Genomic DNA, 41,165 nt, shown 5'->3' with positions numbered 1-41,165 from the left:
CGGTGAAGGCTATTCCTGTGCGCATGCGCCACACTCGCATACGCACGCGCCAAAGGGAATCCCATACGGACTCTTATGTTAGGCGGAAACCACTAGCGCCTGACGGCAAGATACCGAGCGCCGCGCGTTGGAAATGATCGATCGCGAAGACAATAACGCAGTGCATCACGTATTAGTACGTGATGCACTGCGCCGCCAACGTCGTCTCCAAGGAGAAACTACTTGTTCCTCGTTCGTGGAAAGTCGATCACAGGTCAAGGCAGATGACACAACGTGGGGGCTTAAGCGCGAGAAAGAACCCGATCGCCTGGTCGACAATCAGGACTCGACAAGGTCGATTTGGATGGGATCGAGGAGCTCGCGAGCCGCGAGCCGAAGTCTTGGGAATTGAACGTCCAGGGAGAAAATCACCTCCGCGACGCCCATCATTTCGGTAGTAGATGCCCTCAAGCGCATCGCTCGGCGGGCGAACAACAACCCTGGCGGCACGTCGTCCTGAGCTGAAAGATGCCGCCGTGAGCAACGTCAGGTCCAATATCAACCGCGCTCGTCGGATGGTGACGGACGGATCTACGACAATTTCGCACTCGAACTGCAGGCACTCGAAAATAGCATCGAGAAGGGAGTCCGATTCCGCGACATGCCGTTCAGACTCCAGTCCGATCTGCGCCAAGCGCTTGCTGACTATCGCGCATTTATCGAGGAGACCTGGTCGCCGTCGGTGTAGGCACCGAAGCCGGCGAAAATGCCGAGCTTCCGGGTGCCGCCGAAGCGTCGCCGCCGGAAGCCGAAGGGTGTGTGCGCAAAGCGTGGTACCATGAAGGCGAAGAACGAGCGCAAGAAGGCGCGGCTTGAAGCGCAGCAGAAGCGGGATGAGGCACAGGAGCGGGAACGCAAAAGATGGCAGCAGGAAAGGGAGCGCGAGAAGCAGGCCGCGTGTGACGCCGCTGATTTTCTTCGCAAGCACCTTGGCGCTAATTTCGAAGCCTTCCGGTCCCTCATGGCAGAGGCAGACGCCTACGAATTTAAGAAGGCCGTCCGGCAAGCGAAGCCGCATAAGCGCCGTCTATCGTCGGCGCACGACTGGCGGGGCGGCAACCTCGCCAGTCAACTACAGGCCCACCGGGGAAGATTCAACAGGCTACTTTACGACTGTAGGGCCATCGCCTGTCGATTTCTCTACATCATCGCCGGAACGATAGTAGTTGAGGAAATTCCGCATTGCCGCCGCGCATCGCCTTCGCCACTTTGCGGTTTGAGTGAAGGCGGACTTATCCGCCAACCCAACACCATGTGCTCGCGCTGCATCCGTGAAAGCAGCGACAACTCGCTCGTTCGCTTCCGCATCGCGTTCCCATCGGTTTGCGACCTCACCGAGAAAATCGGAGAAATGATCCCTCGGGCTCATCGGCACGATTCCGGGGAGCGGGTCAAACAACACCTTAGCCCCGTCATCAAGCAACGCGCCCTTGCCCTCTCGACCATTTATCATTGCTGCAAATTTAATGAACTGCGCAGCGGCCAAGAGTGCCTCGTCGCCCGACATGTCCCAGAAGATCAGGGACATGTCGTTGTTGTAGTATTCACCTGACCGCTTCGTTGTCACGCCGTCAATGGTGATACTCGGCTGCGACTTCCCGCCCGACGTTACGCCACCCAACGACGCGCGGATTGTGCCTTTCAGAATGTCGGACTTCCCGCGAAGCGTTTTATACTGCTTTGCTTCATCCAGACCAGAGCGGGAGCCGTAGCCATAACCCGACCACATAAATCGCATGGTCGCCCCTAGATGTTCTTCAGGTTTTCGAGTTCGGGGAATGGATGATACTTCATCCCCGGCAGCCCGGCGGGTCCTGTCGAACACCTTATCATTGACGACCCGGACGGAAAGCGCCGACCGCCCGGCATAACCGCCCATGCGGTTCTTCGAGTTGAACTTGACGCACACCGCCTGAACCCTTTTATCCGGCGATGCGTCTACAACGCTCGAAATCTCGGCGTCCCGGACCGAATAGGGATCAACTAGATAGTCACGCGCAGCGCCAACGATAGCAGCCTTGAGAGCGGCGGAGGGCGGGCGCAGGGAAGCTTCGACCCGCGCGATCTCCTGACTAGTTAAGTTACACAGCCGGACAGGGCCAGTCCAGCGAGGGCGAGCATTAGCAGTTTGTTTTTCATGAGGTTCTTCATGTGTGCGAGGTTAGTGACGCGCAAACCCTAGTTGCGCCAATCACCCGTTGCAAGCGGATAGCGGTCGACCTTATGACGATTTGAACCGATCCCATAGGCGCACCAGATAGCGCCGTGGGCCGTTAACGTAGAAATCGAGGTCATTCCCGCATTCATGGCAGAGCAGCATATTTGTCTCCCATGGTTTGCCGTGGTCATAGTGGACCTCATAGGTGATTTCGCACCGCTTGCATTCAACAGTCTCGGGCACCCTGTTCTCCTTGCCGATTTTGGACAGGGCACAGATGGGGATAGCGTGCGAGTCGGGGAAGGCGCGGCATGATGTAGAACGATGCAAATTGGTGCAACGGCAAATAGCCCATGTGGAACGTCCACAAGACTGTAACACTTAGCCTTCGAAGGTTTCCTACGTAGCTGAATTTATTGCCGAAAAAGGTAGTGGGAGACATCGGGCGCGGATTCAGACAGCGCGAAAGCGCCCTAATACGCTTCGCCGACATCATCCTCGCCGAAAGCACCCTCCTTGTCTGCCAGTTCGAGCAGCGTCCTCTCGGCACTGGCGACGCGGTACGGCGTCTCGTCGGCACCGAGACGGCATTCGACGCCCCAAGGAAGATCGTGCCCGGGAAACCAGTTCAAGGCAAAGCCGCCCCAGCTCGTCGGCTGCCGCATGCGTTCGGACTGCGTGAGCTGACGGCAGTCGCGAGAGTGGACGGAACTCCACCCCCTGCCGATCGCCGACGACAGGCAGGTCAGGTGCGCGTTCGGGAACGCGGCGCAGAGAGCGGACCACTCGACTTGGGCGGCATACGAATCCAGAAGCTCGGCGTCGCGGCCGGTCGTCGTCCGGGATCGTCCGAGGAATTCTTGAGCACGTGCTGTCATGGCGTCTTTGACTCCGACCTCTCCGGCGCGGACGCGTTTCACCGTTCTCTCGGAGACGTCGAGCACGGCAGCAGCCTGCGGAGACGACAATCCTGCTCCGCCGGTGCGAGGCGACATGTGTTGTCCTGTTCAAAACCGAACACTTTCGTGCACCATGTTCCCCGCCTTGCCAAATCGTGCCTCATCCGTGGAGTGTCCGGCCCTGGTGACAATTGAACCGCTTTCGGCTACCAATTGGCTCGGGTGCTGGGGCGTTGTTATGCTTGTGGCGATTGGTTGGATTCGGGTTCGTGTGCGGAACAGCGGACCGGCGGTGCGATAAGTGTTCAAACGCATCCGTTCTGCTGCACGTCTGGCAGTCGCGGCGACAGCTCTCGCTGGTTCGCTGGCGGCTTTCTACTCGTCCCCATTCGCCGGCGCGCTGCCTCTGGCATTCGACCACGAGCCTGAAGCCATCACGCGATACAGGCTGCAGCGCCTCTCGACAGACGCACTCGTCAATGAGATCCGGGCGGCCGTGGACGCAGACGAATTTTCGGACGCCCAGGATCTCGTGAGGATCGGACTGGAGCTCGATCACCACATCCCGCCCGAAGTCGTTACCTCCACTGCCGAACCTATGGCTGACGTGGCATGGCGGAATTCGACTGGTTTTGCCAGAGGCTTTATCCACGGCCAGGTCGACTCCGTACCTAGCCTCATCGGTGCTGTCGCCGCCGACTATTTCGTAATCGGCGACGTTCGTGACACCTATAGGGAGGGCGGCAAGCTTCTCGCTGGCGACGACTATGACCGTTTCACTCTCGGTGCTTCCCTGTTTGGAATGGTGGTGACGCTCGCACCAGGCACCGGGCCAATCGATGTCGGAGCGTCCATCCTGAAGAACGCCAACAAGGCGGGCAAGATGAGCAGCAAGCTTGCAGCACGCCTTTTCCGTTCGGTGAACGACGCCGTCGACGTGTCAGTACTGAAGAAGGGCTTGGCCGCAATGCCAGCTCCGAAAGTCTCCTTCTCAGGCCTGCCGGGGCTGGCGGGCGCAATCTCGGAACTTTCTATCGAGGACGTCAGGAAGCTGGACTTCTCGAAGCTCGACGCTGCCGTTAAGGAAGCCTGGCCGGTCGACGTCTCCGCCGTCCGCAGGCAGTTCGACGGCGTGCTCAGGCCAGGAACTGTCGATGAACTTCGTGTCGCGGCATCGAGCATAGGCAGCATCCGAAGCGATGCCGGCATCCGCTCTGTGTTCAAGGTTCTCGAGCGCGCCGACAGTCCTGCCGAACTCGACCGTTTCAAGTCTCTCGCGAAAAGGATGGGAGATCGGACTGCCGGCACCATACGGCTGTTCGGGAAAGGAGCGATCTGGCTCGGAGACCTGATCTTCGAAATGGCCGCCGCAATCGTCTTCGCCATCGGGTGGTGTCTCGGTGCCGCATGGACCGCATCCACCTTCCTTTTGAACCTTCACCGACTTCTTCGATCCCATGTGCTGTGACAAATGTTCAAGTTAAAGTCGAAACGTTCTGGTCTGTCTGTTACCGCGGCCACTGTCGGCAGGACTGCCGCCGCTGGCTATGGCCTGTCGATGGGCCACGATCTGTGGAAGGCCACCAAGAAAGGCAAGGACGGACTATCGATTATCCTGGTTGTGCTCGGATCGCTCGTGCTGCCTGTTCTGGGAGGGCGGGAACTTGTCCGGGGACATGATCGAGGCTTTGCAGGAACACTGTTCAAGACGTTCCTCGGCAGCCTTTTTCTGGCGGCGGCTGGCTTCGCGTTGGCCTGGTTCGTCTTCTTTATCCTCATAGGCCTCCTGGCATCGCAGCCCAACGGACTCCCTGCACCATGGCAAGCGGTCCTTTGGCTTGCAGCCAGTGTGACGGCCGTCATGTGGTGCGTGGGTCTGTTGTGGGGCGCAATCGAGCGCCCGGCGAGGCTGAAGTCGATCGGCATTCAGCGGGCCAACGAGCAATTCCTCGAGAACCGGGGCTTCCGGACAACGGACGGAGACGACATCACCCATTTCGACCCTGACGGCCAGCCGCTCCGCTTCATCGAAGCTCACAGTGACCGGATCGTCTTCATGGCCGTGGGGAAGAGAGGGAAGCGGGGCTTTATCAATCTCGATGCCGAAGGCCGGATGACCTCGTACAGCGGCGTCATGTGAGAGGAGAACACGCGTGCAGTTGACGCCGTCCGCCCCGGACAACGGCTTCGCCAGCAGCGAACTTACTTCGTGAGGGCTTCGATCACCGCCTTCCGCATGTAGCTTCCGAGCAGAACTTCGGCTTCGTCGCCTTCTTCGCTGTCCAGGACAGATGTCGCGAGCGGAGCGTTATAGTTGACAATGCCCCATTCGGGAGCGCTCGGCTTCTTGGCGATCTGGAACTGGAACGTGTCTTGAGCCTGGTCGAGATAAGGATGCGAACCGTCGAGCCAATCGCAGCCGGCGTCGCCGTCTGCATTTTTTCACCAGCCATCCGTCTGTACCGTACAGTACGGCCTCTTATCAGCAGCTAAGTCTAGCCTCCCTGTTGGTGCGATGCCCTGCCCTTTTGAGTGAATTGACCGCGGGAAATTCCCTGCGAAGCTGTGGTCATTTGCGGGCGGAGGTTCTTATGGGCGAATGGTCGGAGGCGATGGGGGAAGGAATCATCTGCCCGAGGTGCTTCTGCCTCACAGCGGACGAGGAAGGCAACCGAATCAGTTGCACCTGTCCAGCCCCCGCCCTTGAGACCATCGCCCTCGAAGCCAGAAGTTCGGCGGCAGTCAGAGCACCCGATGCCTGCCAGCGATCCGCAGGTGAACGGGCCACGTGGAACGGGGCACCAGTTAGAGCGTAAGGGGCGAACCAATCCAAACCTATGCGCTATAGACCATGGCGTAGTGACCGGCGACGAAGGAGCAAGTTATGACAATCACAATCGAAAAACTGCAGAAAATGACTCCTGAGCAGCGCGCGAACCTCCACGAGAACGCCAGGAAGCGGCTCGACAATGGCGGGCGAGAAATAATCGAGCTGATTGAATCTTCCGGCCTGCCGCTCAGTTCCGGAGGCATGAGATTGTCCGACCCCGTGTACCAGAGAATGGAAGAGATCATCTGGTCCTCGGAAGGGAAGAAGGCTGCTGTTGCAACGACCGAGGCCGGGCTGCCAGCACTGGCCGGAGTTGAGCCGTTCATCGTCGCGAACCTTGGCGACCGCTATCATCCGCACAACGATGGAACCAAAAGTGCAGGTGGGATCGTGGGAGAACTCATGCGTTTTCTGGGTTACGAACTTGCCGGTCACGCGGACATGCCTGCAGGATCGGTAGCGAAAACTGCGGCCCTGTGGAAACCAAGGAAAGGGTAAACACTGCGGCATCAATCGCGCCTGCAAATGGCTGCCCGAATAACGACTTTTGGGGATCAGGGTTCGATCGATGCCCAGTCTCCGATCAGGGTCCAATTTCCGGGAGGTGGCGAAATATGGGCGGTTCCAGAATGGCGGGTGCCTTGTTCCGTGGTGGCGATCACGGTGTACGAAATGAAGAAATCCCCGGCGAGCTTGAGATTGTAGGCGTCCAGAAAGGTGCCCGTACCATCCTCGACAATTCCCAATGCGCGCACATGCGGCAGGGTGTCTTCGTGTGCTTCGTCGAAATCGATGAAACCGGCGTCGGAAGCAAAAACGCCGCTCAACCGTCTCCCCGTCGCATTCACCAGATAAACGGGAATTGTCTGGTTTATCCGCTGCTCTCCGAAGAAGAGGGCAACGCCGGCGGCCGGTGCGTTTAGGATGATGGTTTCCGGCCATCTGTATTTTTCGATCTGGTGGCTCCGCCAGTTCGATTGCAGAACGGGCAAGTCTAGCTGCGATGAAGGCTTCGATATGCCTTCCACTTCGCGGGGATGCACAATGGCTTTCATGGGGCCTCTGTCGTGAACTCAGGGGCGCGGCCCCTTCGATGGAAGATGGTCGCCCCCCTTATTCATTTCAGGCCTTCGAAAATTGCGCCCCGCCGCGAAGAAACTGCCGCTGTTACCGAAGTGCCACAGACTGGCGCGTCGGATTGCCGATGGCGCGTACGCGCCCCCCGAGCTGGCTTTCCAGCTTTTCCAGATGTTTGCGCCACACCGGATCGTCACGCTGGGCCTTGTCGAAGCCGAAGACGAGGATTGCCCGTACTCGGAGATGCGGCAAGCTTCTCCAAGGCATCCAGAAAGTCGGCACCGAGGGTTCGATGTGCGGTAACGGCGTCCATCATGCGCCAATCTCCCACCAGTTGCCGTCTTCCTTCCGGGTGACACGAGCCCCGAAATAATCCGGGAAACGGTCCGGTTCGAATGTGTGGATGGGAACCAGCATCTTCGGGGCGATGGCAGCCGCCAGTCGCTTCAAGTCGCCGATGCTGGCGTGTCCTGATGTGTGGGCATTTTCGAGCGGGATACCGCGTGCGGCGAACGCCTCGGAGATTTTGATGCCCTTGTCTTGACGCAGATAGCCTTCCCATTGCGACCAGACGGCAACCGCCCCCGTCAGGCAATCGGCCCGGTCGAGGTCGCCGAGCATCGCAGGCCGGAAGAGGAGCGCAGCCCTCCCAGCGAGTGCCTTGAGATCAGCGGGGAAGATGCGGTTCGACTTGTGCGGTTCCAGCAGATCGAAGCGTTCATCTTGCTTGATACGAACGCGCTGGTAATGCGGCAAATAGACGGCGACATTCGGCCAGTCCGATTGCGGAATGTTGGCATTGCCCGTCGCCCGCAGGATTTCCGCGGCATAGAGGTCGATAATCAGAGTCCGCCCGCTGCGTTTGCAGGCCCGATAGAGGCTGACCATCCGATCGATGTTCTGCGCCGATGCCGCGACCAGCGCCATGCCGTCGGTGCGCTGGAAAATATCGAACAGCTTGTCTTCGATCTCGGCTTCGGTGGGAAACCGTTGGTCGGCATCGAGTCGTCCGAGCGTCGAGCCCTCCATTAACAATACGTCGATATCGCGCGGCGGCTTGGCGATCAGCCGCTCGAACAGCGCACCTTTACGGCCGTGCGCCCGGAAGTCTCCTGAATAGAAGAGCCGTTTCCCTCCGGCTTCCACCTCCAGCGCATAAGCATCATATGCGGAGTGATCGACCAAATGCGGGATCACGGTGAAAGGGCCGAAAGTCAGGGGATTTCCGCTAAAAAACTCGATTGCCTGATGGGGAACATAGGGTTTCGGGAGGAATGGCTGCGCGGCCTTCATGATTCGGTGCGTCGCCGCTCCGAGGGCAACCGGAAGAGCGGGACTGGCCAGATGCGCCAATCCCCAATGATCCAAATGACCGTGGGACAGAACCAAGGCCAGCAGGTCGCTTCCGCCCTGCAAACCTTCGACCTGCGGATGGAGCTTTACATCGTCGGGATCGCCATTAAGCGGCAAGCCCAGGTCGAGCAGAATCCGCGCACCCTGCGCTTCCAATTCGATGCAGCTTCCGCCGATCTCCTTGGTTCCCCGATGTATTCTGACCCGCATTGCCCCTCCAAGATGCCGAAGCATCAACCATAGCGGGCACCATAGACACTCTCACGTGGCTATTGCCAGTGGTTTCTTAGGGGACTTACCTGCTGACCTCAATCGATGAAAACCGTCAGGCGCTCGTTGCATGAAATATACCCCTGTCGCGGGTGAAACGGGGCATTTCGCAAGAGAAGCTGACCGCTGATGCTGGCGTTGATCGCCCCTAACTTAGCGCGCTACAGCGGCAGACGGAAAATCGGAGAGTGGGCGCTCGTGGCGGAATTGCTTATGGTGCCAGATGAAGGCGCACCACCGCCGCAGCGGCTGAGAAGCGGAAGAAAAGCAAGCGCCGGCGAAGGGCGTGAACTAATCGATCTCATCACCCGAAACTTTTTTATCTTCGTATGCTTCGATTGGCCCGCTCAAGGGATTCTTGCGCTTCCATGTTTTACGGAGGAAATAATGGCTCACTTTTGGCGCGGCGATTTTTACGGGCAAAGCGACAACGTCTTGGGCGGTGCGCGGCTTATGGTGCTCGGCGAAGCCCATTACCATCACAGCGCTCCAATCGGCTCGGACATCCCGGAGATGACAAAGGATGTCGTAAATGCTTACGTTGAGGGACGGCTTGGCGCGAATGCCCAGTTTTTTAGGCGGGTGGAAAGGCTCGTCACGAAACGCCTAATTAGCGGGCTGACTCGTGATCAATCAGCCGCATTTTGGCATTCGGTGATTTTCAGCAATTACATTCCGGTTATTGCGGGAAACAAACCCGGCGACCGTCCGCCGGAGGGCCTGTGGAATGGGGCTGCTCCCCACGATTTCATCGAGAATGTTAAAAGGACCGAGGCCGAAATTGTCCTGGTATGCGGAACCGAGTTGTGGCGTCGCAAGCCGGTCCATAAGGCGATTTCTACGGCGTATAAGGCTGGCGGTCGTCATTACGAAGCGCATGAAATCAACTGGAGCCCGGAGTGGGGTGCCGTCGCCGCCCATATACCGCATCCGTCAGGTTCGCGGGGATGGTCCTATAAAAGATGTGTGCCGGTCGTTGATTATCTCTTCAACGTTCTGAACGAACGGCGGCTTGCCAAGGGTTTGCAGGCTCTGGTCGTTCATCCGGTGTTCGCATTTGCCAACGGTCAGTCGTCGCAGGAGTCTGCCGATGCAGTCTGACGTTTCCACCGCTGACTTGCACATGAACTTCGCGGAACTCTCGCGGCTTTACGAACTGCTGGATGAATATAGCCGAACCCTCACTGATCCGACCAATCGGCCGCTTAATGTCGTGATATTCGAGGCATTCCACCAGTGGGAAGTGCAGCAGATGAAAAAAATGGGCCAGTTTCGCTTTCCAGGCTTAAACCTGCCAACCGAAGAGATTGAATGGGTCTGGCTGAAATCAGGAATGTGGGTTGATTACCTGGATGAGGACGGCCGCCCTTGCGAGGAGTTCGGTCTTTACGGCTATGATGACAGCGAAGGTAACTTCGTCTTCGAGCCCGAGGTTCGGCCAATCCCCGATTATATCCAAAGCCTAGATGAAGCGTTGGACCTTAAAGGTAAGCTTTCGTTTGCGAAATTGCGCATTGTTGAGCTCGACGGAGATTTCCTCACGTTGTGGAGGGCGATACTCCTTGCCAAGGACGGCAACACTCTCGAGGACGAAGCCGCCACCCCATCAGTAGCTGTGCTGAAGGCGCTGCTGAAAGCACTGATCCAAAGCCCTGAAGAACTGAATAGGCCGAAGTTTGGTCCCTCCTATCGAGGCGGATGACGCGTTTGTCGTTATGGCCGGCGTAGAAGCTCCCCTGCCCGCAGAAGGCAGGGGCTGCCACATGTTGTTCTCGTATCGGATTTCCGGCTGACGACACCGGATGCGACGATGAAGCATGACCCCCACCGAATTGTCAGCGAGACAGCGAGACACCGAGGGGCTAGGCACCTTGACCTGATCGCGCTGGAAGAAGAAGTGCCCGTCAAATCCCTGCATGCTCACGACCCCTATCAATCTGTCGGTGTCGATCTTTCTGAAATGATCAGTAACAGGCTTACTGTCATAGACCATTGCCGCGTGACCTCGCTGCGGAAACGCAACATTCGCAACGAAGCGACTGGACCGCTCCGCACCCCCATCTTTCTGGCACAGAAATTTCGGTGTGTATGGTCATCTACAACCATTCCGATCGAGTTGACATCGGCCACTCGCGAAGGAAGCTAGCGGAACAAATTGATTGGGGTAATCGGTGCTTCGCAGTTCAACGATTGATCAATACTACGACACAGTCTGGTGCATCGCCGCGTCTCGATACGTGGGTGAGTATATGATTGGCTATACGCGGAGGCCGCTCAAAGACCGGCTCGCTGAATACAGCAAGATGCACGGGTACCAGTATATGGTCATCCTCCCGAATGGCCTTACGCTTGATAGCGCCATGCAGCTTGAGAAAATGCTGCAAGAGAGAATTAAGCAGGACCGCAAGCATACGCTCTTCAAAAAATACTGCCCATACCGCAGGGAGCAACGCTACTTTCCAAGTCAGGGTCCAGTCAGCGCCGCGCCGCACGACCCCGTTCACTCCGTGTACATGGCATGGTGGGACGCCAACTCGGAATGACTAGTCAAAATGCGGCCGACTCGCAAGTAAGAGCCCAGCCGCGTGATCTAAGATGAGTTGTTTCCTGCTTCCGTCCATCTGGCTCGACGTGAAAGCACTGGGACGTGGCCGATCTATTTGGTCGTCAAATAGTCTAGTTCTTCTTTCTCTTCGATTTGTTCGTGGCGATACTTCCGACCGTGGCGGCCTTAACTTTAACCATCTTCACGCCACCCTTTGTTTTGACCTTCCTCGTATGTGCCTTTTTAACGACTTTAGCGTTTAAGAATCCCATCCTATGCCCCCATGTTTGCAACCTAAGAGTGGCATTCGCGTTATAGATGTCAAGAGGCACAGAAAGCACGCCTACGACCATTCGCCCGCAGATGCTCGATCAGATGGGAGAACAGATTCCTAAGCGGCTTCGGTACACTCAACCCGCGTCCGCAATTGGCACCCCGTCGCCCGATCCGACACCCCTGAGAATGGATCTTGACAGGCAGGACGATTCGAAAGCACTTGTGGAAATCCTATTCTTTAAGACCTTGGGACATGTCGGCCCGGTGACAAAGGGTTTCAAACTGACAAGTATCTCGGTTGTCACTACAACCAACGATATTGCAGACAAGATCGCGGCCGATCACAGCCTGACCAAGACGCAGGGCAAGCGATCGTCGAGGCCGTCTTTGCCGCCATCACTGCGGCCGCGACTTCCGGTGCCGAGACATCGATTCCGGGCTTCGGTAAGTTCAAGGTCAAGGACACGCCGGAGCGAGAGGCACGCAATCCGGCGATGGGCGCCACAATCAAGGTCGCCGCCGCGAAGAAGCTGACCTTCGCGCCGGCAAAGACACTCAAGGACGCACTGAATAAGTAATTCGGTCGGAGAAGCCTTGCCTTTTCAAGGCTTCTCCGAGAACGACGACGATCCCTCCGAGGGGCATCCGGTCAGGTATCGCCCCCACCATGAGGCTGGATTCGATCTGATTGTTTTTGCTGACGAGTTCGAGATCCCACAGCAGCGGCCGCTGGATCCGTCGCAGCCAGATTTCCTGGACTCAGCTCCTGCGCGGAACCATAAGTCCAAACTCCAGCTAGAGACTTGCCCGTCGGCCCATGTGGAAGGGGTGCCTGGATTGGCGAGGTAGGTGCGTCAGGCCCAAAAGCGAACCGTCGACGACACATGGCAACACCTCGGCAGCCTCGTCTTCACAATCCACCGCGGCGAATGCAGCAACTACTTCGCCAACGCCGCATAGGCGTCCGTCAAAACCTGAAACGCTCTAAACACCGGTTGCGCTATTCGCTGCTAGCTATCTTCTAAGCGATCAAGGGAAGCGATCGAGGTCAAAGGCCACGTGAAATCGAACCGCCCCTCATAGAAGGTAAGCCTCATCCACTCGAGATCTTCCTCCCATTGGGAGATGGCAACCGCCAGAGCTGCGGGATCTCGACCCTTCGCGCTCTTAGCGAGGTTCGCAATCGTATTGGCCATCAGCCTCAGTCGACGCCCGCTGCCATTGAAGCCCCAAGTCGAAGACGGAAGTTGCTCTTCTGTGGGACCATCGATTAAGGAGCCGTCGAAGATTCCTGCAAGCATCCGCCGTCTCGATAGTGTTGATCCTCCTCGTGTGCGGCCGACATGGTAACCGATGCTTGCCAGAACGCCCTCAGTCGATCGCTGCTCGCGGGATCCCCCTGCGCTGGCGGTGCTGGCGGTAGTCGGCCACCTGAAGCTCTCGTCCGGCGATACGGTCGAAGCTACCGCTCCTCGCCTTTTCCTCTCGGCCCCGATTTCATCTAGCACGCGGATCGAGGCCGCCTTCATGTGCGGGTCCGACTCCTCGGAGGCGATACGGTGTGCATTGACCCACACTGTATAGAGCCGCGAGAGCGGCATGTCTGGAAGGGACTGAATCGTCTTATCCGCCGCACGCTTAGCCTTCTGCCTAAGCATCTCATCCTTGCTCAAAGCGGGCGCTGGCGGCGAAGGTGGGGCCTGAGGTTCAGACGCCTCGATCAGCGGCACATCTGCTGGAGAAAAACCCTTCGGTGGTGGGTCAATGTCCAGATTATCGACATCGAACTCGGCACGGCCTTCGAAGTATTCACGACCTTGATCGGTCAGCGTGATAGGCGTCTTTCTGACTCTCCAAACCAAGCCGTTGTTTATAAGATAAGACATCGCAGCGGTGTATCGGCTCATAAAGCGCTGGTTCGTCCCTGCAACGAGTGCAATTTCGATCTCGTCGGCTTCATATCCGAATGGAGCTGCCGTGATTATCTGGAGATCACGGTCCATCGGTTCGTATTTCCCGATAAAGTCGATTAGCACTGGCAGCAATTCGGCAGTTCGAGGAAGGGGTGGCAAATCCTTTCTACGTCGCGGCATGGAATGTGACCTCCCGAGGTGGTCCGGCACACGAATAGCCCTTACAGGAGAGCTCCGGCAAGCTGGCACAAGATTGCTTCACAACACAAGTGTCGGGTGCGCACGAACGAGGATGATGCCGAACGGGCGCTGCCGTCGGGCTAGGCCGCAGCGAGTCTGATTAGCCCCTCGGCGAATTGTGTTTGAAGCCGGATTGGCATTCTACCGGTCTGGTCGTGGTCGGAGGCGGCGAAGAAACCTCGTGACGCCTCGTAGGCATGGCCGAGCCAGACACTACGCTAGCGGCACAGCGGCCCGTTTGAAGGTTGTTCGAACCGATGACAGGATCTCCTCAGGTCAGGGCTTCGCCAATCGGTCCGCTGCCAAGCCGCGTCCATACCGGTGTCGCGATCTTGGTTCCCGGATTCAAGCATGTCGTCGAGGCACCAATCATGAACCTGACGGGATCAGAACTGGGATAAGTGTATAAGCGCGGCAAGCGCCCGCTAATTTGCTGCCGACGGCGAGGCGTCCCGCCTTCTGATGCGGATCTCGATGCGTCGCCGCGTTTCCACGTCTCCGGCCTGACCCCTCGTGAGCGTGTCGCCCGGCAGCACTAGCTGTGCGGCCGACAGCGGTAAGATCGTAACGCCCCCCAAGGCCTTATTGGCCCGAAGCACATTCGCAACCGAAATAGCTCTGGCAAGCCCGAGGCCGGAGTTGTCGGCAGGGATGAGTGCCGAGATCGGCTTCTTTCCCGCAACGACGTCTGTCGACATCTCGTCCATGTTCGAAACAGGACGTGAAATCGGCTGCTCGTCTGTGTGGCCTATGACCTCGATGATGTCGGCATCGTAGTTCTTGAGATTGTCGGCGATCTGGATTGGGATTGGCCCCTTAAGCTTGGATGCGAACCTCTCCGTCAGTTCAGCGCTTCCCGATCTGAAGTAGTTGTTGTTGGCCTCACTCAGGGTAATAATCGGCGGCCATTCGTGGGGCTTCCTCCCCTTCGGCACCTTCGCGAGCTCCCCCTCCGCCTTTGCGGCCCGATCCAGGGCCATGGCTAATGCTGCCTTCAGCCGCTTCTGCTCCTCGAGGGCAGCAGGCAGCGCCTTGTCAGCCGCGGCCATCGCCGCGACACGGTCCCTGAGCTTCTCGGGATCCCTGACGTCCAGCAGACGCTCCTGCAGCACCTCGACGCTCTTGAGAAGTTCATCGATGCTGTCTTTGCCGATGCCCCGCTTCTCGAGTTTTCTGACCGTGTCGCGGGCCAGGACAAGCTCGCGCCATTCATCGTCTATCATGCGCTTGTCCACGAGTGAGAGGTGGCTGCCCAATGCGGTCACCTTGGCCTCGAGATCATCGATCTCGCGGGCCTTCTCCGCGAGATCGCCCCGGAGCTGCTCGGCTTGCTCGATCGCCTGCCCTGCCTTCATCCGCTCGCTGACTATCATGGCGCCTGTGACGAGGAGCAGACAGAAAACAAGCAGGAGCATGGATTCCGCCATCGTGAACCCAAGGATGAGGCCGCGGCTATAGCCTTTATGCTCCAGATTGGCCGCGGTATCCGTGCTCATCGGCTCCACCAGGCCTTTTTCGGCTTATCCTCGCCGTCGCCATTCACGACCGGATGGGCGACGTTGGCCAAAGTGCTGGCTTCCGGAGTGCCCGGCGTGTTCTCCGATTGCTGATGACCATTGATACGTATCTCTGGCGGCTGGTTGGACAGCCTGCCCGCAACGAGATCCATCACCTGAGCCGTCTTATCAGCGGCTGTAGCGGACTTCTCCAGTGAAGCCGTGAGGTCGTCAATGCGTTTGGAGTAGCCATCGGAGACGGCCGACAGCTTGTCGGCCACGAGCTTGCTGCCGTCAGTGCTCGCCTTCACGGCATCCATCAGTTGACCAATCCTGTCGGAATTTTTCGAATGAACGTCGGTGGCCTCTTTGGTGGCTGCAAGCGTTTCATCGATCCTCTTCGTGAGCGCCGCCGTTGACTCCGTTGAGTCGACAGTCGCAGCCGCGACTTGCTCGAGCCGCTTGAGCATCTCGCCCAGAGCCTCAGCCGACTTGTTAGCGGTCGAATTGGCTTCATCCAACCTGCTTGCCAGGGCTGCGATGCTGGCATTCGTCTGCTTGAAGGGAGATATGGCGGCTAGAACGCGCTTCGCGGTTTCCCTCGTGCCAGCCGCGTTCTCGTTGATGGCCTTGCCCTGATCCTCGATGAGCGTCTGGAGTGCGGCAACGACCGGGTTGACGTCTATCTTGAGGACTTCATCGGGCGAGCGCGCCGAGGCATACTTCTCGATCACTCCATCCATCGCCAAGGCGAGCCTGTCAGCACGATCGCCGACCTGCCCGACCGAAGCGTTGAGCTTCTCGCTCATTTCCGCCACCGTCTGCGCATTGCGACGCGAAATTTCTTCTATGTGCTGGTGAGAGGCTTCTAGGATAGAGGCCAGTCTCTCGGAGGCCGCCTGGATGGTCAGCGTCGCCTGCAGCGACATGGCTTCGATGGCCGCACGGACAGCTTCGCCGTTCCGCTCCGCCTGGCGTGCGATCTCCTCGAACCCTTCCGAGAGCATCTGGTTGCTCGTCCGACGGTAGTCCGAGAACTCCATGGCCGAGGAGTCGAGTTCGGTCCTCACCCGCCGGGTCATCTCCGCCAGCTCGTGCCGGACCGCGCGCTCGATGTCCGCTGGATCGCGGCGCATCTGGTTGAAGAGTATCCGGAGTCCTATCCCGCCCATCGTTGAGATGATGGCGATGCCGAAGTTCCGCACGATTTCGTCGGTCGAGCCGCCGTTGAACTGGTAAAGTGAGACGCCGAGGCTCGTGAGCGTGAAGAGGAAACCCATGTAGTACAGGTTGTCGCCTGCCTGCTCGTTATGCAGCCTCAGTCCTGCTGCCGCGAAAGAGATTATGAAGTACAGGCACATCATGCCCAGCGGGATCATGGTGACCGTGGCGAGGTCCAAGCCATGTAGCTTGCCGAACCAGATCGTCAGGCACCCGCAGACGGTCATCACTATAAATACGATTGTCGGACCATGGACGCGCACGAACTGGCGAATGTCGAAACGTGCTTTCATCATTCGACTCCCGCCATACGCTCGTAGCCGATGAACTCACCGCCGTTTCCATCGACCCACCGCGTCCAAAATTCTGGCAGATCAGAAAGTGGCTTCGCCGTCTCTCTTTGGAAGACGAGAAGCTTCACGCCGATACCGTCAAGTGGCGTTCTGAACCTTGCCCGCGCTACGCTATTCTCGAACGCCTCGTAGTCCGCCCCAGACTTGTAGATGGAGAAACTGTCAGTGTGCTCGATCATGTCCGAAGCCACGTACAGGGTCTTGTTCTTGCCGTTTGCTTTCGGATCCGAGAAGCTCTCGATGACGATCCGCTGGACGCCAGCCATGATCGGCGAACTGTTGGCTTCGCCCGCTTCCCCGATGTGTTCTGCGATCTGTTTCAGCGGCTCCTCGAAAGCCTTCTTCCATCGTTCCTGGATCTTCTTCGGGTTCGTGGTCCAGGGATCTGCCGTTTCGCCGTCGCCCGGGTTGCAGCCTCTGAAGGTGCGCGCCAGCTTCCCCTCCTCTCCCGAAAGGGCGTAGACCTCGATCAGACCACCCGTTTCGACACCCGCTACGGCTTTCTGGAACTGCCGCTTGAGGTCGATCTTTGTGATTTCCTTGATCGGGTCGGTGACATCGAGGAGGACGGCGGTCACGGACGATGGTCCTTCCACCGGACAGTGGTCGCTGTCCAGCTTTGCGACCTTGTCCGCCTTCCACCAGAGCATGGCATAAGCGCCGACGGCCGAGACAATGAAAAGGGAGAGAACAACGATCCCAAACACTGCCAACCCGGAAGAGGAACCATGTGTCTTACGCCTGGGCCTTGCCATTGATCGTCTCCGGGAAAAGGGTGTCGAGCTGATGGTACGCATCGACGGCCATGGCGAATTCCTGGCCAATCTGTCGCATCTGTTCCTGGATATCCGCCTGGGCCGACTTGATGCCCTCGGCCAGATCCTGATCGCTCCAGTCCTCTCCAGTATTCGGCACGGCTTTGCGCCGTTCCATCATATACTGGGACGAGAAGTGTATCGGCTCCGGTTCCGTCCTCGTCTCCCGATTCGCCTCCCGGTACATCGTCAACAGCTTCCGAGCGGCGCTCTCCAGGTGGTTCTGATGTTCCGTGAAGAGATTGGCGATGCGGGTGCGGCTATCGATGATGGCAGCAGCTTCCCTACGCCGTTTCACGAGATCCCTGATGACCGTTTCCAATTTTAGATTGTGATCGTCGCGGATGCCCTGAAGCGTCTCGATCAGGTGGTTCTTGTGGTCGACGTAGCTCTTCCTTGCTGTGGCGTAGCGGAAATACACTCCAGCGTATCCGGGATACGGATCGCGGATGAGAAGCGCCTCGACCAGCGCCACTGTGGAGAAGACAAGTCCGGTGGCGAACAGTATCCAGGAGTCCATATCATCCATGGTGAACGGTGCATTCCGGAGCCGCCCCATCACGAGGGCGCCGACCTGCGTGAAGGTGTCCCCCGATGCCTCCCGGTAGTGGGCCATGACGAAGTTCAGACCAACCGCGACGAACAGCCATCCGCACACGCCCAGATACCCGACGAGGTTCCAGCCTCGTCGTCGATGGACCACGTTCGGAATGACGTACAACGCGAGCACGACAGTCGCCGCGACGTTCACGAATGCAAAGCCGAAGGCGACGCCGATGCCCCCAATCAGGCCCTGCTCGTTGCCTTCCGAGAGATAGATGCCGTTGACCACCGTTTCGATGATCAGGACTGCGGCGATCACCAGCCACTTGACGGCAGTGGAAATCGGACTCTTGATCCTGGCTACCCGTTTCAGTTCGTTGGCCTCCCTGAAGTCGGCCAGCTCTTCATCGGCCTCCTTCAGGCTCTTCCGAAGGCCGAACAGTTCGTCACGCCCGCTGGCCACTTCCGCTTTGAAATCCGTAAGACTCGATATGTTGGCTTGCCGGATCAGCCCAAAATGCGCGTTGAAGTCGAGGTTGCGCAGACGCGTCGCAAACCTGTGGAAATTATCCTCCAGTATCTGGTAGGACTCGTGGCGTTCGTTCTCGATATGCTCGATAACCGCCTGCTCCACATCGTCCGGAGCCTGCGACGCCTGGACGGGCCTGTTGTCCTTGCCATTTTCGGCCCCCTTGCGCGGGAGTTCCATGGTCTTTGCAAGCTTGTCGGGATCGAGCGGCGGGAAAGGATCCGTCGTAACACGGAAGTCGTGGTTGGATTCGCGAACGCTCTCGAAGAGACGGTTCAAAGCTTCAAAACGAGGTGCCATGTGGTCCGGTGCCGTTCATGTGGGGTTTCCAAACCTGGATTGCATTCGGGTCACCTGCCCCATGCGGGGGCGCGCCAGCCCGCGGCTACCGCATCCGCCTCGGAACAGAACCATCTCTCGCCCCGGCTGGGGTCGATCCTGGTCTTCGGATAGTCCTTCGACCAAGGAACGTGATAGATCTTGACGTTCTTACGGCTGATGTTTCCCTTGATGGGACAGCTTCCGTCCGGAACGCTCTGGACTGCTGCCTGCCAGTGGGCCTCGCGGTAGTCCCATGCCGTCTGGGTCGGGGCCTGCCAGATGCCGATCCCTCGCGAACGTGCGGCATCCTCCAACGGCACGTAGTCGGCCGTATACTTCCGGAATGCCCACGCCAGTCCGACCTCAACCATAGTAGCGTTGATCTCACGGCCGTCAGCCACGCAGACGGAGATCAGGCGGCCATAGCCATCGCTGCCGCGCGAGTCGCACGTGACGTGCTTGCCTGAGACTAGCTCTTCGATCTTTTCGATGGCTGCCCGGCCACATGACCAATCCAGCCCATCGCTGCCGCTGCAGGCTTGCCCGGCTTCCGGCGCATCGATGCCGTGGAGACGGTGGCGGAATCCGTCGACGTCGAGCGTATCCCCGTCGATGACGTGAACCGCGAAACCTGCCCGGGAACTGGCAGAAGAAAGAACGAGCACGATCGCCAGAAACGCAATAACTAGCTTCAAAAATAGGCCCCCGAATTCAGGGTTAAATTAATGCAACTTAAATTAGAGAACAATGACCCGTTAACTAAAATTTAACATAATGGTAAACAAGCAAGTGCGCTTCGCCACGTCTTTTGATTGATCCCCCATAACGCTTCGCCAGCGGCGCTCTCCGGCTCTATTGACATGCTGTATCGCTCGACGGATCGCCGCTGTCACCGTGGCGCTGCCAAGCAGAATTTGTCCCCCTAGCGGATCTCTCCAAGCTTGCGAGAAGATCTGAGATCAAACAGTAGGCTGCCCGATGAGCCTTTCGCCCTTTATCAGCGGCAATCAGCGGCAATCAGCGGCATGAGGTGGCGCGAAAGGTCGGGTTTGCCAGCCCTTTTTCGTTATAACCGCCTCGCTCTCCTCAACGAAGCTGCCACGAAACGCATCGCGGGTTCGATTTCCTCCACATCGTGCAGCCGTATTTCCTTATCATGCTGCCAGCCATTCGTCTTGGCATACTCAATGTGCCTAAGCATATGGAACGGGTCAGGAATCCCGCAATCAAACACTCGAACGAGCACACATTTTTTCTGGACTTTCACCTCTGCGAAGATCCGGCCGTAATGATAGCCGATGCGTTGCGCGGGTGTAGCACGTTCCTTCACTCTTCTATCTAGGTTCAGTATTCGCCCCCTGATGCTTAACAATACGGGGCGAATATGGGGTTCGGCATAGGCTATGTGGTCTTCTATTAGTCCCATGGCACTCAAACTCCAATTGTTGGCGTTACCGCTACCACCTGTTAGTGTCGCATTGGCGATCCTCGACCGCTCGGCGCACGGCGTCCTCGCGACCACGTTCGTACTTCTCCATGTAGAAGCGGATCAGAGGTTGTCGGCGACCTTCGTCCATGACAGCGAAAATGTTTCTGAATTGCCGCTCGACGGCTGATTTGCCTGTCGACGGTCCGCTGCGGCCACTGAGCCTCGATTCGACTAGATACACCAGCAATCCAACGAGGATCCAACAAGGAGGCTAAAACCGTTCCCGGGTCGGGGACGTCACTCAGCAAAGCCATGGACTACCTCAATCGCGAACAAAGCGCACTTTGTCTTGGCCAGCCAAGAGGACGCTTCGATAGCCCGCCTTGTGCGCAGCCTTATTCCCGTGCCGGGAATGTTCAGGTTTGTTGGAATTCGCCCAGAACGGCGGGCGCCTGTCACTCTTCGGCAACGCAGCGCCGATGAGAACTTCGGCCTCCTTGAACGTCAAGGCGATCATGGAGAGACCCGATTTAGCCAGCCGGTAAGTGAGCCCCTCATATTTCGACATCTGTCCCTCCGTGGTTTGTTCTCAGAATGTCCGAGAACGCAAATAAAGCAAATACCCCGTTGGGGTGGCGTCCCTAATCCTTGACCGTTTGCTGTGAGACGATTAATCCCCCGCGCGTAGGGGACGGCATGGCGATGACCCTCGATGACGACATTGAAGCGGCTCTCGCTGTAGCCTGCGAAGAATTGGAGATGACGCGCGAAGAGATGATTCGGGGGCTTGGATTCCGGAGGGCTTGAACTACGCGCAACCGACGCCGCGTGATGCAATCGACACGGATCGACGGTTAAGACATGGTCCTATCGCCGTTGGCAATGGATGTAGTGGCAATGGCTGCAGGAAGGCCGGGTTTGCCCCGGCCTTTTTGGTGCCCAATAAGCCCCCGCAGCGCTTCGCAGCGAACAGGCAGCGCGGAGGTAAAGAACTGGGGCATATCCGAACGAGGCGTTGCCGGGATTATGTGGCGACTGAAGTTAGGCGAGCAACCATATCTCAACAGCGCTTTGTCCGGCGTGGGTCAAGCGATAACTGAAACTTCCGCCGGAGCGAATCCTTTCTGCCAGAACCTCGATCGCCTTTTGCTTTCCTGACAAGTCCGAGAGGTCAACCTTCTGCTTGACCTGCCACGACAGGTCGCGGATCGCCGCGGGAGTTCTTCGGGCTGCCTCTTCCTGGCTGATCTTCACTCTTTGCGCGACCCCTTCGACCATGGCGGGATAAGCAACCCACTCTTGTTCGGGCGCTTCGAACAATACCTTGAGGACCGCCGTCTTGACTCCATCATTATCGGGATAGGACAGCGCCTCCACCAGTCTCTTCACCAGCCCGGTTGCGACACTCTGCCCCTGAATATCGCCGTTCAGCGAAAAGGGCAGGCCTGCTCTATACGCTTCGACTGCCTTCCGCGCGACGTCGGCTTCATCGATACTGTTGAGGAACACCGCAACAGGAATGTTCATTTGCCATCTCCTTAGCGATGCAGACGCGTGCTCGTGTGTTGCTTACTGGATAAGCGGTCACCAAGGAACTGTCAAGCGTGCTTAAGCGATGCTAGGGTCTCCACACATGCGGAACTCCTCGGCAATCCAACTGGGAGGCACCGCTAACCCAGCCAAGTCGCCGGGTCATCAATACGCAATACGGAAGGCGGCGGAAGAAACCGCGCTGTGCGTGTGTTTTCCAGGCGCCGGGAGATGCTCCCTGCTGCGTCGATGGAGCCTCGCCACGGTTTTTGCTCGCAGCCCCGGCAGCGAATCGGCTAGCCCGCATCCAAAACTGCTCACGGCATCGCAGCGAAATCGGAGCGGCGGTGGCCTTCAACCATTTTCCGGAGGGCCTCGGGTGCGAGTATCTCGACCTTGTCGCCCCATTGGTAGAGGTGCCAGGTCATTTCCACCCAGCCTGCCGCGTGAAAGCGTACAATCAAACTGCCGTCGTCTTGCAGCTCAAGTGTCTGGTGGGGGTGGAACCGGAACCCCGCCGCCCGTTCTGCTGCCTCGGGGACAAAACGCCAGATCACCTCACCATACTGCGCGGGGTCCTGCCAGACGCCAAAGGATTGGGCAGCATAATCCGCGATCGTAAACCCATCTTGCAGCGCGAAGCTCTCGTTGAGAGTCTCTGCCTCGTGGATCAAGTCGATGCGGAAGTTGCGCACTTCATCGGCCTTGGCGGCGTCACGGGCGGCGAGGTAGGTTCGATGGCCCAGCAGTACGCCATGCGGCTCAAGAATGCGTAGTGCCTGGTCCCTGTTGTAGCGCACGCGCAGGCGGAATGGCCCGCGGAGCGCCTCGATGATCGCATCGAGGACCATTGGAACCAGACTAACCCGGGGTCCCGGGCGGGTGACCTGCCCCATGGCGGTCAGGACAGCTTCGGCGTCCGCTTCGACCCGTGCCCGTGTGGGCACTCGCGCAAGCAGCCCATCACGCAGATCGGCCAACGCACGGGCGTGGCGCAACCTTCCTTCGGCTTCGGCTCCACGCACGGCGATTTCCAGTGCTTCTACCCCTGTCTCATGCCTCAGTTGCAGTCTGTCAAGTCCCGGATCGACCAGACGCCAGCGGCGCTTGCGGTCCTCGTCGTCGTTGGCCGAAACATTGCCGAAGGTCTCCTGTAGCGCATCGGTCATGCGCTGTGCCGTCCGATGGGACACACCGAATTCGGCGCAGATCTCTTCCAGGCTGATCCCGCCGCGTCGTGCCGCCGCCAGTTGGGCAAGGCGGATCAGATCCTGTGCCTTGGAAAAGGACATATGCCTCGCAACCTGTCAGAGTTTGTCACCCACGGAAGCTACACCACCATTGTGTGCTGTCGAGCCGATTCCTTGTGTCGTTATTAGCTGAATGACGCGTTGAAAGTACTGATAGGCACACCCGAACAATGAGAGGAAATCTATGAACGGACATGTGATCAGGATCGAACGGGTTTCCCCGCGCAAAGGCGCGGTGGAGGAACCAGAACTCACCACGAGGGGATACAGGCTGGGCGATCCTGCGCATGGCAGACGGAAGCATCACGCCGAGCACGCAGTCTATGTCAAGTCGCTGGACGATGCTGCTGTGCTGATCGGCAAGGGCTTTTCGCTGTGGATGGTAGCGGAGGGCAAGCGCGCATCGCTGATTGCGCCGTCGAGCCTGCGAATCGTACGGAGCGACAAGAGCGAGGCTCACTGAATGGTTTCCCGTGATCTTTCGGACTGAGCGATACCGCCAACCATCCGGCGCAATGCCGTATCCGACAGATATTGACACCCACGCGGATTATTGAAGAAGCTGCGACCCAATGAGACGATTCTGCCTTGGGTTGCGCTCATCTGGGATTGCAGGAGCCCATGCGGAAGTTTCGGGACAAAATCCTCTTTTCGGCGACCGACCTGATGCGTTTCATGGGATGTGACCATGCGACAACGCTGGAACTGATGCGGCTGAGGGGCGAAGGCCCCGAGCCGGGCGAGGACAGCGAGGATACTGTTCTCTTGCAGAAGCAGGGCGATGCTCATGAAGCGGCGCATCTTCAGCGGCTGAAGGCGAGCGGCAAGGGCGTCGTCGAGATCTCACGCAGTGATCTGGCCCGCGACGCCACACTGACCCACAAAGCCCTCGCCGACGGGGTCGACGTGGTGTTCCAGGGGGCGTTCCTTTCGGGCAACTGGGGCGGCTGGTCGGATTTCCTGGAGCGGGTCGAGCGTCCGTCAGCCATTGGCCCTTTCAGTTACGAGGTGGTCGACACCAAGCTGAAGCGCCGCCCGCATCCCAAGCACGTTCTGCAACTGGTTCTTTACTCCGACCTACTGACCGAAATTCAGGGCGTGGCGCCCGAATTCGCACATGTCGAACTCGGCACAGGCGAGCGCGCGACACTGAGGCTCACTGACTACGCTCACTACGCGCGGGCGGCGCGGGTCCGGCTCGAGGCCTTCGTGGCCGAGCCGCCTCCAACGCGCCCCATCCCTCGCGCCGATTGTGGCCTGTGCCGCTGGGCATCGCATTGCGAAAGCGTCTGGCAGGCCGAGGACAGCCTGTTTAACGTCGCCAACATCAGCCGCGGTCAGGTGAAGAAGCTCGAGGCGGCCGGGATCAGCACGATGGCGGTGCTGGCCGACCTCAACCGCCCTGTCCGCGGCATGGCGGAAAACACCCGCCTGCGCCTCGTCACCCAAGCGCGACTGCAACACGCCCGCAAGACGGGGGAGCCTGCCTTTGAGCTGCGCGCGCCCGAGCCCGGCAAGGGCTTCGGCCTGCTACCCGAGCCGCGCCCCGGCGATATCTTCTATGACATCGAGGGCGACCCACACTACGAGGGCGGCCTCGAATACCTCCACGGTGTCTGGTGCGACGGAGAATTCCGTGCGTTTTGGGCCCATGATCACAACGCCGAGGCGCGAGCGCTGTCCGATCTCCTCGCCTTCTTCCGGGCGCGGCTCGAGACTTATCCCGACGCGCGGATCTATCATTATGCCGCCTACGAGATCACCGCGCTTCGGCGGCTAACCACGAAATACGGGATCGGTGAGGCTTTCCTCGACCGCTTGCTGCGCGAGCGGCGCTTCGTCGACCTCTTCGCCGTCGTGCGCGGCGGGCTGATCGGATCCGAGGCCAACTATTCGATCAAGTCGATGGAGGCCTTCTACGGCCGCAAGCGCGAGGGTGAGGTCAAGACCGCGGGCGGTTCGGTCGTGGCCTATGAACGCTGGCGTGAGACGGGCGACCAGCACATCCTCGATGAGATCGAAGATTACAACCGCATTGATTGCATCTCGACAGAGGAACTGCGGGACTGGCTCGTTGGCATCCGGCCGGTAGGACCGTGGCCCGTGCTGGGCCAGGATGCAGGCTTCAAGGAGGCCGAGGAAGATGCGGAAACGCAGGCCCTGCGCGCGACCCTTACCACCTCCGGACTGGCCATGGATCGGCAGGAGATGCTGTTCAACCTCGGTCTTTTCCACAGGCGTGAGGTTAAGCCCGCGCAATGGGCAGTGTTCGACAGCGTCGGCAAGGATGAGGAGGACCTGATCGACGACCTGGACGCGCTGGCCGGACTCGAGGCCATTGGCCCCGCGAAACCTGTCAAGCGATCTTTCGCGCGCAGCTACCGTTTTCCGCCACAGGAAACCAAGCTGCGGCTTGGCAAGAAGGCGACCGTGCCGGTATTCGACGGACCGCCCGCGAGCGTCAGTATCGAGGTGCTAGACCGGAAGGCGCGGGAGATCACGGTGAAGGCCGGGCCGGGCAAGGATCATCTGCTGACCGACCGGCTGACGTTGCACCCGGATTGGCCGCTGGATACCGCCGTGATAGCGAGCGCCTTGCGCGACGTCATCGCCGACCAGTGCGGCCCGCGCGTCTACCGGGCTGTCGGCGACCTCCTATCACGCGCGGCCCCGCGACTAACCACCGGCCCCAGCGCTGACTTGCTCGGTGGCGCCGATCCGGTCGTCGGCACGGTGGCGGCCGTGGGTGCGATGGACGGAACCGTGCTGCCGATCCAGGGGCCACCCGGAACCGGTAAGACCTATGTAACCGCGCGAGCAATCCTGTCGCTGGTACGGCGCGGCGCGCGGGTCGGGGTGGCTTCTAACAGTCACGAGGCCATCCGCAATGTGTTGATGGGCTGCCTGAGCGCGCTCGAAGACGAGGATCTCCCGGTCATTCTTGATCTGGTCCACAAAGTCTCGGGCAGCGATGACGGCTACCAAGACGATTGCCCCATCCGCCGCACCACCGACAACGGCGAGGCGGCAGGTGGCGGACACGTGGTGGGCGGCACCGCTTTCTTTTTCGCCCGGGACGAGAATGTGCAGGCCTTCGACTGGCTCTTCCTGGATGAGGCCGGACAGGTCGGCCTTGCCAACATGGCCGCTATGGGACGGGCCGCGCGCAACATCGTGCTGGTGGGCGATCCCCGCCAGTTGCCGCAGGTCATTCAGGGCGCACATCCCGAGCCCGCTGACCTGTCCTGCCTCGAGTGGATGCTGGGCGACCACGCAACCGTGCCACCCGACCGGGGCATCTTTCTTCCCGTATCGCGCCGGATGCACCCGGATGTGTGCCGCTTCATCTCGGATCAGGTATATGAAGGGCGGCTGACCAACCATGCCGACACTGCACGGCAAGCCTTGACCGAGACGTCGTTCCCGGAGGCGGGGGCGTTCTGGGTGCCCGTGCCGCATGAGGGTAATGTGCAAATCTCTCCCGAAGAGGTCGCCGCCATCCAGACTGCAACCGACGATCTGCTCAAGGGTTCTTGGACGGACAAGGACGGCACCTGCCGCCCGATGCGCCAATCCGACATTGTCGTCGTTGCGCCCTACAACGCGCAAGTGAACGCCCTGCGCGATGCGCTGCGCGATGGCATTCGGGTCGGCACAGTGGACAAGTTCCAGGGACAAGAAGCGCCGGTCTGTCTCGTGTCGATGACCGCGTCTTCGATCGAGGAAACATCGCGCGGGATGGAATTTCTGTTCTCGCTGAACCGCATCAACGTGGCGGTCTCGCGCGCCAAGGGACTGGCGCTAGTCTTCGGCGCCCCGCGGTTGCGCGAGGCGAAATGCGACACGGTTGAGCAGATGCGGCTGGTGAATACGCTACATGCGTTGAGGAACATACAATGAGTAAGCTTACAGATACGCGTCGCCTTGTCTTTTATGACGCCGAAGGCGCGCCCTATCGCCCGGTCAGAGACGGTGGCAGTGGTCGATCGGTTTTCAAGATCAAGCCCAAGGGCGCGAGCAACCGCGCGGCAGATGCCATTCACACTGAGGAATGGCTTGAAGTTGCACGAGCCATGTTGATTGACGACCTTGCCGCTCGCTGCCAGGCGTTCGCTGGAGGGCAAGTGAACTACTTAAAGTTCGGTGCCGAGAAGCTTGTCCGCTACGAACTTGATCCAGAGCTCGCGGAGGCTTTGGGCATTCCAACGCACGGAACAGCGGGTGATGTCGCCGGTATCATCTCGCGTCATGCAGTCGAACGGGCGATGGATGCTTTTGACCAGTATCGCCTGAAGGGCGAAGGCGGAGGCATCTTCAGCCAATTTGGAAACCCGCGGGACTACTGGGTTCGATCCACGCGCGAACGCGAAGACCGCATATATCCGACCAAACCGCTCGTCGGCTACATCCTAAAGAAAACCGAACTGAATGGTGGTTGGGGCCAGAAAGCTGATGCGGCCGCGCAACTTCACAATGCGGGTCTCATCATCGTGGATAGTAGTGACAAACCTGTTTCGCCGCCCGAACACTACGATCACCTCATGCGCGGCGCCGACCGCATCAGGTTGTGCGCTCTGAACTACTACATCGAACCAGCCCGGGAACGAGGCGCGCCCAATGTTTCCATACGCGCCGGCGATCTCGCCGCAGCCATGGGGCTGCAGGATGCCTTTCCAAACATCTGCCAGGCGCTCGGTGGCGAGAAGTTTCAGCAGTTGGCCGGGGTGTCAGCTCCAACCTATACGGAGCCGAACCCCAGCAGCTCGACGATTTTCACCTACATACTTGGATCGCAAGCGGAGGCTGGCACCGTGGAAGAAGCAACAACGACATCAATGCCTTCGGTAACCAATCTGATCCTCTATGGACCACCAGGAACGGGTAAAACCTACGAGACAGCATGGGAGGCGGTTCGGCTTTGTCTGGGCGAGCAGGCCGCGGCCGCGCTCCAGGGTAATGAGAAGCGTGAGGCTTTGATGGCCGAGTACAGGCGCCTGGTGAGCGAGGAACGAATAGAATTCGTGACCTTCCACCAATCCATGTCCTACGAGGAATTCGTCGAAGGCCTGCGGCCGAGCACGGGCGACGATACCGGTGAAGGGCCGGAGGAAATCGACGTCGGCACAGGCTTCCGCCTGAAACCCCACGATGGTGTTTTCAAACGCGTAAGCGAGCGCGCCAGACTTGATCGAAGGCCTAGCGACACGTCGGGGCGACTGGACCGATCCGGCCGCGTGTTCAAGGTCGCACTCGGAAATCGGCAGGTCGAGGATGAACGTAAGAGGATCCGCTTTGGTCTGGACCACAATCTAATCCATGTCGGTTGGGGTGGAGACATCGACTGGTCAGACGAGCGCTTCGACGACTTCAAGGAGATCTTCTCAGAATGGCGGTCGAAGAAGGATCCTGAGGCAACCGGGCACGATGGGAACGTCGTGATCACGTTCTCGTTCAGATCAGACATGCAGGTGGGCGACTATGTGGTCGTTTCCGATGGTCGAGACCGGGTTCAGGCATTTGGCAGAGTGAGCGGCGAATATTACTACGATGCAGGCGCCTCGTTTCATCCGCACCGCCGTCTCGTGGAGTGGCTTTGGCGCGACGATGCCGGGACTGATCGCAGCCGGTTCTACCCGACCCCCTTCAGACGTCATGCCGTCTACAAGCTTAACCAGTCACTGATCGACTGGGACACCTTGGAAGCAATCGTTTTCGGTGATGGGGCACCTCGAGAAAGCGAGTCTGCGCGAGACCACGTCCTCATTATCGACGAGATCAATCGGGCAAATATATCGAAGGTCTTTGGCGAGCTGATCACGCTTCTGGAGCCTGATAAGCGGCTCGGGAAGCAGAATGAAATACGCGTGGTGTTGCCCTATTCGAAGAAACCGTTCGGCGTGCCGGCAAACCTCCACATCATCGGCACGATGAACACCGCAGACCGGTCGATTGCGCTGCTCGATACAGCGCTGCGCCGCCGTTTCGCATTCCGCGAGTTAATGCCCGACCCGTCAGTCCTCTCGACGAATGTGGGCGGGATCAACCTGCAGAAGCTCCTCACCACGATCAACGATCGCATCGAGTATATCTTCGACCGCGAGCATCAGATCGGGCACGCCTATTTCACCGGCTGCAAAACCCGCGACGATGTCGAAGAGATAATGCGTCACAAGATCATCCCGCTGCTGGCCGAGTATTTTTACGAGGACTGGTCCAAGGTTGCGGCCGTTCTCGGTGACACGGGACAAGGCCAGCCGCGCTTTCTCGAGGCACGGCGACTTGCCGCGCCTGCGGGCATCGCCGAGGATGATTTCGCCGGCGAAAAGCTGCGTTGGCGCGTGAACGGTCAGTTCGATTTCTCGGAGTTTGCGTCCTGATGCCATCCTACACCCTTCGCGAGTGGGAGGCGCTGCCCCATGGCGATGGGGAAGGCTCCATTGCGCCGGAACTTGCTGCTCGGCTGGTTGCGCTGGCCAAGACTTCGACTTTCGCTGGCCGCGGCGGTACCGGAGTACTAGAGGATAGACGGCACGAACTGCGGGCCCGCGGCGTGGTCGGTGTACTTACGGCGCAGGGCTGCAGTCTCGAGATCCTTCCAAAAATCGACGTCACACCGGACGCGGATCCCGAGCGCGAGAAAGCGGTCATTCGCAAGCGCCTTGTCCATATGCTCGCGGTGGCACTCAATCTGAAGATCGAGACAGGACGCATCACGGAACTTGACTGGCAGCGCGAAACGCTTCTCGAAATCCTGATCCGAATCTTTTGCGATAAGCTGACTGAGGCGGTCCGTCGCGGCATGCCACGTCGTTACGTCGGCCAAGAGGATGACCTGACAGCCCTGCGCGGCACGCTGGATCTTCCGCGTCAGTTCACGTGCCACGCGGCGAACCCCGGGCGTCTTGCCTGTCGCTTCGATGAGCTGTCGGAAGACATCGCGCTTAACCGCATCATGAAAGCGGCCGTCGGGCACCTGTCCAAAATGTCGCGCAGCGCAGCCAACCTGCAGCGTCTTCGTGAACTGGCGTTCGTTTATGCCGATATTGCGGAGGTACCGACACCGGCCCTGAACTGGGGGCAGGTTGTCATCGACCGGACAAACCGCGCGTGGCAGGAACTGTTCGGGATGGCACAACTGTTTCTTCGGAACCGGCACCAAACAACCAGTAGCGGTTCGGGGAAAGGTACCGCGTTGCTGTTCGAGATGAACGCGCTTTTCGAAGAGTATGTCGGCCGACTGGTTACGCGCGCCCTGGCCGGGACCGACTTCCAGGTGACGCTGCAAGGGGGGCGTCTTTTTTGCTTAACCTCCCTCGAGGACCAAAGCGCTGTGTTCCAGACTAAGCCCGATATCCTGATCTGTCGCGACCGACAGGTGGCTCATGTCATCGACACAAAATGGAAGCGGATATCCGCTCGGATCGATGATCCGAAGCAAGGCGTTTCCCAGTCAGATGTTTACCAGATGATGGCTTACGCCCACCTTTACAAAGCACCTCGGCTGACGCTGCTTTACCCTCATCACGAGGCACTCGGCGACGCCGAGGGGGTCCATGCGCGGTTTCATATATCAGGCCAGGAGACGCTACTTGAAACCGCAAGCGTTGATGTGAGCAATGGAAAGGATCTTGTCGTTCGTCTTAGAAAAGCGCTCTTTCCCGACACCCTGGAGAGCTTATCGCTCGTCAGTGAGTAGAGCTGCTTTGTTGATCCGCGGGCAAGTCCGTTTGGAAACGAAGATCGACACTTTCCTCGGCGCGCAGACTGCGATGAAGACGGAAATCGACGGCATGAAAGCAGACACCGCCGAGATCAAGTCGTGGCGGCGCGCGGCGAACGCCTACATTTCCAGGGCGGCAACCCGTCGCCGGATCCACATGGTTGTCGCAGCATGATGTCGCCCAGTACCTCGTGAAGCTGCCGCAGCCGGTGAGGATTGCAGGACGAAGCTCGCTGCAGTCCGGCGTCTGGTACAGCCTAAGTGATCAGTATTTCTCGAAACTTGGGTCTCCCAGGATCGAGGCAGCGCTCCTCAGCGCCTTCATCCTCATGTCAGCAGATGAAACGTCATCTGTAGAGATGTGCCCATTCTGAAGTTCCGAAATCATACGAACAAGGACGGCCATTGAGTCGCGGACAAGCTTCAAAACGGGCTCATCAGCCCAAAAGTCGGTGTGCTCTCGCGACCTCAACTCTCCATGCCATCTCGGATTTCGGTTGAACGCAACGGCCCCTTCCGCGTTCACCGGAACTCCATGAGCGATGTCGTGGCGGATCTTGAAAGCAGACTCGGCGGCCTTGCACCACGTCTCCAACATCATCCTGCCGTCGGCTTCGGGCAATGTAGCAGCATAAGCTGAGAGCGTCCGGATCCAATCAGATACTGGTTTTCCGTCTGTCTTAGGACGTTGTCCCTTCGGATCGATGTTGTTGATACGCCAGATGTACCGTTCGAGGTGATATTCGATCGCGGCGGCGAATACGATTATCCCGGCGATGTAATACGAGCTCTCGTGGGCAGGCCGAACCGCGCTTGCATCGCATCCGGATTGCCATAGACGAGGTGCGGTGGGGGTTTCTGAGACTTCATTCTCTCAATGCCGACACAACGGCGATGACGAATCCCAGGATTACGAAGACGACCAGAGCTGAGTAGAACTTCAGCTTTGACTTGTCGATCCGGACGACGATGATCTCGCGCTCGTGTGGCTTGCCGAGCGGCTGCGGCTCGAGAACAGTTTCTCGATAGCTTTCGACGAACGGCACCTGGCCTCGCTCAAGCCGATCCAGCCGCTCATCCAACTCTAGTCGCGGATCCATAGTCGCTCCCCAAGCCTGTCCCTTTAGCACGTTTAACACGACGACAGATGCAACCACAACGACTAAGGCCGGGATCACCTCCCAGCCTCTGTGGGTTTCAATATGTCTCCTCGTTCACTAAAATAGGCTACGCTGCCCGGCATTCTCGCGCTGTTCGATCTCGTCCAGGCTGCCTTCGCGGTGCCAGCCTTTCGCACCGGGGAACGCTGCCGGCCAGTAGTGCGTCTTCAAGCTGTCGGTTTTCTCATCCCACGTGTGCTTGACCCAGCGCGCTTTCGAGGCCTTTGGCTTCTCCGTCTGCGCTGCCATCGCCTCATCGTATGCGGCACGCTTCGCCGCTGCTTTTGCCGTTCTCGTCATTCGCCGCGCTTATTTGTGATCCAGTCAGCATCGATGATCTGCAGTCGCTCTACGAGGGCATGACGGTCTTCGTCTGTCAGCGAGCGAGTGGCTCCTGCCGCCCACGCATTGACGACCGACTCCCAATGGTGGTGATGACTGAACTCGTCGAATGATGTCCATGACGCGCCGCATGACCTGAAAATCTTGTTCGCCGTCGCTTCGACGGTTGCGTCTCTCATTACGCGCGCCATCGTCAAAAATCCTCCAGGTCGGCCATGGCCCTGCGCACGTCGGATTCGTATGGTCGGATTTCATCGCCGCCCTCCAGATCACGGCACGCCGCCTCCAGCTTGAGCACCTGCGACAGAGAAACCTGCAGCTTCCACGGCCCATATTCGGTCCTGTATTGCCAGAGGCTGTAGCGGCAGCAGTCTGCGATGCCGCATAGGAGCGCAGCCGCGTCTTCGACATCAGCGCCGAAAGCCTGGTAGATCCGCCTTGCCGACTTGCGCCAACGGCTCCGGATAGCTGCGCGGTCATCGATCGGCGGCAGCTTTTCCGTGAGCGGATCCGCCGACCATCCAACCCGCACCCAGCCGCCGCATTTGTCGGCAACTTCGAGCGCGCGGAGAGGATGAGGGTGACGGGCCTTGAGGAGTCCCCAGTTGTCCACCGCATGCCAGATCGGTACGCAATATAGGGGCTTGTCGTCGCCGGCAACCTCAGCACGATACGGGGCCGCAGCCGCGCGCCAGTACCCGTCGACGGCAATATCTCGGAGTCGGTCTAGTGTGGCCGCGGGAATCGTGCGGTGCGCAGCCGTGCCGTATCCGCGGCCATAGGCTGTCAGCGTCGTCGGCGACAGGCCAAGAGCGGCCGCCGCTTGCTCCTGCGAGATGCCGTGCGCGTCCAGGACGGACATGACATCGCGATAGTGCGCGGTGATCTCGCCGATCGTGAGGTGGTAGGTCGGCTGCACTTCCTGCGGCAGCTCGACGTCGATTTGTAGTTCCATTTCGGATTCTCTCTGTTGGTTTTGGTGCGTTCCCGCGGCCGTCGTTGTCATCTGGTGATTTTGGCTACCGCAACCTCCCGGAGGAAGGTTTCGGCTCCGGCCAATGGAGCCATCGTCAGGCGGCTTGTAGGGCGTGCCAGTCGAAACCGACCAATACGATCGGCTGACCGCCTTTATTGATGCTGAGGTGAACATATTCGCCTTCCCCGTCGAAGAGCGCCGGGGATCCAAAAATGGTCTTGCCCAGAGTTACGCGAGCGGGCAGTACGAAGTCCTGACTGTAGTCGCCGCGGAACTCGTTTGCGTCACCTCCGTCGAGCGACCAATCGTCAGCGACATTCGCGAAACCGGAATGCGTCTTGTAAAGTGTCACGGTAGTCATTTCAGATCTCCTTGTCTTAGCGCCTCAGTGCTGCTGATATGACAATGCTGTATCCGTCGGCCGATACAGGCAAGAGTGAAAATCCGAAAAATTTATTGTCAACAATTACTTAGGTTAACGACCTTCGGTTTTTCCGAGAAGTGTCAACGGATTTTTCCATGAGGTTTTCGGCCGTTTGTCGCTTTTGGCCGCCGGCGAAATCCTGCTCTCACGAACAAGGAGGTGTCGTCATGGAAAAGAAAAAGAAATCGGCTTGGAACTGGCTGAATCCGATGACTTGGATTGAGGCCGCATTCGCGCTGCTGGCAGCCATCTTCGCGCCGCTACTGCGGTGGCTCGGCATGCTCACGCCACCAAGCACCCAAGGATTCCAAAACATCCGGAAAGAAGACGTCGAAGACGCGAAGCAGCTCGCACAGGAACAGGAAGCCGCCGTCGATGCTATCACGCGCGAGATGTCTCCTGCGGAGATCGTCCGCGCATACGCCAAGGCCGACGTTGCCGGCCGCGCGACGATGGATCTGTCGGCGCTCGATTTCGGCCAGCAAGATTGGCTCCTGCGGCTATCCGACGAAGCTCTCAGCAAGCTAGCGATGTCAACGAAGGGCGGCTGCGCGCGTAGCCTCGAGCGGCGGGAGGTGCTGCCGAGCTACCCTAAGGCGGCTGCGGAAACAGAAGCGCCCGAGATCTATGCGATCCCGAGCGCAGAGGATGAAGAAGAGTGGAAGCGGCAGCAGATCGCGGCGTTGTTCCGGCAAGTCCAAAGGGAGCTATATCATGCCCCCGGAATTCCGAACCTGCAGCCGAAGCATACCCCCGCCACGCTGCACTGAAATCGAGTTGCTCCTGATATTGAAGCCGCCCGATAGCGATGTCGGACGGCTTTCTAGTTCGAAGCGCCGCAACGCTTCCCAAAGCTCGGGAATTTCGAACAATACATCCCCAAACTGCTTCACGAGGCCTTCGTCGGACAAGTCTGGGATCATGCTCATGCTGCAACTCCGCGGAGGCGGTCGATGTGTGCCTGGCGCTGCTCGAGAGCGGTGCGAAGACGGCGGACTTCTGCTTCAAGCGAAGCCACGTGGCGAACCGCACGCATAGCGACGCGGCCAAGATCGTCAGCGCGACCACGGGCTTCCGACACCTCGCATGCGTACTGGTAGGCTGCGCGGCGTTCGGCGCGCTCCTCGGCAGCCTGGCGACCAGCAGCGTGCGCGTCTGCCATAGAGGATACGATGCCGGCGGTCAGGAGACCGAGTTCCAAGCAGGCGCGGCCTGCGGGGTCGCGGGATGTGAAGATCGTCATACGCGGCACCTCCTGTTGATCACGGGAGGCGACGCTATACGGACCCTGACTCGCTGTGAGCCCCAATTCTGCCGGCGAGGTTAAGAGAGTGCGATCGCTATCGCTTGATCCTGCCCGTCACCCACGTATTGTCGCCCTTGTTGCCGCAAGCCGTGCACCGCAGCCGGGGCATGAGAGCCGCGATGACGGCGTGCTTACCGACGCGCCGCGCCAGCTCCCAGCGATCGACGAAACCCTTATGCGTGCACGCCGCGCACTTGCCGCCGAGGACATACCAGTCCTCGAGCTGCGAGAGCGTCATACGGTCGACATCATACGATTTGAAGACTGCGGCCGCCCCCTCCGCCCGAGCGGCCGCAGATGCTCCGGGAGAGGTAGATCCGGTGCTTTCTCGGCCGACATCTTGAAGCGACCGTTCAGATGGATCAGCACTTTGCCAGGTCGCTGCCGGATTGCCGCCTTCAGCGCCGCACAGCTTACCGAGTGGTCCGTGGATCTGGATATCGTCTCCAGCAGCTCGCCGCCAGCTTCGGGTGGATCGCTCCAGACCTCGACGCGATACAGATATTCCGTAGACCCGGCTCCCCTGCGGCTGCCTTCGCTGACGGTATATCCGGTGTCGGCGACTTCCTTGACGAGATCGATGCCTCGACGGTGTTTCATTGCTCTACGCGCTCGTATTGGGGCTTCCATCCCCGGGAGATGCCTTTAGACATCAGACTGCTCGCGATCCACAACTGGTCTCGCAGGAAATCGGCGTCGAGGAGCAGAGATCGGATGGCAGCAATCGCATCGCCATCGTGGGCTTTGAGCACAGACACGGCGAGGTCGACGGATTCGGTCGATTGGGTGCCGGCTTCTTCCGCTGCGATATGGAGGGCAAGCTGCTGGGACATAGGCGATCTCCATAGGAATGTTATACTAGTCAACGAATTTGTTCCTATTTTGTTCTCGCCCGTTCGCGAGTCAAGCCGAGTCTGAGAAGATAAGAAGATAGACAGGTCGCGGGGATGCTGCGAGCATGCGACGGTTGTCGACCGGAGACGCGGCGTCGGTCCTTGCATCTTCATATCTTCACCGTAAAGGTCATCGAAAATTAACTCTCGGGCAAGTCCCGTCGGCGATAGATACCTTCTCCATGCTTCGGGGTCGAAAGGAATGCACATGACGAGCTTGATGACGATCGGCTACGAAGGCTCAACGATCGATGATTTCGTCAAAACCCTCGAAGTCGCGGGTGTCGAGGTTCTAGTCGATGTCCGAGCGGTCACTGTCTCCCGGAAGAAAGGCTTTTCCAAAAACGGCCTTGCTGCGCGACTGGAGGAGCACGGAATCCGGTACATTCATGCCAAGGACCTTGGCGACCCCAAGCCGGGTCGAGAGGCCGCCCGTGCCGGCGACTTCGTGACATTCCGGAAAGTCTTCGGTGAGCATCTAGCGACGGAAGCAGCGCAACAGGCCGTTCGCGATGTTGCAGATGTTGCGAAGGCAAAATTGACCTGCCTGATGTGCTACGAGCGGGATCCTAGCACCTGTCATCGGCAGATTGTGGCGACTCAACTTAGAGATTATGACTTGATTTCTTTCGACTTATTCGTTGACAAGAAAGACAGGTATGAGCGCAACCCGGAAAAGCTGCCAGGTCACAATCCTAGTAAAGGCTCTGCCACGGCCGAGCACCGGGCACTCTGAGACGGTTTGCTGCGCCGGCATCACCGCTGACGGTGAATGGAAGCGGCTCTATCCCATCCGGTACCGGCATGGCGGAGAGACTTTCGGTCGTTGGGACAAGGTCGCATTCGACTACGTGCCTAATTCGCAGGACAAGCGGGCCGAAAGCTGCAAGGTGCTACAGGGCACCATCAAAAACATCGGGAAGTGTGCATCGGATGAGAAACGGCACCTGCTCGAACCGCTGATCACGCCAACAATGGAAGCCGCTGCCGAACTAGGTCGATCCCTGACCGCAATCCGCCCACAGCAGGTCCGCTTCATCCACCGCCCCAAACCTGCGACTGCCATACAGCAGGAGGCTGCAGCGTATGAGCGGTCTGCCCGGCAGGCGAATATGCTCGACCAGGAGGTTGAGCCGTTCGAACCCACGCCGCATATGCTCGCTTTCAGCTACACGGATCAGTCAGGCGTACGCCACACTCACCAGTGTGGCGACTGGGAGACGCATACCGCGTTCTGGAAGTGGCGCCAGTCCTACGGAGAGGCACGTACGCTTCAAATGCTGAAGGAGAAATACGAAGGCGAATACGTCGAGAAGGGTATCGTCTTCATCCTGGGGACGCTGGCGAAGCGCCCGAAGCAATGGACTCTTCTCGGTGTCGTCCGGCTCGACAAGGGAGCCTATCAGACCGGCTTTGCATTCTGAGCGCGAAGTCGAATCTTGCAGAAATACGTGCTCAGATTGGCTCGGTATCGTACCACCGCTGCTGTTCTAGGAATCAGTTCAGCCCAAATCTGTGGACAAACGCAGGCGCTCTCTGGGCTATGACGATTGGTATGGTGACGGTATGGCGGGTCGGAATGGCTCGAATTTAGAAGACTTTAGCTTCCTCTAATTCTCGTAAGTGGCTGATTTCCCTAGGGGAAAATGGTACGGTTGGGTGGTCTCGAACCACCGACCTCAGGTGCCACAAACCTGCGCTCTAACCAACTGAGCTACAACCGCACTCGGGGCGCGACCCCAAATCGCTTGGATGGTCGCGTTGGCGGCTCACATACGGTCACTTCAGCCGATATGCAAGCCTTAACTTGAGATTATCAAGCAAAAAGACCGGATGGCAAGCACCCGGTCCCTGCTGCATGTTTCCTTAAATCGTCGCCGATTCAAGGAAAAGAATATGCAGCAATTCAAAATGCTACAGCGCCGTGCGTCTGATAAGACGCACGGCGCTGTAGAGCAATTTTGAACGATCGCGGCTGGACCGATCAGGCTTTCTTGAAGGTGGAAACGACCTTTTCGGCGGCTTCCTTGCCGGGCTTGGCGACGTCCTCGGCGACCTTGCGGGTGGCTTCCTGCATCGTCTTCGCCTGCTCGACGGCCAGTTCAGCCTGCTTGCGGATAAAAGCGGTCTGCAGTTCGACGAGTTCGGACAGCGACTTCACGCCGAGCAGCGCTTCCATGTGCGAGAGGGAGTTCTCAGCATTGGTGCGCAGCGCGTTGATGGCCTTGAGGCCGAGCTCGACGGAGCCGGACTGGGCGCTTTCGAGCGTCGCTTCGACGGTCTTCGTTGCCTCTTCGGCGGCGGTCTTCATCTTGGCATAGGCGTCCTTCGACTGCGCGGCGCCCTTTTCGGCGAAATCGCGGAAGCTGTCGGTAAACTTGGCCGGGTCAAAGGAAAGGGCGAATGCGTCTTCGGTCTTCTTGGTAGCCATGGTATGCGCTCCTTGGTGTGGCCCTCTTCAGAGGCGCCTCAGTGGGTGATGACGGTCTTATAGTCGATATCTTTGTGCATTGCAACAAAATTGTGCAGTGCACAAATCCCATTAACCTTGCGCGGCGAAAGGCGGGGCGGAAAGGGAGCCGTCGCTGGACCCTCGCAGGAGCGCCGGGTATTAATAGAACGTTAACGCGATACCGCGTGTTCCTTGGATCGGAGACGATCAAGGAACTAAGCATGAAGGAATTCAAAGTGCTACGGCGACGTCCCTTGCGTCGGCGTATGGCACTGTAGAGACCCGTCAATAGGCCTGCCCATGCCCGCGAGACAGTATCCTTTCATCGACATTGCCGTGCATGCACGGGTGCGGGAGCATTTTGCCCGGGGGGATGCGGCGGTTCTCTTTTCGAAGGATCTGGCGCGCGTCCTGTGGGCAAACGACCAGGGCGCCAAGCTGTTCGGCGTCGCATCGGTCTACGATTTCATCGACAGCGCCTTGAGCGCCAACGATCTTTCTCTGCGCCAGTTGCGTGCTGCCGCAGAGCAGCTTGCCGCCGTTGGCGACCGTCGCCAGCTGTTGATCCGGATAGCGGCCGGCTTCCGCAGGCTGCCGCTCAACGCGACCGTGGAAATGATCCGCATCCGGCCGGGCGAGGAGGCCGTTCTCTTCACCGCCCCGCACAACGGCAAGGCGCTTTCGGCGGAAGAACGCGCCGCCGCGATGATCGCCGGGTTGGACGGACCGGACACGCACATGGCCGTGCTCGACGACGATGGCGACATCGTCGCCCGATCGCCCGGATTCGAGCATTTGGGGTTGTCGGGCGAGATCCGGCGGACGCTCGTCTCGGCGGTGGCGCGCGAAAAGGACCGGCTGATCAAGCGCCTCGTCGCGACCGAGAAGGGGCAATTGCCCGCCGCCATCGGCAAGATTTCCGATCACCCGGCCCTCCATCTTCTCTTTGCCGTGGAAACCACGCTCGAAGCGCCGGATGCCGGGGAAGCGACCGCGAAGGACGAGCCCGACGCGATCGACGCAGCAGCGCCGGAAGTCGAGACCGAGCAGCCTTCGCCGACCACACTGGACGAGCCTGTCGAAACACCGGTGCAAGGAGATGTTTCCGAAGCCGAGCCGACTACAGATCCAGCCGCGACCGATATGCCGGGCCTCGATGAAGAACAGGGCGGGGTTCTCCAGCCCAGCGACGAAGCGGCAGGACCGGCGCCAAGCGCCGAGGCCCCCGAGCCCGCGCCGGAAGTGGCAACATCAGATGCCGACAGTGCCGCGGCTGCGGCGTCGGGCTTTGCCTTCACGCCGGGCAGCCGGGCCGTCCGCTTCGTGTGGAAAATCGACGCGCAGGGACGCTTCAGCGAAATCTCCGAGGAATTCGCAGCCGCCGTCGGCCCGAAATCGGCCGACGTGGTCGGCCTGACCTTCGTCGAGCTTGCGGCTCGCTACGAGCTCGATCCCGACGACAAGATCAACGCGCTTCTGCATCGGCGCGACACTTGGTCCGGCAAGACCATCCTATGGCCGATCGAGGGGACGAGCCTCAAGGTGCCGGTCGATCTCGCAGCACTGCCGACCTATTCCCGTTCGCGCGAGTTCGACGGCTTTCGCGGCTTCGGCATCGTGAGGATCGCCGATGCGGTTGAAGACGAAAAAGCGAGTGGGCTGTCGCTCGGCCATACCGACACGCCCGGGCACAAGGACATGCCTGTCGAAGCACGGGCTGAGGACGCGCCTGGCGGACCGGACGCCGACCGAGATCAGACGGAAGCGGCGTCCCGCGCGTCCGACGGAACCGATTTCCCGCCGAGCGAGCCCGAACCGTCTTCGGCGGAGGACCCCTTTGCCGGCGAGCGGCCCGCCCTTCGCATTGTAGACACGCCGGCACGACAGCCTTCCGACAAGGTCATCGATCTCGACGAGCGCCGGCCAGGGGCTTCCGGGGTGCTGACGCGCGGCGAACAGGCGGCCTTCCGCGAGATCGCGCGGCAGCTTGGCGCCCATTTCGACGAGACGACGCCGCCGGCTGCGGCGGACGAGGAGGAGAAGCGTCCAGTTGACGCGGCGTCCCCGGCCGAAGCCGCTCCCGACATGGAAAGCCTGTCGCCGGAAGAGATTACTGCCGCGCGGCAGGAGGAGATGATGCCCGGGGCCGGCGACGAGGCGCCCCCTGCCCCGCGCGGCGGCGTCGGCATGAGCAGCGAAATCCTCGACCGGCTGCCCGTCGCCCTTATCATTCATCACGGCGACGAACTGCTGCACGCCAATCCAGAATTTCTGCGGCTGACCGGCTATCCGAAGCTCGAGGCCTTCCAGCAGGAGGGAGGGCTGGAAGCCCTCTTCGCCTATGGTACCGAATCCGGAGAGCGTGAGTCGGACGGGACGATGACCCTGGTGCGCGCCAATGGTCAGCTTGCACCGGTCAGCGCCCATCTCCATTCGATCCAGTGGGAGGGGAGAAGCGCACTGATGCTCGCCTTGGCTCCGGCAGCCGCGCGCGCCGCCGATACGCCTTCGGCCGGTGCGGACGCCTCGGCGGGAGGCGAAGCGCGGTTGCGGATGGAAATCGACGAGCTGCGCTCGATCCTCGAAACGGCCACCGACGGCGTGGTGGTCCTCGGGCACGACGGCGACGTTCGCACGATGAACCGCTCGGCAAGCGCGCTCTTCAACTATGACGAAGACGAGATGCGCGGAAAGCCGTTTGCCGCCCTCTTCGCCCATGAGAGCCAGAAGGCGGTGATCGACTACCTCCACGGCCTTTCCGGACATGGTGTGGCAAGCGTGCTCAACGATGGCCGGGAAGTGATC

At 59.3% G+C, this 41,165-nt stretch carries 42 protein-coding genes, 1 tRNA gene and 1 pseudogene (1 of these 44 only partly in view); 18 read left to right on the top strand and 26 right to left on the bottom strand.

What is annotated here, in order from left to right; translation table 11 throughout:
• Nucleotides 1-817: 817 nt before the first annotated feature.
• On the top strand, nucleotides 818-1,591 hold the full coding sequence (locus N181_RS34280; RefSeq protein ID WP_153451945.1) for a hypothetical protein: 774 nt from the start codon (nucleotides 818-820) through the stop codon (nucleotides 1,589-1,591).
• Nucleotides 1,592-2,670: 1,079 nt separating this feature from the next.
• Here N181_RS34280 and N181_RS15050 read toward each other — a convergent pair.
• Nucleotides 2,671-3,192 (bottom strand): hypothetical protein, encoded by a 522-nt coding sequence (locus tag N181_RS15050; RefSeq protein ID WP_141322100.1) that lies wholly within the window; start codon nucleotides 3,190-3,192, stop codon nucleotides 2,671-2,673.
• A 205-nt stretch (nucleotides 3,193-3,397) separates the two neighbouring features.
• Between N181_RS15050 and N181_RS15045 the strand changes: the two genes are divergently transcribed.
• From N181_RS15045 to N181_RS15035, 3 genes are all read left to right on the top strand, one after another.
• Nucleotides 3,398-4,564, top strand: coding sequence for a hypothetical protein (locus N181_RS15045; protein WP_060563524.1), 1,167 nt, complete (start codon nucleotides 3,398-3,400; stop codon nucleotides 4,562-4,564).
• Nucleotides 4,565-4,567: 3 nt separating this feature from the next.
• Complete coding sequence (locus N181_RS15040) at nucleotides 4,568-5,236, top strand: hypothetical protein (protein ID WP_060563520.1); 669 nt, start codon at nucleotides 4,568-4,570, stop codon at nucleotides 5,234-5,236.
• A gap of 744 nt (nucleotides 5,237-5,980) precedes the next feature.
• Entirely contained in the window at nucleotides 5,981-6,424 is a 444-nt protein-coding gene (locus N181_RS15035; protein ID WP_060563519.1) for a hypothetical protein, read from the top strand.
• Nucleotides 6,425-6,480: 56 nt separating this feature from the next.
• On the opposite strand, the gene N181_RS15030 is transcribed toward N181_RS15035, so the two are convergent.
• From N181_RS15030 to N181_RS15025, 3 genes are all read right to left on the bottom strand, one after another.
• On the bottom strand, nucleotides 6,481-6,981 hold the full coding sequence (locus N181_RS15030; protein WP_060563517.1) for a hypothetical protein: 501 nt from the start codon (nucleotides 6,979-6,981) through the stop codon (nucleotides 6,481-6,483).
• A 112-nt stretch (nucleotides 6,982-7,093) separates the two neighbouring features.
• Nucleotides 7,094-7,255, bottom strand: coding sequence for a hypothetical protein (locus N181_RS33165; protein ID WP_153451948.1), 162 nt, complete (start codon nucleotides 7,253-7,255; stop codon nucleotides 7,094-7,096).
• Nucleotides 7,256-7,315: 60 nt separating this feature from the next.
• Entirely contained in the window at nucleotides 7,316-8,566 is a 1,251-nt protein-coding gene (locus tag N181_RS15025) for an MBL fold metallo-hydrolase (RefSeq protein WP_060563515.1), read from the bottom strand.
• Between the two features lie 189 nt (nucleotides 8,567-8,755).
• On the opposite strand from N181_RS15025, the gene N181_RS15020 reads away from it, so the two are divergent.
• Nucleotides 8,756-9,727 (top strand): hypothetical protein, encoded by a 972-nt coding sequence (locus N181_RS15020; protein ID WP_174839370.1) that lies wholly within the window; start codon nucleotides 8,756-8,758, stop codon nucleotides 9,725-9,727.
• Nucleotides 9,717-10,328: a hypothetical protein gene (locus N181_RS33160; RefSeq protein WP_060563513.1), complete on the top strand. Its 612-nt coding sequence runs from the start codon at nucleotides 9,717-9,719 to the stop codon at nucleotides 10,326-10,328. The genes N181_RS15020 and N181_RS33160 overlap by 11 nt, the downstream gene beginning before the upstream one ends.
• Here the strand turns inward: N181_RS33160 and N181_RS33155 are convergent.
• Nucleotides 10,233-10,619 carry a DUF4334 domain-containing protein gene (locus N181_RS33155; protein ID WP_141322102.1) on the bottom strand — a complete coding sequence of 129 codons (387 nt, stop codon included), beginning with the start codon at nucleotides 10,617-10,619 and terminating at the stop codon, nucleotides 10,233-10,235. The genes N181_RS33160 and N181_RS33155 overlap by 96 nt on opposite strands.
• Before the next feature lie 256 nt (nucleotides 10,620-10,875).
• On the opposite strand from N181_RS33155, the gene N181_RS15010 reads away from it, so the two are divergent.
• Together N181_RS15010 and N181_RS15000 are read left to right on the top strand one after the other, a co-directional pair.
• Complete coding sequence (locus tag N181_RS15010; protein ID WP_141322104.1) at nucleotides 10,876-11,169, top strand: hypothetical protein; 294 nt, start codon at nucleotides 10,876-10,878, stop codon at nucleotides 11,167-11,169.
• 569 nt (nucleotides 11,170-11,738) lie between these two features.
• Nucleotides 11,739-12,025 (top strand): annotated as a pseudogene (locus N181_RS15000) (HU family DNA-binding protein).
• A 432-nt stretch (nucleotides 12,026-12,457) separates the two neighbouring features.
• On the opposite strand, the gene N181_RS14990 reads toward N181_RS15000, so the two are convergent.
• The 6 genes from N181_RS14990 to N181_RS14965 form a co-directional block, all read right to left on the bottom strand.
• Nucleotides 12,458-13,450 carry a hypothetical protein gene (locus tag N181_RS14990; RefSeq protein ID WP_060563507.1) on the bottom strand — a complete coding sequence of 331 codons (993 nt, stop codon included), beginning with the start codon at nucleotides 13,448-13,450 and terminating at the stop codon, nucleotides 12,458-12,460.
• 575 nt (nucleotides 13,451-14,025) lie between these two features.
• Entirely contained in the window at nucleotides 14,026-15,096 is a 1,071-nt protein-coding gene (locus N181_RS14985) for an OmpA family protein (protein ID WP_060563505.1), read from the bottom strand.
• Nucleotides 15,093-16,610 (bottom strand): coiled-coil domain-containing protein, encoded by a 1,518-nt coding sequence (locus tag N181_RS34055; RefSeq protein ID WP_060563533.1) that lies wholly within the window; start codon nucleotides 16,608-16,610, stop codon nucleotides 15,093-15,095. Before N181_RS34055 ends, N181_RS14985 begins: the two co-directional genes overlap by 4 nt.
• A complete protein-coding gene (locus N181_RS14975; RefSeq protein WP_141322116.1) occupies nucleotides 16,610-17,377 on the bottom strand; it encodes a hypothetical protein in 768 nt (255 codons plus the stop codon). Before N181_RS14975 ends, N181_RS34055 begins: the two co-directional genes overlap by 1 nt.
• A 28-nt stretch (nucleotides 17,378-17,405) precedes the next feature.
• A complete protein-coding gene (locus N181_RS14970; protein ID WP_234885877.1) occupies nucleotides 17,406-18,737 on the bottom strand; it encodes a hypothetical protein in 1,332 nt (443 codons plus the stop codon).
• 170 nt (nucleotides 18,738-18,907) lie between these two features.
• Complete coding sequence (locus N181_RS14965; RefSeq protein ID WP_060563497.1) at nucleotides 18,908-19,573, bottom strand: thermonuclease family protein; 666 nt, start codon at nucleotides 19,571-19,573, stop codon at nucleotides 18,908-18,910.
• Between the two features lie 729 nt (nucleotides 19,574-20,302).
• Between N181_RS14965 and N181_RS33145 the strand changes: the two genes are divergently transcribed.
• Entirely contained in the window at nucleotides 20,303-20,494 is a 192-nt protein-coding gene (locus N181_RS33145; RefSeq protein ID WP_153451951.1) for a hypothetical protein, read from the top strand.
• 135 nt (nucleotides 20,495-20,629) lie between these two features.
• Here the strand turns inward: N181_RS33145 and N181_RS14955 are convergent, their stop codons facing one another.
• The 3 genes from N181_RS14955 to N181_RS14945 all read right to left on the bottom strand — a co-directional run bounded on the left by N181_RS14955 (nucleotide 20,630) and on the right by N181_RS14945 (nucleotide 23,129).
• The gene (locus N181_RS14955; RefSeq protein ID WP_060563493.1) at nucleotides 20,630-20,875 is read right to left on the bottom strand and encodes a hypothetical protein; all 246 of its coding nucleotides are present in this window, start codon (nucleotides 20,873-20,875) and stop codon (nucleotides 20,630-20,632) included.
• A gap of 473 nt (nucleotides 20,876-21,348) precedes the next feature.
• Entirely contained in the window at nucleotides 21,349-21,834 is a 486-nt protein-coding gene (locus N181_RS14950; RefSeq protein WP_060563491.1) for a hypothetical protein, read from the bottom strand.
• Between the two features lie 320 nt (nucleotides 21,835-22,154).
• A complete protein-coding gene (locus tag N181_RS14945) occupies nucleotides 22,155-23,129 on the bottom strand; it encodes a helix-turn-helix transcriptional regulator (RefSeq protein ID WP_060563489.1) in 975 nt (324 codons plus the stop codon).
• A gap of 154 nt (nucleotides 23,130-23,283) precedes the next feature.
• On the opposite strand from N181_RS14945, the gene N181_RS14940 reads away from it, so the two are divergent.
• The 5 genes from N181_RS14940 to N181_RS35205 all read left to right on the top strand — a co-directional run bounded on the left by N181_RS14940 (nucleotide 23,284) and on the right by N181_RS35205 (nucleotide 30,982).
• The gene (locus N181_RS14940; protein ID WP_245290983.1) at nucleotides 23,284-23,550 is read left to right on the top strand and encodes a hypothetical protein; all 267 of its coding nucleotides are present in this window, start codon (nucleotides 23,284-23,286) and stop codon (nucleotides 23,548-23,550) included.
• Between the two features lie 158 nt (nucleotides 23,551-23,708).
• Entirely contained in the window at nucleotides 23,709-26,987 is a 3,279-nt protein-coding gene (locus N181_RS14935) for a TM0106 family RecB-like putative nuclease (RefSeq protein WP_060563485.1), read from the top strand.
• Nucleotides 26,984-29,464: an AAA family ATPase gene (locus N181_RS14930; protein WP_060563483.1), complete on the top strand. Its 2,481-nt coding sequence runs from the start codon at nucleotides 26,984-26,986 to the stop codon at nucleotides 29,462-29,464. Before N181_RS14935 ends, N181_RS14930 begins: the two co-directional genes overlap by 4 nt.
• On the top strand, nucleotides 29,464-30,783 hold the full coding sequence (locus tag N181_RS14925) for an McrC family protein (protein WP_060563481.1): 1,320 nt from the start codon (nucleotides 29,464-29,466) through the stop codon (nucleotides 30,781-30,783). The genes N181_RS14930 and N181_RS14925 overlap by 1 nt, the downstream gene beginning before the upstream one ends.
• 73 nt (nucleotides 30,784-30,856) lie before the next feature.
• Nucleotides 30,857-30,982, top strand: a complete 126-nt coding sequence (locus N181_RS35205) for a hypothetical protein (RefSeq protein ID WP_272951049.1) — start codon at nucleotides 30,857-30,859, stop codon at nucleotides 30,980-30,982.
• A gap of 90 nt (nucleotides 30,983-31,072) precedes the next feature.
• Here N181_RS35205 and N181_RS14920 read toward each other — a convergent pair whose 3' ends face one another.
• The 6 genes from N181_RS14920 to N181_RS14895 form a co-directional block, all read right to left on the bottom strand.
• Nucleotides 31,073-31,429, bottom strand: a complete 357-nt coding sequence (locus tag N181_RS14920) for a hypothetical protein (RefSeq protein WP_141322108.1) — start codon at nucleotides 31,427-31,429, stop codon at nucleotides 31,073-31,075.
• 244 nt (nucleotides 31,430-31,673) lie between these two features.
• Nucleotides 31,674-31,907, bottom strand: a complete 234-nt coding sequence (locus tag N181_RS14915) for a hypothetical protein (RefSeq protein WP_060563478.1) — start codon at nucleotides 31,905-31,907, stop codon at nucleotides 31,674-31,676.
• 117 nt (nucleotides 31,908-32,024) lie between these two features.
• Complete coding sequence (locus tag N181_RS14910) at nucleotides 32,025-32,267, bottom strand: hypothetical protein (RefSeq protein ID WP_060563477.1); 243 nt, start codon at nucleotides 32,265-32,267, stop codon at nucleotides 32,025-32,027.
• The gene (locus tag N181_RS14905) at nucleotides 32,264-32,500 is read right to left on the bottom strand and encodes a hypothetical protein (RefSeq protein ID WP_060563475.1); all 237 of its coding nucleotides are present in this window, start codon (nucleotides 32,498-32,500) and stop codon (nucleotides 32,264-32,266) included. The genes N181_RS14910 and N181_RS14905 overlap by 4 nt, the downstream gene beginning before the upstream one ends.
• Nucleotides 32,501-32,502: 2 nt before the next feature.
• Nucleotides 32,503-33,264 (bottom strand): helix-turn-helix domain-containing protein, encoded by a 762-nt coding sequence (locus tag N181_RS14900; RefSeq protein WP_060563474.1) that lies wholly within the window; start codon nucleotides 33,262-33,264, stop codon nucleotides 32,503-32,505.
• A gap of 115 nt (nucleotides 33,265-33,379) precedes the next feature.
• Nucleotides 33,380-33,646, bottom strand: coding sequence for a hypothetical protein (locus tag N181_RS14895; RefSeq protein ID WP_060563472.1), 267 nt, complete (start codon nucleotides 33,644-33,646; stop codon nucleotides 33,380-33,382).
• A 230-nt stretch (nucleotides 33,647-33,876) separates the two neighbouring features.
• On the opposite strand from N181_RS14895, the gene N181_RS14890 reads away from it, so the two are divergent.
• The gene (locus tag N181_RS14890) at nucleotides 33,877-34,479 is read left to right on the top strand and encodes a hypothetical protein (RefSeq protein ID WP_060563470.1); all 603 of its coding nucleotides are present in this window, start codon (nucleotides 33,877-33,879) and stop codon (nucleotides 34,477-34,479) included.
• A 155-nt stretch (nucleotides 34,480-34,634) separates the two neighbouring features.
• On the opposite strand, the gene N181_RS14885 is transcribed toward N181_RS14890, so the two are convergent.
• The 4 genes from N181_RS14885 to N181_RS14870 form a co-directional block, all read right to left on the bottom strand.
• Nucleotides 34,635-34,952 carry a hypothetical protein gene (locus N181_RS14885; protein ID WP_060563468.1) on the bottom strand — a complete coding sequence of 106 codons (318 nt, stop codon included), beginning with the start codon at nucleotides 34,950-34,952 and terminating at the stop codon, nucleotides 34,635-34,637.
• 97 nt (nucleotides 34,953-35,049) lie between these two features.
• The gene (locus N181_RS14880; protein WP_060563466.1) at nucleotides 35,050-35,253 is read right to left on the bottom strand and encodes a hypothetical protein; all 204 of its coding nucleotides are present in this window, start codon (nucleotides 35,251-35,253) and stop codon (nucleotides 35,050-35,052) included.
• Entirely contained in the window at nucleotides 35,250-35,615 is a 366-nt protein-coding gene (locus N181_RS14875) for a hypothetical protein (protein WP_060563464.1), read from the bottom strand. Before N181_RS14875 ends, N181_RS14880 begins: the two co-directional genes overlap by 4 nt.
• On the bottom strand, nucleotides 35,612-35,848 hold the full coding sequence (locus N181_RS14870) for a hypothetical protein (RefSeq protein ID WP_060563462.1): 237 nt from the start codon (nucleotides 35,846-35,848) through the stop codon (nucleotides 35,612-35,614). The genes N181_RS14875 and N181_RS14870 overlap by 4 nt, the downstream gene beginning before the upstream one ends.
• Nucleotides 35,849-36,116: 268 nt before the next feature.
• Between N181_RS14870 and N181_RS14865 the strand changes: the two genes are divergently transcribed.
• Nucleotides 36,117-36,644: a DUF488 domain-containing protein gene (locus N181_RS14865; protein ID WP_060563531.1), complete on the top strand. Its 528-nt coding sequence runs from the start codon at nucleotides 36,117-36,119 to the stop codon at nucleotides 36,642-36,644.
• A complete protein-coding gene (locus N181_RS14860) occupies nucleotides 36,568-37,332 on the top strand; it encodes a hypothetical protein (protein WP_141322112.1) in 765 nt (254 codons plus the stop codon). Before N181_RS14865 ends, N181_RS14860 begins: the two co-directional genes overlap by 77 nt.
• A gap of 223 nt (nucleotides 37,333-37,555) precedes the next feature.
• On the opposite strand, the gene N181_RS14855 is transcribed toward N181_RS14860, so the two are convergent.
• Nucleotides 37,556-37,632 (bottom strand) — tRNA-His (locus N181_RS14855).
• A 260-nt stretch (nucleotides 37,633-37,892) separates the two neighbouring features.
• Nucleotides 37,893-38,339, bottom strand: coding sequence for a phasin (locus N181_RS14850; RefSeq protein WP_014327400.1), 447 nt, complete (start codon nucleotides 38,337-38,339; stop codon nucleotides 37,893-37,895).
• 321 nt (nucleotides 38,340-38,660) lie between these two features.
• On the opposite strand from N181_RS14850, the gene N181_RS14845 reads away from it, so the two are divergent.
• Nucleotides 38,661-41,165, top strand: the 5' portion of a protein-coding gene (locus N181_RS14845) for a PAS domain S-box protein (RefSeq protein ID WP_037395241.1). 861 nt of this gene lie beyond the right edge of the window; 2,505 of the gene's 3,366 nt are visible here — the first part of the coding sequence; the start codon lies at nucleotides 38,661-38,663; the stop codon falls past the right edge of the window.

The organism is Sinorhizobium fredii USDA 205 (genome assembly GCF_001461695.1).
Taxonomy (GTDB): domain Bacteria; phylum Pseudomonadota; class Alphaproteobacteria; order Rhizobiales; family Rhizobiaceae; genus Sinorhizobium; species Sinorhizobium fredii.
Note: the sequence above shows the minus strand (reverse complement) of the source record. Positions and strands in the feature narration are given on the sequence as shown.

Bases quoted from the DNA above. Each gene is read 5' to 3' on its own strand.
- N181_RS14870 (WP_060563462.1), bottom strand. From the start codon at position 35,848: ATGTCCCAGCAGCTTGCCCTCCATATCGCAGCGGAAGAAGCCGGCACC.
- N181_RS14890 (WP_060563470.1), top strand. From the start codon at position 33,877: ATGGAAAAGAAAAAGAAATCGGCTTGGAACTGGCTGAATCCGATGACT.
- N181_RS14860 (WP_141322112.1), top strand. From the start codon at position 36,568: ATGAGCGCAACCCGGAAAAGCTGCCAGGTCACAATCCTAGTAAAGGCT.
- N181_RS15030 (WP_060563517.1), bottom strand. From the start codon at position 6,981: ATGAAAGCCATTGTGCATCCCCGCGAAGTGGAAGGCATATCGAAGCCT.
- N181_RS34280 (WP_153451945.1), top strand. From the start codon at position 818: ATGAAGGCGAAGAACGAGCGCAAGAAGGCGCGGCTTGAAGCGCAGCAG.
- N181_RS34055 (WP_060563533.1), bottom strand. From the start codon at position 16,610: ATGAAAGCACGTTTCGACATTCGCCAGTTCGTGCGCGTCCATGGTCCG.
- N181_RS15050 (WP_141322100.1), bottom strand. From the start codon at position 3,192: ATGTCGCCTCGCACCGGCGGAGCAGGATTGTCGTCTCCGCAGGCTGCT.
- N181_RS14905 (WP_060563475.1), bottom strand. From the start codon at position 32,500: ATGGCGCGCGTAATGAGAGACGCAACCGTCGAAGCGACGGCGAACAAG.
- N181_RS33155 (WP_141322102.1), bottom strand. From the start codon at position 10,619: ATGGTCTATGACAGTAAGCCTGTTACTGATCATTTCAGAAAGATCGAC.
- N181_RS14930 (WP_060563483.1), top strand. From the start codon at position 26,984: ATGAGTAAGCTTACAGATACGCGTCGCCTTGTCTTTTATGACGCCGAA.
- N181_RS14865 (WP_060563531.1), top strand. From the start codon at position 36,117: ATGACGAGCTTGATGACGATCGGCTACGAAGGCTCAACGATCGATGAT.
- N181_RS14880 (WP_060563466.1), bottom strand. From the start codon at position 35,253: ATGACGCTCTCGCAGCTCGAGGACTGGTATGTCCTCGGCGGCAAGTGC.
- N181_RS14885 (WP_060563468.1), bottom strand. From the start codon at position 34,952: ATGACGATCTTCACATCCCGCGACCCCGCAGGCCGCGCCTGCTTGGAA.
- N181_RS33160 (WP_060563513.1), top strand. From the start codon at position 9,717: ATGCAGTCTGACGTTTCCACCGCTGACTTGCACATGAACTTCGCGGAA.
- N181_RS14955 (WP_060563493.1), bottom strand. From the start codon at position 20,875: ATGTCGAAATATGAGGGGCTCACTTACCGGCTGGCTAAATCGGGTCTC.
- N181_RS15010 (WP_141322104.1), top strand. From the start codon at position 10,876: ATGATTGGCTATACGCGGAGGCCGCTCAAAGACCGGCTCGCTGAATAC.
- N181_RS14910 (WP_060563477.1), bottom strand. From the start codon at position 32,267: ATGACGAGAACGGCAAAAGCAGCGGCGAAGCGTGCCGCATACGATGAG.
- N181_RS33145 (WP_153451951.1), top strand. From the start codon at position 20,303: ATGGCACTCAAACTCCAATTGTTGGCGTTACCGCTACCACCTGTTAGT.
- N181_RS14895 (WP_060563472.1), bottom strand. From the start codon at position 33,646: ATGACTACCGTGACACTTTACAAGACGCATTCCGGTTTCGCGAATGTC.
- N181_RS15035 (WP_060563519.1), top strand. From the start codon at position 5,981: ATGACAATCACAATCGAAAAACTGCAGAAAATGACTCCTGAGCAGCGC.
- N181_RS14985 (WP_060563505.1), bottom strand. From the start codon at position 15,096: ATGAGCACGGATACCGCGGCCAATCTGGAGCATAAAGGCTATAGCCGC.
- N181_RS35205 (WP_272951049.1), top strand. From the start codon at position 30,857: ATGAAGACGGAAATCGACGGCATGAAAGCAGACACCGCCGAGATCAAG.
- N181_RS15025 (WP_060563515.1), bottom strand. From the start codon at position 8,566: ATGCGGGTCAGAATACATCGGGGAACCAAGGAGATCGGCGGAAGCTGC.
- N181_RS15020 (WP_174839370.1), top strand. From the start codon at position 8,756: ATGCTGGCGTTGATCGCCCCTAACTTAGCGCGCTACAGCGGCAGACGG.
- N181_RS14850 (WP_014327400.1), bottom strand. From the start codon at position 38,339: ATGGCTACCAAGAAGACCGAAGACGCATTCGCCCTTTCCTTTGACCCG.
- N181_RS14935 (WP_060563485.1), top strand. From the start codon at position 23,709: ATGCGGAAGTTTCGGGACAAAATCCTCTTTTCGGCGACCGACCTGATG.
- N181_RS14990 (WP_060563507.1), bottom strand. From the start codon at position 13,450: ATGGACCGTGATCTCCAGATAATCACGGCAGCTCCATTCGGATATGAA.
- N181_RS15040 (WP_060563520.1), top strand. From the start codon at position 4,568: ATGTTCAAGTTAAAGTCGAAACGTTCTGGTCTGTCTGTTACCGCGGCC.
- N181_RS14945 (WP_060563489.1), bottom strand. From the start codon at position 23,129: ATGTCCTTTTCCAAGGCACAGGATCTGATCCGCCTTGCCCAACTGGCG.
- N181_RS14950 (WP_060563491.1), bottom strand. From the start codon at position 21,834: ATGAACATTCCTGTTGCGGTGTTCCTCAACAGTATCGATGAAGCCGAC.
- N181_RS14900 (WP_060563474.1), bottom strand. From the start codon at position 33,264: ATGGAACTACAAATCGACGTCGAGCTGCCGCAGGAAGTGCAGCCGACC.
- N181_RS14925 (WP_060563481.1), top strand. From the start codon at position 29,464: ATGCCATCCTACACCCTTCGCGAGTGGGAGGCGCTGCCCCATGGCGAT.
- N181_RS14875 (WP_060563464.1), bottom strand. From the start codon at position 35,615: ATGAAACACCGTCGAGGCATCGATCTCGTCAAGGAAGTCGCCGACACC.
- N181_RS14915 (WP_060563478.1), bottom strand. From the start codon at position 31,907: ATGGATCCGCGACTAGAGTTGGATGAGCGGCTGGATCGGCTTGAGCGA.
- N181_RS14970 (WP_234885877.1), bottom strand. From the start codon at position 18,737: ATGGAACTCCCGCGCAAGGGGGCCGAAAATGGCAAGGACAACAGGCCC.